This is a genomic window from Halomonas qinghailakensis, assembly GCF_025820815.1.
GTDB lineage: Bacteria > Pseudomonadota > Gammaproteobacteria > Pseudomonadales > Halomonadaceae > Vreelandella > Vreelandella qaidamensis.
In genome coordinates this window covers 2,299,702-2,357,372 of record NZ_CP096973.1, presented here as the reverse complement: position 1 = coordinate 2,357,372, position 57,671 = coordinate 2,299,702, and the positions used below count along the sequence as shown (strand labels likewise).

The window sequence follows — 57,671 nt, the reverse complement described above, 5'->3', positions numbered from 1 at the left end:
TGCTGTATCTCAAGCGCGCAAGCTAGCAAGCGACCTTCCCGTCGAAGTAGAAGTTGAAACGTTTGAAGAACTCGATCAAGCATTGGCGGCAGGTGCAGACATTATCATGCTTGATAATTTCGCTTTGGAAGATCTATACGTTGCTGTCGAAATAAACGGCGGGCGATCAACCCTAGAAGCCTCTGGCAACGTCGATGCCACTACGTTAAAAGCGATTGCAAACACTGGCGTTAACTGCATCTCCAGCGGCGCGCTCACCAAAGATGTAGCATCGATTGATCTTTCAATGCGTATTACTAAAACTTACAACGTCTAATGGCGCTAGGTTTCGATGGCGCTGAGCTCTTTGACGAGGCGATAGCGCTTTAATCGTTCTCCACTGCGCTCTACCCACTGCTCGCCGAGGTTTTTAAAGCCTCGGCGAAGCAGGCGTTCGTAAAGCATGGTACTTGCCTCAATTTCGACACGAGAAACTCCCTCTTCCAGCAGCAGACGCTCAGCATGAATAAGCAGCGTCGTGCCAATGCCGCGACCTGCTAAAGAGGGCCATACATAAAGCGTCTCGATACGCCTAGCAGCAACATCTAGCTCTAAAAAACCGACACATCTCCCATCGCAGCTTGCAACTAGAGTCGTATAAAGCGCTTGACGAGCAGCCCAAGCACTGGCCTCTCGAGGTAGAGCATTGGCCCATGCATGTCGCTCTTCCACACCATAATGGGTAGCCGCTCCCTGCATAACGGCATGATAAAATACTTCGGCTTGGTCAGCGGCATCCCGAACAAGCCCAGCACGGTAGGTGATTCTTGGCGTACTGGGCGTAGGCGCTGCTGTGATCACGTCAGTATTAAGCATCTGTTACCTCTAAGCTGTTTATTGCTGGCCTACTTTAAGCACTGATTTACGTACATTTTCATGCACTGAACCACCACACACGTATGGCTTCTATCACTTCGCAATGTATGTCTAGATAGACTCTTTGCTTTATACTTTTATCTTAATTGGATACACAAGGTATATGATGCGCAATACACCTCTCAATGAGTCATTTGCCCTCACCCCCCTAGGCTACATCGAAAGTGACTATCCTGATAAGTTTGGCGTGCCCCGCCAGCCAGGGCTTGCGACAGCAGCAAAAGCCACGCTAGTCCTAACACCGCCGTTTAATTCACCGCTGTGTGTAAGAGGGTTGGAGGCATTTAGCCACTTATGGCTCAGTTTTATTTTTCATCGCAGCCCGCAGGAATGGTCCCCTTTAGTACGTCCGCCTCGGCTGGGTGGCAATAAGAAAACCGGGGTATTCGCTAGCCGTAGCACACACCGGCCTAATCGCTTGGGGCTGTCGCTTGTTGAGTTGGTGGATATTAATACACAGGGTGGGGTTTGCTTACTTTTAAAAGGCGCCGATCTAGTCACTGGAACTCCGGTAGTAGATATCAAACCATACTTACCATGGGCCGAAGCGCTCCCCGATGCACGTTCAGGCTTTGCGCCAGAACCGCCTTCCGTTTATCCCGTCGAGTTTTCAATAGCTGCAAACAGTACGCTCAAGCAGCACTCTGATGCTGATGGGCTTCGGCAACTGATCGTCCAAGTGGTAGGCCAAGATCCTCGACCTGCTTACCACAGCAATGGGCTGTCACGAGAGTACGGCATGCAGTTAAGAGACGTGAATATTCGTTTTCAAAGCCGGCAACTCACGGATAATACAGCCATTATGTTTATCATCGACATTCAGAATATAGACGTTTAACACCATCTCAATCGACGCAGGCAGGCAGTGTCAATGTAAAAGTACTTCCTTTTCCCAGCTCACTTTCACACTTTACTGTACCATGATGCTTCGTGACGACTGTTTTAACTAATGCCAGACCCAAACCATGCCCGCTAGCAACATTTCCTTCATCACTACGCTGATAATCATCAAAAATGCTATCAATATTCTGAGCTGAAATTCCAACGCCATTATCAGATATTATTAATACAACACTCTCACCTTCTCTGTAAAGACGTACACTAACAGAACCATAAGGATGCGTATATTTAACAGCATTCTCTATAACATTAAAGACCGCTCTTGCAAGATAGCTTTTATCTCCAATTACAGGCAAACCATCATCACCCTGCAAATCATTTAACAACTTAATTTTTTTCATTTTTGCAATAGGCTGCACTTGATCCAACACTTCGATAACGACATCTTCAAATAATAAAAACTGCTTATTCAGGTCGAATGACCTAGCTCGATTCAAACTAATAAAATCGTTAATCATATCAAGCCCTGTCGTGAGACACTGACCTAACCCTTCATAGAAATCAGCTTGTGACATTGCGGAGCTAGGGTCTTTTTGTGCATCTAAAAGCGCTAACGCTCTAGCTTGAGGTGCTTTCATATCATGCGATAAAAAGCTCAGCATACTAGAGCGCTGAGCCTCCGCATCAACCTCACTGGTCAAATCCACCATCCATATTAACCAACCGCCCGCCACACTATTCGCAGTAGTCGTTAACTCATCCATTTCCAGACGATAAGTACGGCCTTGTTGATCGGTACACAACCCGCTAACTTTAACATTAGTGAATTCATTAGTACCTTTTGGGCGGGGTGGCCAAAATGACGCAAAAGCATTTTCGTTTTCAAAGTTAAGTATTTTCGGAAGATCGCCAATGTGGCTAATAGCTCTCTGATTACTCTCCCAGCAAACTTGTTGAGCTTTTCTATTTGCTAGCAAAACTTCGCCTTGTTTATTAAGTACAAAAATGGCAAGAGGTAGAGAGTTTACCGCGTCAAGAATAAATCTACGCCCTTCAACAATACGCCCTAAAGCAAACTCTAGCGCCCTGGACTGCTGTTGCAGCTTACCACCTTCTCCAGGCGGTAAAGTAGGTTCTTGAAATGGCAAAATAGAAGGCTCTTGATAGAGCTTTTCAAGCCCCCGTTTAAACCACGCCAATAGCGCCGACTGGCTCTGCCAGACAATAAGAACGAAAGCAACGCCAAGGGTTATCAAACTAGCGGAGGGCGGCCACCACCACCTAAAACTCAGCGCTAGGATAGAGGAAAGAAGAACACATATACCCAAAGCAATAACGATGACCAATAAATAACGAAAATGAAACCACCACGCTAGTAACATGAGAAAAAGAATAGGAGCAACTGACAAAAAGGCCCCCACCCGGCTCTCAACATTTCTGATATAACTATTATCTCTCAACGCATCAAGCAGATGCGCATGTATTTCAACGCCTGGCATTAACCCCGTTGGCAATAAAGAAACACTATAGCGATCACCTAAGCCTGCAGCGGTCATACCAACTAATACGGTGCGGTCACGTAGTAGTGAAGCAGGGACATATCCCATCAGAACATCACTATAAGAAACAGTAGGATAAGTACCTTCCGGTCCCTTAAACGGTATTCTAACAGTATTATGCGGCCACCGACGGAAAGAAACGTCTTTACTATCCTGATGCGTCTTTTCAACTAATAGAGCCATTAGCTGTGGCCATGTTTCTCCCCGGCGCATTTCAACAAGATTAACCGAGCGTGCTGTACCATCATCGTCAATGCTCACATTAATATGCCCCACCCCTTTTGCTGCCGCTAATAATGGGGAGGAAGGCATTAAAATATCGCGCATCCCGTATTCGGAAATATGCTCAGACAGAAGGGCAATAGGTATATAGACATTTCCATTATGCCGCATTGCCTCAGCCAGTAACGTATCTTCTTCAGGAAAACGACTAGGCTCAATGAGGAGAACATCAAGCACAATAGTCTTAACATCAGCTTCGTCTAGCCGCTGAATGAGCTTTGCGTGTACATCTCTAGACCAAGGCCAACGCCCTAGTGCATGTAGGCTTGGCTCATCAATCGCAACAATCAAAATATCTGAAGAGGGTGGAGTGACGTGCCTCGACAGCCACGTATCATAAAAAAAATTATCGAACAGTAAAGGAGACAAACTATAAACACAAAAAGCAATGGGCAGTAATAAGCCGCCCATTGCACACCATGTCAGCATTAACCGACGGCGTAATGCTTTAGAAAGGCTGCCGCTAACTTGAGTCATTTAGCGTTCCCGTATCTATCACCTCTGAGATACCCGTCAGGTTGTCTGTACTGACCACTCGCCAGTAAATATCGTTTGCAGGTAAACGACTTACCCGTAACGGCCCATTGTGCTGTGATACATGATCTAATAGTACTCTGTTAAATTCGCTATCAGCGGCTAGTTGTAAACGATAACTTGTCTGCGCTTGATGAGACCACTCGAATAACCATTGGCTGCCCTCTTGATGCCCCTCACTACTTTCCCTAATAACGGCTACATGACGGTCATTATGATGCACAACAAAGAAAGCGCTACGGCCCTCAATACCTAATCTATCAACCGCAGATAAACGCAAATGATAAAACCCCGGCTGAAGCCCTGTGAAACGCAGCTGTCCATCCAGTGATCGCTGGTCACGAAGTATGTTTAAAAAGTGAGGATCTTTTGCTATTTGCGCTCGATAAGTGACATTTTGGCTTGGATATAAGACTTCAATCTGCACATCGTCAAGAAGCAGCGAGGTAATCCTTACCTCTTCGGGCGGTGGTAGAAGTTGAACAACCTGGACATCGCCACCGATGCCAATACGTGCGCCATCACCGTTATCTACTGCAGCTTGTTCAACACCAACTCGGCTTTGAGCGGTAACTTGACCATCGTAGACAGAGGTTAATAACGTATTATCTTCATAGCGCGCTTGAAAATGCGTACCGCGGACGCCTAAAAAACCGGTCTTTGTTTCTATGGTGTAAGCTCGGCCTGGCGAGCGCTGTGTTGGCACATAAGACTCAACCTCCCCTTCCTCTAACCGAAACGTGATACCTCGCTCACCTTCTCGTTGTAAGACAACTCGCGAGTTTGAAGGTAAAACAGCTCTGGCACCATCACGCATTTGCAAAGTGATAGATCCCGCTCCAGTTTGCACCACATCGCCGACATTAACCGTATCGCCATTTTGTAATGTAAATTGATTATCCCCTTCAATCAGCCATGCTTCACCTGCACGATAAAGCACTGTTAATGGAAAAGGATCAGAGGTTCCAAGATCAACCAGCGTATTTGGCAGTAGCTGTGTGGGCTGTGCGATAGCATTTAGCTGCTGTAAGTGAGGCCACTTATCCGGCGTGCCATAGTAACGTTCAGAAATATCCCACAACGTGTCACCAGGAACTACACGGTAATAATCGTTAGATACCTCAGCCGCATTGGCGGCTGTTCCCACAAGCACTGCAATACTTGCCAGCACCACATAATGTGTCAAAGAAACTTCGACCCGCTTGAAGCAATGTACCAATATGCTAATTAGTTGCCCATGCAGACTGTAGTTGCTCTTCATAACCCCACCATCCCTTTTTTACATCGGCATACCCACTTCGTATAGTTATTCTTTAACAGAAGTTCTATTGCCGAACGCCCATCGTTACTCAATGAGCGTATTAGATACCCAGCCTAATGTAGGTAAGCCATTATCCTGAAAATAAACTTGGCTCCACCCATCCATACTCCCCAGCACATAGACGGATGTACCTCTTGTCAACGATGCAATACGATCAAAGTTAGTGCTTGCTCCGCTACGAATATTGACGCTAGACCCCACTATTTTTTTCTCTTCTAAGTTAGGCAAGCTAGCTTCGATGTTCTCTCTCGCGACATCATTTCCACCTTGAGCTGCCATAACGAACCAGAAAACTGCCCAGGCATGATTTCGCTCTACCCCTTGCCCTCTGGCATGCATCGCACCGAGATTATTTTGTGCAAAAGGGTCGTTCTGTTTGGCAGCCTGCTCATACCACTCGAAGGCACGGGTGAAGCTTTGTTCTACGCCACGTCCTGTTTCATAAAGGCTACCAATATTATTTTGTGCTGCCACATGCCCCTGTTCAGCGGCTAGTTCAAACCAGCGCGCGGCAATACTAGAGTCAGCGTCAACGCCTTCACCTTCTAAGTACAATAGGCCTAGCTGAAACTGTGCTGCTGCACTTCCTGATGTCGCTGCTCTTTCAAACCATTGAGCGGCTGAGCTAGGCTCACCTTCAAGACGTCCAAGCAAGTAAAGTTCGGCCAGCCTGACCTGTGCATCTGCTAGGCCATTATCCGCCGCAAGCCGATACCATTTATAAGCTTCATCTATACTAGCGCCTACTCCCTGGCCGCGCTCAAACATCATACCTAATGCAAACTGGGAGTCTGCGTTACCTCGCTCTGCCGCCGTCCGCCACTCGTGGATAGCCGAGGCATAATGGCCACGCTGGTACTCTTGCAGTCCCGCCTCATAATTGGCACTGGCCAGCGCGCTCGCCCCTAAGAAAACAAAACCAACCAAGGGTAACCATTTCATATTAGGCTCTTCCTTCACAAAAGCCCGGTAGGCTTTCGCCTACCGGGCATTCAACGGTGCAGTGTATTACGCCAGCGAAATAAGTTATTTCACTGGTGTCACCGTTTTGGTTACTTCTGCCAGTATGCGAGCATAAGTATTACGTGCTGTTTGGGTGATCGCTAGTTGATCTTGTAAACGCTGTAGTTCTTGATCAGTAACGCGCAGATTTTGTAACTGCTCGCGTCCCTGCTGCCCCAGACTTTCAAGGGTATATACTTGGCCATCAATAGTGATCGTTGGCGCTGATACTTGATCACCGACGGCAACAGCCGACTCACTTTCTGAATGACTCATTTCTTGTTCAGTAGCGTTTACTGCTTTTTCGATAGCATCTGCTGCTTTTTCAGTAGTGCTTGCTTTACTAGCGCTTCTGCTTTTTGCTGAAACGGTGGGACGCTGTTTGCTCATTAAAGTTTACCTCTATAGCTAAGGAGTTTCTCAAAACAACGTTAATAATTATTAATCGCTGCGTTACACGTTTTATTCAGCTGACTCTGTAGCCTCGTCACTGTCGAGTTCGACAGAGCCACTTGCTTCAATAGAGTCATCAACTTCGATAGTGTCACCGTTTTCAGGAGGTGTACCAATACGCTCGTGGGTCAATACACACAGCACACCTGTGAGAGTATGCTGAATATCAAAATTCGTATCACAGTAGAGTGCCATCGTGTTAAGTAGGCGGCTTTCAAGTATTAATGGGTTTTGCAGGTCAGTTTCATTAATTGCTAGCCTTGCCATAAATAAACTTCCAGCAGGACACTCTAACGCTTGCTCGTCACTGGCGGCCACACACACTGAGCTTTGGTCCACGGTGGGGAGAGAAGGTACCTCTTGAGGCTCGGCCATCACGCTCATACTAAACACAGCAAGGCTTACGGCCGTCACAACTGAGGCGGCGAAAGTAGCAATGTAACCAACATACTTCATTATCAAGTGTCCTATTTTTAAGTTTCTTAAGGGGGGCATTAATCCCCCCTGTTTTCACATGCATGTTTTACTTAGCAGTAAAACCATTTAGCCACACAACTATTGAGCAGTTTCTGTCACCGTAATTTCTACACGCCTATTCGGCCTTAAACACTCAGTAACACTTGGTATTGCAGTTCTACCGGGGCACTCTACAACAGGGTCTGCCATACCACGTCCTGCTGTCATAACACTTGAGCGACTGATCCCTTGGTTAACCATACGCTCCCCGACTGTCTCAGCACGAGAATTAGATAGTGCTAAGTTATAAGCCTCACTACCAAAGCGGTCGGTATAACCGATAATCAGTATATTAGGGCTTACAAAATCCTCATTAATCGTTTGGGTGACCATATCTACAACACGACGGCCTTCTAAGGTTAATTTATCACTATCAAAATCAAATAATACATCACCCGATAGTGTTAACTTTTCTTGTCGTGGCTCGGTGGCAACTTCTTCTACTTCAATCGGCACTAACAGAGCGGGACACTGAGCATCTCGCCAACGCGTGCTTTCTAACGCCATATCGTCGTCATAATGCACTTGGTATTGGCATGTAATGTAATCCTGACCATTACCCGTATAGAGGTTAAAGACGTAGTTCCATTCGCGAACCCCAAAGAACCCTTCTGCATAATGGGGGTTACCGATTAACTGGCGCACCTGATCCTTTGTTTGACTTTCCCTGATACGTAGGATGCTTTCAGGGTCAACGAACTTACCCCCGTCATACCAGTTACCTGCCAGTGCAGGAAAGCCATCGCCTGCCTCGCGTAGCTCAGTACGGTCGTTGTTGGGTGGACTGGCACAGCCCGCCAACATGAGAACGCCGGCCATACTGGCGGCCCCAAGGGCCGCCTTTTTCATCATCTTATTACGAAGATTTCTCACGTCGTTCTCCTTTACCAATGCCAGCCAGCGCCAATGCCTGCGCCGAAGTTGCTTTGCGAGTCGCCGGTGATCTTACCTTGGATAATCCAACGGCCATTATCAGAGAGGCGCGACACACCTACCGAGATAGCAGACTCACCGCCATAGGTACCTGCACCAACCCCTATCATGCTCTTACCAGGCATCCAGGCTTGCGGCACAGTTGACGCCGCGATCGCGCTGGCAGAGCCGGCATTAGCATTACGTTCAACGCTATCAATACGGCCATGCACGTTGTTGATCTCGTTAGTGAAGCGACGACCAAGCTCATTCATCTGGCCTACATTCACCGCGTCTGTTTCATTAATACCAGGGGCTACGTTGGTAATAGTGGTACCTTCTTCTCCTCTCAGTGTGATGGTGTTGTAATTCACATTGCCATCTTCTTCACGGTCGTAGTTCACCGCGCCACGCTGTACCGCTTCTAGCTGACGAACGTTAACTGCATCGGTAGCCTGGGTACCGCCCGCCACATTGGTAATCTGGCGCTCGTTACCGGCACTACCTACAGAAACAGCCCCTTGGGTAGACGCCACCGCTTCATTAGAGAAGCGCTCGCGCTCACCATTCATACCTTCACGGTCTGCAACAGATCCTGCACCTAGTGCAACGCTACCTTCCGTATTGGCCTGGGCGCCGGCACCAGAGGCAACGCTACGGTCACCCGCAGCAACACTGCTTGGCCCCATCGCAATGCTGTCAGCGCCTTGCGGGTTGGCAGCAGGTCCTTCACTGTTAGCGCGGAAGTACTTAGAGCCACCCTGCTCAATGTTGGTGATTTGATTACTCACCTCCCACAGCTGGCTACCATTCACCGCATCCATGCTGTCTTTGGTGACATCACCCGGTGCTACATTAGTAATGGTGGTGCCGTTGTCGCCCGCTAGGGTAATGGTGCTGTAATCAACGCTGTTATCGTCGTTGCGGTCATATTTCACCGCTCGGTCATCCAGATCCGCCAAGTCGTTGGTGATATTACTGATATCGCCTTCAACGTTGGTAACGCGGCTGTCTAACGCGCCGACCGCTTGATTAGTGGCATAAAGCTGGCTGCCATTAATTGCATCGGTACTTTCGGCAGAAATCCGACCTGCCGCCACGTTAGTCACAGTGCGCTCGTTACCCTCACTTCCCACACTGACCGTTGACACCACACCTTCACCAGCACCGGCAAACTGATACGTTGTGCCTGCAATAACTACCGAGGTCGTGCGTACAGTGTCGGCAGTCACAGACCCTTCACCTAACGCCACGCTACCTTGATGCGATGCCACTGCCTGATAACCCAGAGCCAGCGCACGGTCGGCGGCAGCGCGTGCTTCGTAACCGACTGCCGTTGAGCCTTGCCCTTGAGCAAAAGCATCACTGACACTCAACCCACGATCATTGGTGCGCACATAACGAATACCCAGGCCATTGTCAGTAACGTATTCATTACTAATATCGCCAGTCACGTTCGTCACGATGCTTTCCAACTGATACAGCTGAGAGCCGTTGATCGCATCTTTACTATCAGCCGATACGTCACCATCAGCCATATTGGTGATTTTGTTATCACCCATGCTGATGCCATCAGCACTGATCACCGGGCCACTATCACCGACGCTAATGCTGTTACCGATCTCCAGGTCATCATTCAGCGCTAGTGCTAATGTTTGTTTATCAGTCAGTTTGGTAACGATATTGCGGTTACCCTTTTCATCTGCTTCACCCACGATATCTAGACGCTCACCGAGGCGGCGCTGGGTATCTTCACCTTCGTCAGCACCGAAGGTCAGCGGATTAGTAGCTATTAACTGATCACCCGCGTTGTCAACGTAGTCTTTGTTAACAACTTGGTTACCTTCGGTGATGTCCTCTGGCGCGATGTTGTAGGTGACTTGATCACCGTTCACTACGAAACGATCGCCCAGTTTGGTCTCACCCGTGACAGTGAGGTTATTGCTGGTGATGTTTTCTAGCCCCGTCAGGTTCTTGGCCAGCTGTACCTTCAGGCCGCCTTCACCATTTTGAGTAATGCCGATGTTGTTTTCGCTCAACTCACCCGTTGCACCACCCGTTAGGCTCAGCGTTTCGTTGAGGTTACGAAGAACCGATACTTCATCATCGCCCTCAAAGATCAGACCATCACTCAGCGTCGCAATCGTTTCTTCAATCGGGTTGCCATCCGCATCATCTCTGATGTAGGCAATACGAGAGAGGCCATCTTCACCATCAATACCCCGCGAGCCCGTTGCTCCATCAATACCGTAGAACGACAGGCCGTTGTTACCATCATTGAGAACAACCGTGTCAAACGTTGGGTCCTTATCTATCATCACCATGAGGTTGCCCTCGGCATTCACAATGGTTTTGATGTTGTCAGCTGAGTAGGAGGCATCTGCTTTATCACCGTTGCCCAAAATACTAACCGTTTCACCCAGGCGTTTTTGGATGCTGTTAGTGTTACCTGCAAAGGTCAGCGGAGCATTGGCTTGATCACTCACCGCCTGCAGTTGACTTCCGTTGATCGCATCCGTGCTCGTCGCACTCACCTCGCCTGGCGCCACGTTGGTAATGGTTTGATTACCCGCGTCAATGCCTCCGATAGTGATGCTCGGTGTATTGGCCACCTGACTACCAGTTCCATCAATGAACTGAGCACCAATGTCATTGATGGTGAAGAACGTATCACCAGTAATGTCACCGAAGGTGGCGCTATTTAGGCCAGTAAGATCTCTGGCCAGGGCAACGGTGATGTTGTTACCGTCGACCTGCGTCATGATGTTCTGGCCTTCATCGAACGCTGACCAATCGGTATTGCCTGCAGCACCAGTGATATCGACCTGGGTATTCAGCTTGGCATTGTGGACATCGCCGTCATTCGCGCCGAATTTCAGGCCGTCGTTCAGCGTGGCGACTTCCTGGTCGTCATAAACGATGCGGGTAATGCTTTCACCGTCGACACCATCGCTGCCATTCGTACCGTCAATACCAATCGTGGTGCTGCCAGCCGGACCAGTCAGGCCGATTGTGCCGTCTTTGCCGTTAAGCACAACGCTGGAGCCGTCTTTGCCGTTAACACCGATAGTGCCGTCGACGCCATCTTGGCCTGCTTGACCAACGCTTAGGTTATTGCCCAGCGCGAAGTCGATTGCGTTATCGCTCACCGTGGTGATGATGCTGCCATCTTCACTGGTGTAGGCAACGGTCTCGCCCAGCTGGACGTTGTCGTCGGCACCGTTATCCGCGGCAATGTTGAAGCCTTGGTTGGCAATCGCTTCGACGTCATTCAGCTGATCGACATTCACTGCATCCGTGCCGTCTGTGCCCGGGGCGAGGTTGGTGATCTTCGTATCACCCATGTCGATGCCGCCGTTGTTGATCGTCGGGCCATCGGTAATCGCTACTTCGGTCAGGCCGCTTAGGTTCTGAGCCAGCTGAACCCTTAGGCTGCCATCGCTATCTTTGGTGATGCCGATATTGCCGTCCGTCAGGGCGTTCACATCAGCGCCGCCAGTCAAGCCAAGCGTTTCATTCAGCTTGCGCGTTACCACTTCGCCGTCGTCGCCCTGGAACTTCAGGCCGTCGTTCAGCGTGGCAACTTCTTGATCATTGCCTTCCGGGTCGGTGTAGACGATGCGTGTCACGCCGTCTACGCCATCAACACCCGGTGCACCGTCCTGGATCGAGATGGTGGTTAGGCCATCCGTGCCGTTGGGGCCCGCCGGACCGGCTAGGCCGATCGTGCCGTTCTCGCCATCGATAGCAACGCCGTCTTTACCATCCTTGCCGTTGACGACAATGCTGCCTGGGGTGGTGTCATCTCCCACGATCAGATCACTGCCCAGGGCGAAGTCGATTGCGTTATCGCTCACCGTGGTGATGATGCTGCCATCTTCACTGGTGTAGGCAACGGTCTCGCCCAGCTGGACGTTGTCGTCGGCACCGTTATCCGCGGCAATGTTGAAGCCTTGGTTGGCAATCGCTTCGACGTCATTCAGCTGATCGACATTCACTGCATCCGTGCCGTCTGTGCCCGGGGCGAGGTTGGTGATCTTCGTATCACCCATGTCGATGCCGCCGTTGTTGATCGTCGGGCCATCGGTAATCGCTACTTCGGTCAGGCCGCTTAGGTTCTGAGCCAGCTGAACCCTTAGGCTGCCATCGCTATCTTTGGTGATGCCGATATTACCGTCCGTTAGGGCGTTTACATCAGCGCCGCCGGTCAAGCCGAGCGTTTCATTCAGCTTGCGCGTTACCACTTCGCCGTCGTCGCCCTGGAACTTCAGGCCGTCGTTCAGCGTGGCAACTTCTTGATCATTGCCTTCCGGGTCGGTGTAAACGATGCGTGTCACGCCGTCTACGCCATCAACGCCCGGTGCACCGTCCTGGATCGAGATGGTGGTTAGGCCATCCGTGCCGTTGGGGCCCGCCGGACCGGCTAGGCCGATCGTGCCGTTCTCGCCATCGATAGCAACGCCGTCTTTACCATCCTTGCCGTTGACGACAATGCTGCCTGGGGTGGTGTCATCTCCCACGATCAGATCACTGCCCAGGGCGAAGTCGATTGCGTTATCGCTCACCGTGGTGATGATGCTGCCATCTTCACTGGTGTAGGCAACGGTCTCGCCCAGCTGGACGTTGTCGTCGGCACCGTTATCCGCGGCAATGTTGAAGCCTTGGTTGGCAATCGCTTCGACGTCATTCAGCTGATCGACATTCACTGCATCCGTGCCGTCTGTGCCCGGGGCGAGGTTGGTGATCTTCGTATCACCCATGTCGATGCCGCCGTTGTTGATCGTCGGGCCATCGGTAATCGCTACTTCGGTCAGGCCGCTTAGGTTCTGAGCCAGCTGAACCCTTAGGCTGCCATCGCTATCTTTGGTGATGCCGATATTGCCGTCCGTTAGGGCGTTTACATCAGCGCCGCCGGTCAAGCCGAGCGTTTCATTCAGCTTGCGCGTTACCACTTCGCCGTCGTCGCCCTGGAACTTCAGGCCGTCGTTCAGCGTGGCAACTTCTTGATCATTGCCTTCCGGGTCGGTGTAAACGATGCGTGTCACGCCGTCTACGCCATCAACGCCCGGTGCACCGTCCTGGATCGAGATGGTGGTTAGGCCATCCGTGCCGTTGGGGCCCGCCGGACCGGCTAGGCCGATCGTGCCGTTCTCGCCATCGATAGCAACGCCGTCTTTACCATCCTTGCCGTTGACGACAATGCTGCCTGGGGTGGTGTCATCTCCCACGATCAGATCACTGCCCAGGGCGAAGTCGATTGCGTTATCGCTCACCGTGGTGATGATGATGCACCGTGGTGATGATGCTGCCATCTTCACTGGTGTAGGCAACGGTCTCGCCCAGCTGGACGTTGTCGTCGGCACCGTTATCCGCGGCAATGTTGAAGCCTTGGTTGGCAATCGCTTCGACGTCATTCAGCTGATCGACATTCACTGCATCCGTGCCGTCTGTGCCCGGGGCGAGGTTGGTGATCTTCGTATCACCCATGTCGATGCCGCCGTTGTTGATCGTCGGGCCATCGGTAATCGCTACTTCGGTCAGGCCGCTTAGGTTCTGAGCCAGCTGAACCCTTAGGCTGCCATCGCTATCTTTGGTGATGCCGATATTGCCGTCCGTTAGGGCGTTTACATCAGCGCCGCCAGTCAAGCCAAGCGTTTCATTCAGCTTGCGCGTTACCACTTCGCCGTCGTCGCCCTGGAACTTCAGGCCGTCGTTCAGCGTGGCAACTTCTTGATCATTGCCTTCCGGGTCGGTGTAAACGATGCGTGTCACGCCGTCTACGCCATCAACGCCCGGTGCACCGTCCTGCGAGATGGTGGTTAGGCCATCCGTGCCGTTGGGGCCCGCCGGACCGGCTAGGCCGATCGTGCCGTTCTCGCCATCGATAGCAACGCCGTCTTTACCATCCTTGCCGTTGACGACAATGCTGCCTGGGGTGGTGTCATCTCCCACGATCAGATCACTGCCCAGGGCGAAGTCGATTGCGTTATCGCTCACCGTGGTGACGATGCTGCCGTCGCCACTGGTGTAGGTAACGGTCTCGCCCAGCTGGACGTTGTCGTCGGCACCGTTATCCGCAGCGATATTGAAGCCTTGGTTGGCAATCGCTTCGACGTCATTCAGCTGATCGACATTCACTGCATCCGTGCCGTCTGTGCCCGGGGCGAGGTTGGTGATCTTCGTATCACCCATGTCGATGCCGCCGTTGTTGATCGTCGGGCCATCGGTAATCGCTACTTCGGTCAGGCCGCTTAGGTTCTGAGCCAGCTGAACCCTTAGGCTGCCATCGCTATCTTTGGTGATGCCGATATTGCCGTCCGTTAGGGCGTTTACATCAGCGCCGCCAGTCAAGCCAAGCGTTTCATTCAGCTTGCGCGTTACCACTTCGCCGTCGTCGCCCTGGAACTTCAGGCCGTCGTTCAGCGTGGCAACTTCTTGATCATTGCCTTCCGGGTCGGTGTAAACGATGCGTGTCACGCCGTCTACGCCATCAACGCCCGGTGCACCGTCCTGGATCGAGATGGTGGTTAGGCCATCCGTGCCGTTGGGGCCCGCCGGACCGGCTAGGCCGATCGTGCCGTTCTCGCCATCGATAGCAACGCCGTCTTTACCATCCTTGCCGTTGACGACAATGCTGCCTGGGGTGGTGTCATCTCCCACGATCAGATCACTGCCCAGGGCGAAGTCGATTGCGTTATCGCTCACCGTGGTGACGATGCTGCCGTCGCCACTGGTGTAGGTAACGGTCTCGCCCAGCTGGACGTTGTCGTCGGCACCGTTATCCGCGGCGATATTGAAGCCTTGGTTGGCAATCGCTTCGACGTCATTCAGCTGATCGACATTCACTGCATCCGTGCCGTCTGTGCCCGGGGCGAGGTTGGTGATCTTCGTATCACCCATGTCGATGCCGCCGTTGTTGATCGTCGGGCCATCGGTAATCGCTACTTCGGTCAGGCCGCTTAGGTTCTGAGCCAGCTGAACCCTTAGGCTGCCATCGCTATCTTTGGTGATGCCGATATTGCCGTCCGTCAGGGCGTTCACATCAGCGCCGCCAGTCAAGCCAAGCGTTTCATTCAGCTTGCGCGTTACCACTTCGCCGTCGTCGCCCTGGAACTTCAGGCCGTCGTTCAGCGTGGCAACTTCTTGATCATTGCCTTCCGGGTCGGTGTAAACGATGCGTGTCACGCCGTCCACGCCATCAACGCCCGGTGCACCCTCCTGGATCGAGATGGTAGTCAGGCCATCCGTGCCGTTGGGACCCGCCGGACCGGCTAGGCCGATCGTGCCGTTCTCGCCATCGATAGCAACGCCGTCTTTACCGTCCTTGCCGTTGACAACAAGGCTGCCTGGGGTGGTGTCATCTCCCACGATCAGATCACTGCCCAGGGCGAAGTCGATTGCGTTATCGCTCACCGTGGTGATGATGTTCCCATCGTCACTGGTGTAGGCAACGGTCTCGCCCAGGGCAACGGTGTCTTCCGTTGCCGCCGGATCTGCCAGATCGGCATTGTCTGCGGTGATGTTGAAGCCTGTAGTGACCAGGGCATTATTGGCGTTCTGAAGATCGCCCACGTTCACCGCATTGGTGAGGTCATCACCGGTGGCGGTCTCTAGGGTGGTGCCGGTCAGGCCGCTTTCCACGCTGGTGATTTGCTTGTCACCCATGTCGGCACCCTGGAAGTTCGGGGTGTCGGCGAACTGGATTTCAATACCACCGGCTTGGGTTGCGACGGTCTTGACGTTGCTTGAGGAGTAGGCAATCGGGTCGCCCGCTGCATCGGTGTCGGCACCGGTGCCCACAATCTGCAGTTCGTCGTTCAGATTACGGGTGACGTAACCATCCGCGGTACCGGTGTTGTCGTTTACCCGAGAAGCGCAGGCCGTCATTCCAGCGTGGCCACGGTCTTGTTGTTGCCATCGCCGTCTTCGAAGGTCAGACGTGTCACGTCAGTGGCGTCGGCCATGACGTCGCCCGGTAGGATCTGCGGACGCAGGATGGTTTGTGGGCTGATGCCATTCTGACCCGCCGGACCTGTCAGGCCGATGGAGCCGTCTGCGCCGTTGATCGCGACGCCACTCACGCCGTCGGCACCGTCAACCCCTAACGTGCCGTCCACCCCTGGCTCGCCAGGCGCGCCCGGGCCACCAATGGTGAGGTCGGTGTTCAACGCGAAGTCGATTTCGTTGTCACGCACCGTGGTGATGATGTTCCCATCGTCACTGGTGTAGGCAACGGTCTCGCCCAGGGCAACGGTGTCTTCCGTCGCCGCCGGATCTGCCAGATCGGCATTGTCTGCGGTGATGTTGAAGCCTGTAGTGACCAGGGCATTATTGGCGTTCTGAAGATCGCCCACGTTCACCGCATTGGTGAGGTCATCACCGGTGGCGGTCTCTAGGGTGGTGCCGGTCAGGCCGCTTTCCACGCTGGTGATTTGCTTGTCACCCATGTCGGCACCCTGGAAGTTCGGGGTGTCGGCGAACTGGATTTCAATACCACCGGCTTGGGTTGCGACGGTCTTGACGTTGCTTGAGGAGTAGGCAATCGGGGCGCCCGCTGCATCGGTGTCGGCACCGGTGCCCACAATCTGCAGTTCGTCGTTCAGATTACGGGTGACGTAACCATCCGCGGTACCGGTGTTGTCGTTACCCGAGAAGCGCAGGCCGTCATCTTCCAGCGTGGCCACGGTCTTGTTGTTGCCATCGCCGTCTTCGAAGGTCAGACGTGTCACGTCAGTGGCGTCGGCCATGACGTCGCCCGGTAGGATCTGCGGACGCAGGATGGTTTGTGGGCTGATGCCTTCTGACCCGCCGGACCTGTCAGGCCGATGGAGCCGTCTGCGCCGTTGATCGCGACGCCACTCACGCCGTCGGCACCGTCAACCCCTAACGTGCCGTCCACCCCTGGCTCGCCAGGCGCGCCCGGGCCACCAATGGTGAGGTCGGTGTTCAACGCGAAGTCGATTTCGTTGTCACGCACCGTGGTGATGATGTTGCCATCGTCACTGTTGTAGGCAACGGTCTCGCCCAGGGCAACGGTGTCTTCCGTCGCCGCTGGATCGGCTAGATCGGCATTGTCTGCGGTGATGTTGAAGCCTGTATTGACCAGGGCATTATTGGCGTTCTGAAGATCGCCCACGTTCACCGCATTGGTGAGGTCATCACCGGTGGCGGTCTCTAGGGTGGTGCCGGTCAGGCCGCTTTCCACGCTGGTGATTTGCTTGTCACCCATGTCGGCACCCTGGAAGTTCGGGGTGTCGGCGAACTGGATTTCAATACCACCGGCTTGGGTTGCGACGGTCTTGACGTTGCCTGAGGAGTAGGCAATCGGGTCGCCCGCTGCATCGGTGTCGGCGCCGGTGCCCACAATCTGCAGTTCGTCGTTCAGATTACGGGTGACGTAACCCGCCGTCGTGCCGGTGTTGTCGTTGCCTGAGAAGCGTAGGCCGTCATCTTCTAGCGTGGCCACGGTCTTGTTGTTGCCATCGCCGTCTTCGAAGGTCAGACGTGTCACGTCAGTGGCGTCGGCCACGACGTCGCCTGGTAGGATCTGCGGACGCAGGATGGTTTGTGGGCTGATGCCATTCTGACCCGCCGGACCCGTCAGGCCGATGGAGCCGTCTGCGCCGTTGATCGCAACGCCACTCACGCCGTCGGCACCGTCAACTCCTAACGTGCCGTCCACCCCTGGTTCGCCAGGCGCGCCCGGGCCACCAATGGTGAGGTCGGTGTTCAACGCGAAGTCGATTTCGTTGTCACGCACCGTGGTGATGATGTTGCCATCGTCACTGGTGTAGGCCACGGTCTCGCCCAGGGCAACGGTGTCTTCCGTCGCCGCCGGATCGGCTAGATCGGTATTGTCTGCGGTGATGTTGAAGCCTGTATTGACCAGGGTGTTATTGGCGTTCTGAAGATCGCCCACGTTCACCGCATTGGTGAGGTCATCACCGGTGGCGGTCTCTAGGGTGGTGCCGGTCAGGCCGCTTTCCACGCTGGTGATTTGCTTGTCACCCATGTCGGCACCCTGGAAGTTCGGGGTGTCGGCGAACTGGATTTCAATACCACCGGCTTGGGTTGCGACGGTCTTGACGTTGCCTGAGGAGTAGGCAATCGGGGCGCCCGCTGCATCGGTGTCGGCACCGGTGCCCACAATCTGCAGTTCGTCGTTCAGATTACGGGTGACGTAACCATCCGCGGTACCGGTGTTGTCGTTACCCGAGAAGCGCAGGCCGTCATCTTCCAGCGTGGCCACGGTCTTGTTGTTGCCATCGCCGTCTTCGAAGGTCAGACGTGTCACGTCAGTGGCGTCGGCCATGACGTCGCCCGGTAGGATCTGCGGACGCAGGATGGTTTGTGGGCTGATGCCATTCTGACCCGCCGGACCTGTCAGGCCGATGGAGCCGTCTGCGCCGTTGATCGCGACGCCACTCACGCCGTCGGCACCGTCAACCCCTAACGTGCCGTCCACCCCTGGCTCGCCAGGCGCGCCCGGGCCACCAATGGTGAGGTCGGTGTTCAACGCGAAGTCGATTTCGTTGTCACGCACCGTGGTGATGATGTTGCCATCGTCACTGGTGTAGGCCACGGTCTCGCCCAGGGCAACGGTGTCTTCCGTCGCCGCCGGATCGGCCAGATCGGCATTGTCTGCGGTGATGTTGAAGCCTGTAGTGACCAGGGTGTTATTGGCGTTCTGAAGATCGCCCACGTTCACCGCATTGGTGAGGTCATCACCGGTGGCGGTCTCTAGGGTGGTGCCGGTCAGGCCGCTTTCCACGCTGGTGATTTGCTTGTCACCCATGTCGGCACCCTGGAAGTTCGGGGTGTCGGCGAACTGGATTTCAATACCACCGGCTTGGGTTGCGACGGTCTTGACGTTGCTTGAGGAGTAGGCAATCGGGTCGCCCGCTGCATCGGTGTCGGCACCGGTGCCCACAATCTGCAGTTCGTCGTTCAGATTACGGGTGACGTAACCATCCGCGGTACCGGTGTTGTCGTTACCCGAGAAGCGCAGGCCGTCATCTTCCAGCGTGGCCACGGTCTTGTTGTTGCCATCGCCGTCTTCGAAGGTCAGACGTGTCACGTCAGTGGCGTCGGCCATGACGTCGCCCGGTAGGATCTGCGGACGCAGGATGGTTTGTGGGCTGATGCCATTCTGACCCGCCGGACCTGTCAGGCCGATGGAGCCGTCTGCGCCGTTGATCGCGACGCCACTCACGCCGTCGGCACCGTCAACCCCTAACGTGCCGTCCACCCCTGGCTCGCCAGGCGCGCCCGGGCCACCAATGGTGAGGTCGGTGTTCAACGCGAAGTCGATTTCGTTGTCACGCACCGTGGTGATGATGTTGCCATCGTCACTGGTGTAGGCAACGGTCTCGCCCAGGGCAACGGTGTCTTCCGTCGCCGCTGGATCGGCTAGATCGGCATTGTCTGCGGTGATGTTGAAGCCTGTATTGACCAGGGCATTATTGGCGTTCTGAAGATCGCCCACGTTCACCGCATTGGTGAGGTCATCACCGGTGGCGGTCTCTAGGGTGGTGCCGGTCAGGCCGCTTTCCACGCTGGTGATTTGCTTGTCACCCATGTCGGCACCCTGGAAGTTCGGGGTGTCGGCGAACTGGATTTCAATACCACCGGCTTGGGTTGCGACGGTCTTGACGTTGCCTGAGGAGTAGGCAATCGGGTCGCCCGCTGCATCGGTGTCGGCGCCGGTGCCCACAATCTGCAGTTCGTCGTTCAGATTACGGGTGACGTAACCCGCCGTCGTGCCGGTGTTGTCGTTGCCTGAGAAGCGTAGGCCGTCATCTTCTAGCGTGGCCACGGTCTTGTTGTTGCCATCGCCGTCTTCGAAGGTCAGACGTGTCACGTCAGTGGCGTCGGCCATGACGTCGCCCGGTAGGATCTGCGGACGCAGGATGGTTTGTGGGCTGATGCCATTCTGACCCGCCGGACCCGTCAGGCCGATGGAGCCGTCTGCGCCGTTGATCGCAACGCCACTCACGCCGTCGGCACCGTCAACTCCTAACGTGCCGTCCACCCCTGGTTCGCCAGGCGCGCCCGGGCCACCAATGGTGAGGTCGGTGTTCAACGCGAAGTCGATTTCGTTGTCACGCACCGTGGTGATGATGTTGCCATCGTCACTGGTGTAGGCCACGGTCTCGCCCAGCTTGACGGTGTCTTCGGTCGCCGCTGGATCTGCCAGATCGGCATTGTCTGCGGTGATGTTGAAGCCTTGGTCAACGACGTTGTTCAAGGCCTTCAGCTGCGCGACGTTAACGGCGTCGCTATCAGCGGTACCTGCAGCAACGCCGGTGACTTGACGATATAAGCCAATGCCTTCATCACCAACCGCCACGGCACCATAGGTTGATTTGGTGGCCGTAATCGCTGGATCATTATCATCCGCGATACCCGTCAACGGGTTATAACCGGAAATACCCGCTCCAGTATTGGCGTTGGAAGCGGTACCAATGGCAACGCCGCCTTCTACGCTAACATCAGCAAAGTTACCAAGCACAAAGGCGTTATCTTGATCAATATTGTTAACCGCACCGATCACTGAGGAGAGATTACCGCTAACGGTATTTTGACCACCTAACGCTGTTGAGAGCTTGCCAGAAACTTCATTTTGGTAGCCGATCGCCCGCGAGAAACCACCGCCGGTTACCTTGTTCTCGAAGCCCATCGCAACAGACGTTCGTCCTTCCACTTGGTTACGAATACCAAATGCGGTGGAGTTTTCACCGGAAATGTTGTTCGTGAAACCGAAGGCTGAAGAAAAACGGCCGGAAACTTCGTTCAGCTGCCCAATTACCGTCGTATTTTGTGCCTGCAACTTGTTTTCGCGGCCAATGGCAATAGCGGTAAATGAGTCCCCTGGTGTGCCTGCACCCAGTACGTTATTTGCACCTATAGCAATCTGACTTTGACTGTTTGTATTGTTATTGAAACCTAAGGCTACTGAACGTTCTCCCTCCGCCGTGTTTCCAGTACCCACTGCCGTCGCATTATTGGCAGATGCAGAGTTGTTATTCCCTACGGCGGTAGCAGAATTGCCAGCCGCTAACGCGTTGGTACCGGCTGCAAGAGCATTGACACCTGTTGCACCGTCGTTGTTGAAGTTGCCTTGTTGGGTGCCATTATCATTGACGCTGTAGTAGCGAATTCTCTGTGCTGCTAATTGATTAACGTTGACAGCATCGGTGCCAGCGACACCAGGTGCCAGGTTGGTGATGGTGTTCCCCCCCATGTTGATGCCGGTGTTATTAATCACCGGACCACCGTTAATGGTGAGGCTGTCAGCCGTCAGATCTGGCGACGTGGCAACCGTAATATCGGTGCCCGTACGCGTAATATCGATGTTTTGACCATCTATGAATTGGACGGTGGCATTGGGTGCAACGTTTGTCGCTGTATCGCCGTTGGTCTGCACGTTCCAACCAGCATTGGCAACATTGCTAACGCTTGTCAGCTGCTCCTGTGTCGCTGCTTGGCCACCAGTGTAAGTGGCGTTCGGGTCGAAGGTGGTGTTGGTCAGACCACTGATCGTGCCGGTATCACCGTTGATCGTGACAGGATTGGTAGACCCCACACTGAGCACGTTCGCTAGACCAAGCTGTACACCGTCTGCCGTGGTGGTAGAGGTAACGTTGGCATCACCGTTAACATTAATGGTGTCGCCTAACGCGTAGTTATTTGACGTCGCACCGTCACCAAAGTTGAGACCTTTATTGATCTCGGTGGTGTTGTTCGTCACGTTGGTATTCGTCGCGAACAGCTGGCTGCCGTTGACGGCGTCCGTCGAGGTCGCGCTGAGATCACCTGCCTGCACATTGGTGATCTTGTCGCCACCTACGTCCAAGCCATCCACCGTACTGGTGATAATGGTGTTATTGGTAGCATCACCAATTGTTACCTGAGTGAACTCAACTTCGTCCTCGGTGGCAACGGTGATCTTGTTTGCGTCACGGCTGACATTAATGTTCTTGCCTTCAGCAAAAATCGCCGATTCACCCGGGCCGATGTTTTCGGACGTAAGTTCAGTGTTGGCTTGGAGGCTCCAACCGCTGTTAGCCAACTCATTCACTGCTTTTAACTGGCTGACGTTGACCGCGTCTGTATCCGTTGCACCAGCAGCCACGTTGGTAATACGACGTTCATTACCGGCAGAGCCAATAGAGACTTCACTTGTTGCAGTAGGGGCCGCCACTGTGGTGGTCCCTGTGGGCACATAGGCAGCCGTTGCCAGCGTACTGCCGTCAGCAATAGAGCCTTGACCCAGCGCCACGCTGCTTTCATTAGTTACTGTAGTATTCGTACCTAACGCGGTAGCACCTGACACATCAGCACTCGCGTTTTCCCCTAACGCAGCGCCTGCAACAATCGCAGGATCATTAACACCACCGTTATACGTAGCAACAGCACCATCACCGAAAGCTGCACCGCCATTACCAGCACGCGCAGACGCGCCCATAGCAACAGACCCCGTCGCAATCGCATCATAACCAATGGCGATGGATTGTAGTCCAGCCGACTGTGCAGAACGACCCATTGCGATGCTGTCAGCAGCACTAGAAGTGGCATCACCAATGGCAATGCTGTCCACTCCTGAGGCGAGGCTGCCGTAACCTATCGCCGTGGCTCGGACACTAGTGGCATTTGCAGCATCGGCGACGGCACCTCCACCACCAACGGCTGTGGCATTGTCTGCCATTGCACGTGAGTTGCGGCCCAGCGACGTTGCCGCCACACCACTAGCACGACCCCCCATTGCAACAGCATTGACATTCGTGGCCTGTCCGGCAACCGAGATCGTGTTCTGTGCCGTCGCCTGGCCACCCAAAGCGACCGAGAAGTCCCCGGTTGCCATTGCACTATCGCCGATGGCCGTGGTTCCAGTGCCGTTAGCCGACGCAGACAGCCCCATCGCCATTGAACGGTTTCCTTGAGAGCTAGCATCCACGCCAATGGCAAGCCCACGGTTACCATTGGTAACCCGCGCGTTATGACCAATGGCGATACCACCATTGCTACTAACATACGCCAGGTTGCCCACTGCTACTGCTCCCAGGTTCAATGCACCACCGCCAGCGGCATAGGCTGCATTGCCGATGGCCACGTCTGTAATGAAGATAGCTTGGGTGTCAGTACCCACGGCGACCGAATTGAAGCCGCTGGCGTGCGCATTATGGCCGACAGCCATTGCACCGGCCAGAGAGGCCTTTGCATCAACGCCAGCTGCCAAGGCGTTGAGACCCGTGGCACCGTCGTTATTGTAGTTACCCTGAACAACACCGTTGTCGTTGACACTGTAGTAGCGGATTTTCTGTGCTTCTAATTGATTAACATTGACCGCATCGGTGCCAGCGACTCCGGGGCCAACATTGGTGATGGTGTTTCCTCCCATGTTGATGCCCGTACTATTAATCACCGGACCACCGTTGATGGTGAGGCTGTCAGCCGTCAGATCTGGCGACGTGGCAACCGTAATATCGGTGCCCGTACGCGTAATATCGATGTTTTGACCATCTATGAATTGGACGGTGGCATTGGGTGCAACGTTTGTCGCTGTATCGCCGTTGGCCTGCACGTTCCAACCAGCATTGGCAACATTGCTAACGCTTGTCAGCTGCTCCTGTGTCGCTGCTTGGCCACCGGTGTAAGTGGCGTTCGGGTCGAAGGTGGTGTTGGTCAGGCCACTAATCGTGCCGGCATCGCCATCAATCGAGACAGGGTTGGTAGACCCCACACTGAGCACGTCCGCTAGGCCAAGCTGTACACCGTCTGCCGTGGTGGTAGAGGTAACGTTGGCATCACCGTTAACATTAATGGTGTCGCCTAACGCGTACTTGTTCGACGTAGCACCGTCGCCAAAGTTAATGCCTTTGTCGATCTCGGCAGCATTGTTGGTGATGTTGGTCGTGTTGGTCGTGACATTTTCATTCGTCGCGAACAGCTGGCTGCCGTTAACGGCGTCCGTCGAGGTCGCGCTGAGATCACCCGCTTGCACGTTGGTGATCTTGTCACCCCCTACGTCCAGGCCATCCACCGTACTGGTGATCACGGTGTTATTGGTAACATCACCAATTGTTACCTGAGTGAACTCAACTTCGTCAGCAGTCGCAACTTCAATCACCTGATCGGCATTGCGGCTTATCTCGATATTCTTGCCATCGATAAACTGAACCGTTTCACCCGGTGCGACGTTATCCGCGGTTTCAGCATTAACCTGAACATCCCAACCAGCATTGGCAACATTGCTAACGCTTGTCAGCTGCTCCTGTGTCGCTGCTTGGCCACCAGTGTAAGTGGCGTTCGGGTCAAAGGTGGTGTTGGTCAGGCCACTGATCGTGCCGGCATCACCGTCAATCGAGACAGGGTTGGTAGACCCCACACTGAGCACGTCCGCTAGGCCAAGCTGTACACCGTCTGCCGTGGTGATAGAGGTAACGTTGCTATCACCGTTAACATTAATGGTGTCGCCTAACGCGTACTTGTTCGACGTAGCACCGTCGCCAAAGTTAATGCCTTTGTCGATCTCGGCAGCATTGTTGGTGATGTTGGTCGTGTTGGTCGTGACATTTTCATTCGTCGCGAACAGCTGGCTGCCGTTGACAGCGTCCGTCGATGTCGCGCTGAGATCACCCGCTTGCACGTTGGTGATCTTGTCACCCCCCACGTCCAAGCCATCCACCGTACTAGTGATAACGGTGTTATTGGTAGCGTCACCAATTGTTACCTGAGTGAACTCAACTTCGTCAGCAGTCGCAACTTCAATCACCTGATCGGCATTGCGGCTTATCTCGATATTCTTGCCATCGATAAACTGAACCGTTTCACCCGGTGCGACGTTATCCGCGGTTTCAGCATTAACCTGAACATCCCAGCCAGCATTGGCAACATTGCTAACGCTTGTCAGCTGCTCCTGTGTCGCTGCTTGGCCACCGGTGTAAGTGGCGTTCGGGTCGAAGGTGGTGTTGGTCAGGCCACTAATCGTGCCGGCATCGCCATCAATCGAGACAGGGTTGGTAGACCCCACACTGAGCACGTCCGCTAGGCCAAGCTGTACACCGTCTGCCGTGGTGATAGAGGTAACGTTGCTATCACCGTTAACATTAATGGTGTCGCCTAACGCGTACTTGTTCGACGTAGCACCGTCGCCAAAGTTAATGCCTTTGTCGATCTCGGCAGCATTGTTGGTGATGTTGGTCGTGTTGGTCGTGACATTTTCATTCGTCGCGAACAGCTGGCTGCCGTTAACGGCGTCCGTCGAGGTCGCGCTGAGATCACCCGCTTGCACGTTGGTGATCTTGTCACCCCCTACGTCCAGGCCATCCACCGTACTGGTGATCACGGTGTTATTGGTAACATCACCAATTGTTACCTGAGTGAACTCAACTTCGTCAGCAGTCGCAACTTCAATCACCTGATCGGCATTGCGGCTTATCTCGATATTCTTGCCATCGATAAACTGAACCGTTTCACCCGGTGCGACGTTATCCGCGGTTTCAGCATTAACCTGAACATCCCAGCCAGCATTGGCAACATTGCTAACGCTTGTCAGCTGCTCCTGTGTCGCTGCTTGGCCACCGGTGTAAGTGGCGTTCGGGTCGAAGGTGGTGTTGGTCAGGCCACTAATCGTGCCGGCATCGCCATCAATCGAGACAGGGTTGGTAGACCCCACACTGAGCACGTCCGCTAGGCCAAGCTGTACACCGTCTGCCGTGGTGGTAGAGGTAACGTTGGCATCACCGTTAACATTAATGGTGTCGCCTAACGCGTACTTGTTCGATGTAGCACCGTCGCCAAAGTTAATGCCTTTGTCGATCTCGGCAGCATTGTTGGTGATGTTGGTCGTGTTGGTCGTGACATTTTCATTCGTCGCGAACAGCTGGCTGCCGTTGACGGCGTCCGTCGAGGTCGCGCTGAGATCACCCGCTTGCACGTTGGTGATCTTGTCACCCCCCACGTCCAAGCCATCCACCGTACTAGTGATAACGGTGTTATTGGTAGCGTCACCAATTGTTACCTGAGTGAACTCAACTTCGTCAGCAGTCGCAACTTCAATCACCTGATCGGCATTGCGGCTTATCTCGATATTCTTGCCATCGATAAACTGAACCGTTTCACCCGGTGCGACGTTATCCGCGGTTTCAGCATTAACCTGAACATCCCAGCCGGTATTCGCTATATTTTCAACAGCGACCAACTGAGCGACGTTAACGGCATCATCTAATTGGGTACCAGCGGCAACGCTAGTGATTTGACGACTACCAATGTCAACCGCACCAAGAGCGGCAACGGTGCCCGCAATATTAGTCGAATCAGCAACGGTAGCACCGGTGGGAACGTAGCCAGCTACACCTGATTCAACAGTGGCAGCTGAACCAGCACCCAAGGCTACGCCGTTAACTGCTGTCACGTTCGAACTAAGACCAAGCGCAATGCCATTAGTTGCTGTTGAATCAACCGTCGCTGAAGTACCAAGAGCAATACCGGCATCAGCATTAGCTTTTGAGCTAGCGCCCAATGCCATGCCGTTTGTTGCTGTTACGTTCGCACTATTACCAAGCGCAATGCCACTATTTGCTGCCGCATCAACCGCCGCTGAAGCACCAAGAGCAATACCGCCATCAGCAGCAGCACTAGTAAGCGCACCAATTGCTACTGAACCACTTCCTGGGGAACGCGCATCAAGACCTTGAGCAATGGAGGTATCGCCTTCAGCGATGGCAGGCGCGTAAGCAGCAGGCGAGATGGCAATAGAAGCATTTCCTGTCGCCTGCGCACCGCCACCAATGGCTGTACCAGTATTGACAGTAGCTCCGCCGACATCTTTTCCGGCTACCGCGTCAAAACCAATGGCTGTTCCAGAGACTACCTTTGCGCCTGCACCAACAGCAGTTGAAGCTAAATTATCACCGACTGCATAACCATTGGGGTTAGTAACACCAGTTAGCGCACCAGCAGAAATGGTTGAAGAACCAGCGTCTGCCCCATCACCGACGGCAACTGCACTCTCCCCTGAAGCGCTTGCATTGGTGCCCGCCGCCAGGGCGTTAACCCCAGAAGCACCGTCATTGTTGAAGTTAGCTTGCTGCGTACCGTCATCGTTGACGCTGTAGTAGTGGGTTTCGCTGGCCTTTAGCTGAGCAACGTTCACCGCATCGCTGTCTTCAGAACCAGCAGCAACACCCGTAATCTGGCGGAATACACCGCCTGTAGCATCGCCTACCGCAACCGCACCCGTTGTACTTTGGGTTGCGGCGATGCCTGCATCCAAGCCGTCAGCAGCGGCAGTGAGTGGGTTGTAGCCTGGGATGCCTGCGCCCGTATCTGCGATAGCGCCATTGCCCAGCGCCACCCCACCGGCAACGGTGACATCCGCGCCATTACCCATTACAAAGGCATCAGCGACATCAAGGTTATTGTCATTACCGATGATACGGCTACCGGCTGCAGTGGCCGTAAGGGTATTGTTGTTACCAAAAGCACCGGCATTGTCGGCCTCAATGGTATTGTCGTTACCCAGTGCGTATGAGCCTGTACCACTTATAATATTCGGGTCACCAACGGCCCCCGAATGATCGCCCGAAACTTCGTTTCCATAGCCAATACTGATACTTTGCTCACCAGAGGCTTTGGCACCGGTACCCATGGCAATGGCGTCGAGACCAGAGGCTTGCGCGCCAGCACCCATAGCGATGGTGTTTTCAACCGAGGCAAGGCTTTCCTTACCAATAGCAATACCATTATTGCCCTGTACATTGGCAAAATCGCCTAACGCAATGGCGCTATTGGCAGAGCCGGTTGCATCGCCATTGGTATCATAGGTGCCCACCTTGGCATCCTGACCCAGGGCCATGCTTCTTTCGCCTGACACTTCAGACTGACGCCCCATGGCAATGGAGTGTTTACCGTCCACTGCAGTGGTAGAGCCGAGTGCAATCGCGCTGGTAGAAACAGCTGTTGTTTGCGCATTACTACCAGCAGCAATAGAAGATAGCCCTAGTGCACTTGCAGGTCTGAACTCAGCGCCCGATAGGGCGATAGAGCCATTGCCCGCTGTTGCACCGCCACCAATAGCGGTGCCTGTAGCATCAGTACCCACTATGCCCGCATTTGCACCGACTGCCGTACCTGATAAGGCTTTAGCGCCATCACCCAAGGCTACAGAACCCATTAAAAACTCAGCAGGAAGTCCGGTACCCGTTGGGCTAAAACGCGACTCAGCTTGTGCGTTACGGCCTATGGCAATGGCATTTGCATTAATGGCTGCAGCTCTCGACCCTACGGCAATAGCATCATCACTATTCGCTTGTGAAGAGAAACCCAGCGAGATGGAGCGGTTACCGTTAGCACTATGGCGTGTCGTTTCTAACCATGTACCATCTGCTTGCGGTGCGGCACTGTTACCAATTGCAATAGCGTTAACGCCTTCTGCCTCTAGCGCATTACCCATTGCAATTGCTTGAGTGCCAGTTGCTGTTGTCACCCGATTACGGGCAGTACCAATAGCAATGGAACGATGCCCCTCAGCGCGTGTACCAGCACCCACTGCGGTACCCACACGACCAGCGTTACCCGTACCTGCCGCTAAACCAGCATACGCATCGTGCCCAATGGCAACAGAACCAACACCATCGGCATTCATACCTATCGCAATACCGCGCTGCAGAACATCAGCTGGGAGTGGCACAGCAATAAGCTCAATTGCAGTACTGCCTGAGTTGCTGTTTAAACCCACCGAAACAGAACCACCACCACTGGATACACTATCTGCCCCTATCGCTACGGACCCATCGCTAGCACCACCGGCGCTGGCTTTATGCCCCAACGCGACTGCTCGACCAGAATTCGCCTCACTTTGCCGACCTATAGCAACCGCATTAAGTGCGGTCGATTTAGCCCATGACCCTAGAGCAATGGCTCCATCGGCAGTAGCGGTAGTACGTTGATGGTCGTGGGTACCAATCGCAATCGAGAAATTTCCCGTTGCCTGGCTTCCAGCACCAATGGCTGTTGCTATTCCATTCGGGACCACCGAGTTCGCGCGAAAGCCTATCGCCACACCGCCGGATGATGTTGCCGTCTGGCCCAACGATGTACCCTGTTGGGTAGTACCACCACCATTAATGCGCCCTACCGCGGACGAATTCCAGCCAATCGAAACCGCACCGTCCTCACATGCTTCAGCATTTGTGCCAATGCCAATACGGGTATTGTTAAACCCGTTATTAGCACATGTATTGGCATTCATTAGTGCATCAGCCCTTGCCTCCGGCGCTACCAGCATCAACGAGCCGGCGGCAAGCGCCACGGCGACCACGGCTGGGCGCAACAAGGCAGAAATACTGGAGGAGGTTTGCGGCGCTGGTAGTTGGCCAACGAGCCCTTGCCGGGTGGCGGATTTATCACGGCTGCGGGCCGCTTCAGAAGTTACCACTAACCGGCCAAGCGTACGGTTCCAGATTAAGCGAAATACGTTATTCATTGCTTAGAACTCCACTAACTGTTCAGTGAGGAGGCGCGTTTACCTCGCACAACTATCTTTCCCTTGGCCATTTCGGTGTGGTGCTGAAGCGTTGAGGCGTAACACCTCACCTGGCAACCTCCATCCGACCGGGCAACCACTGACTACCAACGCGCAGAGCCACCTGAGATAAGCAACACTGCACTGCGTGATATGCGGTTTCCAAAGCACTAACACCCCTGTGTTAAAACACAGAAGTTAGTTAATACCGTTCAAGGCGTTTATTTAGTGGGTTCATTCTCGTACTTAGATTAGTGCTAACTCAATACAGTGAAATTATTGTTCATATTTACTCAAGATACGCACAATTATTAACAAACATCTGAAAACATTATTTAACCTTTATTAGAACAATAAAAATAAAAACACTTATAGATATTTAAAAAATAGTTATAAAAAACTTCATTTTGATAAAAAATAGTGGAAAAATGCCAGTAAAATATTACAAAAAGTTAAATAATCGCCTCAAATTTCTCAAACACAACACTGCCTTTGGCAGTGCCTCTTTAATTTAGAAACACTGTTTTAATATTTAATGATTATTTATAATTTTATTTTCTCCCCTACCATACTCTCAGATTAACCATTGTTCACAAACAGGTTCTGTGCTGAAACAGTAAAACGGCTTTCACTACTGCTATCACAGCGTGGTGGATTTCTTAACTCTAATTGTGCGGATAAAATCAAGCAGTCACAGACCATAGACAATCACTGATGTCACCTCCATTAACGCACTCAATGAATGGTGCTATCATGCCATAATCAGCTGCTGGGTAACCTTTAGTGTCTATCGTTTGGATTAATTAAGGTGTTATATTTCTAATTTAGATAGCTTGCTTAGCGCTAGTTCTATTTCCGTCACGTTCCTCTTACACCAATAGAGCGAATGTTAAGCAACGCAATTTTTTGACAGTACTTAACATTTGAAAGCATAAAGGTTAGCTTACTCACCGTTTGATATTTACATGATCTTAATTTGAAAAATTGTTGCTCGATTTTTTAGGAGAAATCTGCGACAACTATAGTACTAGCATTTTACTACTAGGCGGGCTTAATTTTTCGATAGCTTATCCTTAAGGTAACGCACGGAAACCGTCTATCTTATGGTCGGCTTTTCTACAAGCACGCTAACAAAATTGCAGTTGAACTGATGTTTAATCACTAAAATAAACCATTTTTTAACGATAAATGAACAGATTAGTAATTTTATCTTATTGTTACATTAAGACGATCAACCCTATGATTCAGATAACACAAACGACTAATTAACAGTACTATCTGCGCTTGTATTGCTGATATCGAGGAAAACATATCGGACGACCGCACTTTTGTTCTCGTTGAACTCTATGGATAGACCTACACAGCATGCTGCTTACTTTCACTGACAAGACACGACTTGGATATGGCCTATGCGTATTGCAATAGTAGAAGATGAGAAGGTGGGTTCAGAGCGCATTGAAAAGGCGCTTTTGGATGGGTTTGCCGAACGAGGCATAGAAGCTAATATCTTCTCCTTTGAAACCAGTAAAGCCTTCATACATACCGCCAGTCGTAACACGTTCGACTTGGTGGTGCTTGATTGGCACTTGCCTGATGGAACAGGCATCGCTCTGCTCAACTGGATGAAAACGTATCTGCAGATCCTTCCTGCCGTCATTATGGTTACCCTGAGGCAGGAGGAAGTAGATGTCATTCAGGCGTTGAATGCAGGTGCTGATGACTTTATTAGCAAGCCTTTCAGACCCCGTGAGCTTGCTGCAAGAGCCTATGCTTCCACACGCCGCCACTCATTACGCACACCTAGCGTGGCGCAACAGCAAGCACTTGAATTTGGCCGTATTAAGCTGAATGCCAACCGTGAAACGGCGTATGTAGACGGTGAAGAAGTGACATTGACTCGGCAGGAATTTCGCTTAGCGTTCCTTCTACTCAACCAGCTTGGCAGTCCGCTTTCACGCTCTTACTTATATGAATATGTTTGGGGGAAAAGTGACCCGCCGGGCACACGCACGCTAGATGTCTACATACACCGGGTACGCAAAAAACTGAATCTAACTTCAGAGTTTGGCTGGAATCTTGTTTCGGTTTATGGATATGGCTACCGACTACAGGCGCTTGACGAAATGACTGAGGCAACCGTAAGCAAATAGAGGGGCTATTGAGCTATTGAATTCAGGGCGAAAGCCATTACACAATAGCAAAAAACCCGCTTTGGAAATTGATTTCCTAAGCGGGTTTTGCTGTTAAAGCCACTCAAGCGTGGGGTGCTATGCTATTCAGTCAATATGAATACCAATGCGCCGAGCGACTTCCTCATAAGCCTCAATGACGCCTCCCAACCCTTGGCGGAAACGGTCTTTATCAAGTTTCTCACGGGTGTTGGCATCCCATAGACGGCAACCATCCGGAGAAAATTCATCGCCGAGTACAACCTCGCCTTTAAAGATGCCAAACTCTAGCTTGTAATCGACAAGCAAAATATCACCTTCGGCAAATAGCTGCTTGAGGACATGGTTCACTTTAAAAGTGAGTGTCTTCATTTTTGCCAGTTGCTCTGGGGTTGCCCAACCAAAGGTTTCTGCTAGCGACTCATTAATCATTGGGTCGCCCTTTTCATCATTCTTTAAGAACAGCTCAAAGGTCGGAGGAGACAGTGCCATCCCCTCTTCAACGCCCAACCGTTTAACCAAACCGCCAGCTGCAATGTTGCGTACTACACATTCAACAGGAATCATCTGCATATTTTTTACTAAGCTTTCGTTATCCGAAAGCTGTTTTTCAAAATGCGTAGGGATTCCCGCTTCTTGTAGACGTTGCATAATGTATGCGTTAAAGATGTTGTTCACCTTGCCTTTACGGGCCAGTGACTCTTTCTTTTTGCCATCAAACGCGCTGGTATCATCACGAAAATGCAGTACCAACAAATCTGGATCGTCGGTGGTATAAACAGATTTTGCTTTACCAGCATAGAGCTCTTGGCGCTTTTCCATGGGGACTCCGAAAAGGTTACAAAATTAGACGTTAACGTAGATAGCCGGAGACACGCTCAAGCAGCTCGCGCTGATCATCAGCACTAAAGCTACGTTCACTGGCATTAATGGCGCGCAGAATCGTCTTATCACCGTTAGGCTGAAGGGCAAGACGAATTTGCTGTGACATACGGCGTACATCGGGGCTAAAGACGATCTGCAGTGGATTACGTCCCCGCTCTGTCTCCGTCATATACTCAACCAAAAACTCATAATTATCAGCGGAAGTTGCTAATAAGTCACGCTCGCCCTCTACACTAAAATCAAGTTCCAGATAATGATCAAGTTCCGCCCAAACACGATCTATCGGTTGAGGAATTACCACTTCCCACTCGTCACCTTGCTGTTGCAACTGAGGCGTTTGCTGTTCTGCAAGTCGTTGAGCTGTCCAAGAAGAAGCGCTAGCGGTGGCACTACGTGCACCTAGGTACTGTTCTAACGCGTCAAGACATGCTGCTACGCTTTGCCCTGATTGTTCGCAGCGTACCTCACTACTGCCCGACCTCAACGCACTCTGCAGCGTCAATGTGGCTTGCGAGGTCACTATAACGCCTTGGCTTGCATTACTTTGCTGTACACCTAGCTGGCGACTACGCGCAAACGCTTCTAACTGTGGCCAAACGGCTCCCGTGTCTGCCGCGACTACTAGCCATGTCTGGTTACCTACCTGACGACGCTCTACGAACTCTGGTTCTAAGCCACTGCCAATCGCTAATGACGGAGGCGCAGAAATCTCAGCGGCCTGTTGAGGACGCGTATCTTGTGCAGTAACTTGCGGCACAGGCATAGCATCGCGGTAACGCTGGGTATTGCGCGTGTCAGGAAGTACTAGGGGGGGCGCTGGGGCGGCTTCAGTGTAGTCTAAATTGCGGTCATGGTAGTAACCATCGCGCGAGCATCCGGCAAGTACAACAGCTGTTGCGAGTGCCAGCGGTATCCATTTAAGCGCACGTTTTTCAAGCAAGCGTTTTTCAAGAACAGGGCGCATCGAGCCACCTTAACAGTCAACAGATCGAGTACCCGGCGAGTCAACAACGACCACCGGGTAACAGAGGGGTTGCGTCGAATTACTCCTCTACGACGCCCGCCAACTGCAGCGCTTCACTCACAGTGGCGTGGTACTTTTCAGACAACCAAGTTAACGGCAGACGAATCCCTGCGTCCATATACCCCATGCGATGCAGTGCCCACTTAACTGGGATTGGGTTCGCTTCGATGCCTAAATTAGTATGTAACGGCATCAAACGCGTATTAATTTGGTGCGCTTTGTCTGCATCACCGGCCACTGCTGCAGCACATAAATCATGCATTGCTTTAGGCGCTACGTTCGCAGTAACGGAAATATCACCGTGGCCACCCATCAACATAAAATCACAGGCAGTGGCATCGTCTCCGGAGTAGAGCATAAAATCGCTGCCCTTCAAGCGAGTAATTAGATCCTCGGCACGCTCAAGGTTCCCCGTCGCATCTTTCAAACCAATGATATTTTTCACTTCTGCCAAGCGCACTACCGTTTCATTGTAGAGATCAGAGCAGGTACGACCAGGAACGTTGTACAGAATTACTGGAAGATTACTGCCTTCAGCAACGGCTTTAAAGTGTTGGTATAGCCCTTCTTGGGTCGGCTTGTTGTAGTAAGGGCACACCGATAGGCAGTAGTCTGCGCCCACTTCACTGGCATAGCGTGCCAGCTCAACCGCCTCTGATGTGGCGTTAGCCCCGGTGCCGGCAATCACTGGAATTCGGCCATTCACCTCTTCTACCACGCTGCGAATCACATCGAAGTGCTCGGCAAATGACATGGTAGTAGGCTCGCCGGTGGTACCCGCTGCAACGATGGCATCAGTGCCATTATCGAGGTGGAAGTTCACCAGACGACGAAGCGCCTCCCAGTCGATGTCGCCATTGATCTTCATCGGCGTCGCCAGGGCGACAATGCTGCCTGTGATCATCCGCTTGTTCCTCACCTACAAAATTATAAAATTACGCGGCAAACGATATTCGTTCAAAGAAATCGAGTAGCCACGACCATTAGCCTGGGTATCGCATGGGCATACATTGAGCATACATAGTGGGGCAATTCGACTAGCTGCCATTTTATGCCTTTCGCCTTCTGCTGTGCTCCAAGGGGTTCTACAAAAAACAAATGGTACTCAGGCGACTCGAACCTGTACAGCGCAAAGCACTGAGAGTTTTTATAGCCCTTCGCTATTAGGCGCTTATTCGCTTTGACATAAGCGCGTTACTTGCGTGTAATCAACTCACTATATTATCCCATTAAAGGAGCTTTACATGTCAGTGCGCCTTAACCAATTGGTACCTGACTTTTCCGCCCCAGCCACCGGTGATACAACGGTGACGCTGTCTGAACTGCGCGGTAAACAGGTAGTTATCTATTTTTACCCAAAAGCCAGTACACCCGGTTGTACTACCGAAGGTGGCGATTTCAGAGACCGCAAACCGCGTTTCGATGCTGCCAACACAGTCATTATCGGCGTTTCTAGAGACGGTATCCGTGCTCAGGAGAACTTCAAGGCGAAGCAAGAGTTCAATTTCGAGCTTATCTCCGATAAGGATGAAACTGTGTGCCAGCTTTTTGACGTTATCAAGCTCAAAAAAATGTACGGTAAAGAGCACCTTGGCATTGAGCGTAGCACCTTCCTGATTGACAGTGAGGGTAAGCTTGCTCAAGAGTGGCGTGGCGTTAAAGTTCCAGGGCACGTTGATGACGTATTGGCAGCCGCAGAAGCATTAAATGCCAGCTAACAAGACCAAGACTGCCGTATCCCTTGTGGATGCCATCTCCGCTCGTTTCTCTTATTCGTTCACATGCATTACGAGTAGATAGCGCCTATTAATGTTCAACCACTGGTAGCTGCTTTTTTCCTTCTCGTTCTTCAATCCCTCTTGGCCAGGCGTAAACCAATGCTTTTAGCAATGTAGCCAGGGGGATTGCAAAGAAAACGCCCCAAAACCCCCAAATACCGCCAAAAAACAGCACCGCGACAATAATTGAAACGGGATGGATATTATTCGTTTCTGAAAACAACACTGGTGCAAGCACATTCCCGTCAAGTGCTTGAATCACACCATAGGCAATCAGCACATAAGCAAATTGCTCACTGATTCCAAAATGAAACCCTGCGACCGCCGCCACAGGAATAGTGACAACTGCCGCTCCAATGTAAGGCACCAGCACGGAGAAACCCACAAGCACTGCTAATAACGCGGTATAAGGCAAGCCAAAGAAAGCGAAGGTAAAGAAAGAAACCGTACCAACAATAATAATTTCAATCGATTTGCCGCGTATGTAATTCGCAATTTGACGATCCATTTCATGCCAGATACGGGTCAACAGCGTGCGCTTTTGTGGTAGCAGCGACAGCGTAAAACCTACCAATGACTGGCGATCCTTGAGCATAAAGAATACCAGTATCGGCACTAACACGAGATAAATAATCAGCGACATAATGTTGCCAAGCGACGCCAGTGAAAGTGTTAATGCACGCTGCCCTAGCTGGCTGATTTCTCGGCTGGCAACGCCTATCCAGCTTTGCATTTGATCGGGGGTTATTAAATTTGGATAGCGCCCCTGTAGGTCGTCTAACCACCCCTGGCCACTAGCAAACATCCGGGGAGTTTCCTGAACAAGGCCAACAAGCTGATTCCAGATCAGTGGCATTAAGATGAAAGCAAGCGTCAATAACACGCTAACAAATGCTACAAACACAACAATAACCGCTAGCAAATGAGGCACCCCGCGCCGGGTCAGCGCACTCACTACCCCCTGCAGCAAAAACGCTAGCACAAGCGCAGTGAAAAACGGCGCTAGCATTCTGCCAAACCAAATAATGGCTGCAAATCCAGCTACTAACACAAGCAAAAGGATTAACGCCTCTTCGTCTGAAAAGTAGCGTTCTACCCAACTTTTCAGAATGGTACGCACGGTCATGAGCGAGATATCCCTGCTTTGCGTATCCAGAAGTAGTAAATATCGCCGCGTTGTTCGCGCCCTTCAAGCGTATGGTCGCTTAGCTCAGTAAATGATGTCATATCGCGCCATGAGCCAGCATCGGTTGACCTCACCTCTAGTCGTTGACCTGGGGCCATCCCAGCCAGTACCTGCTTGGCTTTTAATAGCGGTAGCGGGCAATGTAATCCGGTGGCATCTAACACGGTGTCTGGCTGAAGGCTATTAACTGGCCTAGAATCTGTTTGCTCGGACATACCCTCTCCTGAAAAATATTTGCTCGAATACGGTATTGTTACAACCACTATTTCTTTCAAATGCTCATTGAGAATTTGATTTAACGGCACTTCCCTGCCTGAATCAATGTCACACCGCTGTTTGCTGCGTATATTACTTGAACTCAGGAACACCAATGAGGATGCCATGCCGCACCTTCGACTCGTACCTTTTCGCCGAACCTATGCACTGGCACTTATGCTGAGCATCGCCAGCGTTAGCTCGCCCAGCCTTGGCTTCGACGATTATCAGCTCCCTAGCTATCAGCTCCCTAGCCTAGGCGGCGCTTCAACTTCTGTTAGCAACGAGGAGTATCGCCTAGGTCGCGCTTGGCTTCGTCAATTTCGTGCTCAGGCACCACAATGGCAAGACCCTATCGTAAATGCCTACCTAAATAGCCTAGTTGCACGCCTTGCTCCTCATAGTCAGCTTGGCAGCCTTCGCACAACGACCGTGATGGTTGATAACGGTTCTCTCAATGCTTTCGCAGTTCCTGGCGGGGTCATAGGCATCAATTCTGGATTATTCGCCTTTGCTGAAGATGAGGGAGCCTTTGTGTCGGTTATCGCCCATGAGCTAGGCCATCTGTCTCAGCGACACTACGCCAGGGGCAGTGCACGAGCAGAGCAAACGCAGCTACCCGCGATGGCCGCTATGCTTGCAGGCATGCTCATTGCCGCTAGCGGTGGCGGTGATGCAGGCATGGCCGCTGCCATGGGTTCTCAAGCGGCGCTAATTCAAGATCAATTGTCTTATTCACGACGTTTTGAACAAGAAGCTGACCGTATTGGTCTGCAGGCAATGGCAAGTGCCGGTTACAACCCAGATGCGATGGTACGAATGTTTGGTGCTATGCAGCGAATGGCACGGCTCCAGGGCGGCACCCCACCAGAATTCTTACTTACCCACCCAGTGAGCGATAGCCGGCTAAGCGATGCTCAGGCACGCGCATCACAGCTAACAATTGCCGACACTTATACTAGCGACACGTTATACGACATGATGCGCGCTCGCGCACTTTTGAGCATTTACCACAACACACCGCAACAAGCTGCATCACGCCTTGCCCAAGAAAACGGTGAAGAGCAAGCGCAGCGCTATTTATCGGCGCTAATCGCAGCTCGAAACGGCCAAACTGACAACGCGCTGCAAACTATCGATCAACTGGCCCGTGAATTACCCGACTACGGTATGCTACCTGCCTCTGCCGCTACAGTTGCGTTAGAAGCCCAACGCTATGAGGAAGCTATTACGCGTAGCCAGCGTCTACTGCGAATCATGCCCAATTACTTACCGGCGCAATTGGTGTTAGCCGAAGCTCAGCTGCAGCGCGACCCACAGGCTGCTTATGAATTGCTACGTGATATTACTACGCAGCACCCTGAAAGCCCCCAGGGATTCAACCTACTTGCCGAAGCAGCGGGACGAAGTGGTTATAACGGTTGGGGTCACTTAGCACGAGCAGAGCACTTACAGCTAACCGGTAGAGTTGACCGCGGTATTCGCCAGTTAAATATCGCTAAAGATGCCGCACAGCAAGAGAACGATCAGCAGGTATTAGCGCGTATTGAACAACGCAGGGAAGCGTTCATTGACTATCGCGAGGCATTAGACAAGTTTTGACATTTCTAAAAAAGCCCGAATGCCTATCGCATTCGGGCTGTACCCTTCGAGCTATCATAGTGAGTTTATACGTTAGGCATTGAAACTCAGCATTCGCTCTAGTGGTTTTAACGCCTGCAGCCGCAGCGTGTCATCAACAAAAATTTCGCCACTACCGTCGCGCAGCGCTCCCGCGAGGTTATCCAGAGCATTCATCGCCATCCATGGGCAGTGGGCACAGCTACGGCAGGTTGCACCGTTGCCCGCTGTGGGCGCCTCAAACAGGGTTTTATCGGGCACGGCCTGCTGCATTTTAAAGAAAATGCCGCGGTCAGTGGCAACAATTAATTTGTCATTAGGTAGCGTTTGCGCAGCCTTAATCAGTTGCGAAGTAGAGCCTGCCACGTCAGCCAAAGCAACGACTGCATCCGGTGACTCAGGGTGCACCAGCACCGCAGCTTCCGGATAAAGGCGCTTGAGATCTTCAATACCTTTCGCTTTGAACTCTTCGTGAACGATACAAGCACCATCCCACATCAGCATATCTGCGCCGGTTTTTTTCTGAATATAACCGCCTAAATGCTTATCCGGTGCCCACAGTATTTTTTCCCCTTTCGCTTGAAGGTGCTCAATAACTTCAACCGCAATTGAGGAGGTAACAACCCAATCAGCACGGGCTTTCACGGCGGCAGAGGTATTAGCGTATACCACCACGGTACGGTCAGGATGCGCATCACAAAAAGCACTGAATTCATCGGCAGGACAGCCAATATCCAGCGAACAGGTCGCTTCCAGAGTAGGCATTAAAACGCGTTTTTCTGGCGATAGAATTTTCGCCGTTTCTCCCATGAAGCGCACACCTGCAACGACCAGCGTTGTCGCATCATGTCGTGCACCAAAGCGTGCCATTTCAAGAGAGTCTGCAACACAGCCACCCGTCTCTTCAGCCAACTGTTGAATGGCATCATCGGTGTAGTAATGAGCGACAAGCACTGCATTATTTGCGTTGAGTAGTTGCTTGATTTCAGCCACCCGTGCCTCATCTTCCGCAGGAATACGGGTGGGGCAATATGGGCTGGGGAGCGGAGCGCTAAGCTCAGCTTGAGTAGTCATAATAGTCATCGTGTCTACCACTGTGACGAACAGGGAATCCCCCTGTTAAACACCGGTCACGGCGTGTGCACTTTGCAAACGCCGCACTCGATGCGATAAGCCGCTGCGTCTTTCGCGGGGACTCATCGCTCTGTCCACCATAAGTGGACAGCGCTACCATGACATCATTGGTAGCTATAACTAGGACTATTGTGGTGTTAAATCGTTGCCCGCTGCAAGCATAAAGTGTGCGTTAGTTGGCTTCATCACCAAATAGCAAAACGCCCCTGGCAGCAAGCTACCAAGGGCGTTAAATTTGGTGGGTCGTGTAGGATTCGAACCTACGACCAATTGATTAAAAGTCAACTGCTCTACCAACTGAGCTAACGACCCAAATATTGCTATGCACCTAGTTAACAACTTATTACGAGTAACTTGGCGCTAAGTTTCCGCTTAAGCAGTAATTCTGTTCAAGTGGTGGGTCGTGTAGGATTCGAACCTACGACCAATTGATTAAAAGTCAACTGCTCTACCAACTGAGCTAACGACCCCCTCGAACGGATGCATATAGTACGGATAGAGCTTGCTAATAGCAAGCCTTTTTTACCTTTTACCAATACACATCCGTCAAAAACACTTCTTCGAACTACTACCAACCATACTTAATTATTAACCACGCTTAGGCTTTGGCTTGCGCATAGCTTGAACCGGGCGGCGCTTGTGCTTATCGCGGCTCCAACGGTTCTTCTCATCTGGCGTTAATGCGGGCACTTTGCGGGTTTCTAGATTTGCCAACGTGGCCAAGTCATCGACCTCGTCCTGGGAAAGCTCTACCCACTCGCCTGCTTTGGCGCGCTTATCAAGGAAGATATTGCCATAGCGCACCCGCTTTAAGCGGCTAACCGTGAGCCCTTGGGATTCCCACAGGCGACGCACTTCGCGGTTACGACCTTCTAAAATCACCACGTGGAACCAGGTGTTAATGCCTTCACCACCGAACTCTTGTACATCGGTAAAACGCGCCGGGCCATCCTCTAGCATCACGCCGTCGACCATCGCAACAATGTGTTCGCGCTTGACCTCACCCATCACCCGCACCGCGTATTCACGCTCTACCTGGGTTGATGGGTGCATTAAGCGGTTAGCAAGCTCGCCGTCTGTGGTGAAGAGCAACAAGCCACTGGTGTTAATATCCAGGCGGCCAATGGCAATCCAGCGCTCGCCTTTCAGGCGCGGTAGGCGTTCGAACACCGTGCGACGCCCTTCTGGATCTTTACGGGTGCACAGTTCGCCTTCTGGCTTGTTGTACATAATCACCCGGCGCGGCACTTCCTCTTCGGGCCGCAGCGACACGGGGCGATCATCAAAACTTACCTTGTCGCGGGCTTCTACCCGGTCACCTAGCTTGGCGACTTGGCTATTCACCTTTACTCGGCCGTCGGAAATGGCAGTTTCCATCTCTCGGCGAGAACCCAGCCCTGCCCGAGCCAATACTTTTTGCAGCTTTTCGCTGGTCGGGGGCGTGGTGTTATTACTCTGACTCATGGTCGTCTGACCTCACATCGTTAGTCTGCGTGCGCGCATCATCGTCGTTACGCTGCGCACGTGCCGCTAGGCGCGCCTCTAAATCGGCGAAACTCAGCGGCTGGGTTAACGCCGTCTCGGCGTGTTTATCAGCTATCTCTGTTGTAACAATCTCTGCTGCAACACTCTCAGCAGCAACACTCTCAGCTGAGGTTATCTCTTCACTCTGGGGTGGCGCATCCTGCACGGTTTCAGGCGTTTCGTCCAGTGCTGGTTGCGCTTCATCTTGCCCAATATCCGTATCGCTATCATCAGCATTGACCAGTTCATGGATGGGCGGCAATGCATCCAAGGTTTTCAGGCCAAAATCATCTAAAAAGCTGCGAGTAGTGGCGTAAACAGCGGGGCGTCCGGGCACATCTCGATGGCCTACTACGCGAACCCACCCTCGCTCCATCAACGTACGCATAATCGAACTACTAACACTGACGCCGCGCACGTCTTCAATATCGCCTCGCGTTACTGGCTGGCGATAGGCAATCAGCGCCAGCGTTTCTAGCAGCGCCCGTGAGTAACGCTGCGGCCGCTCATCCCATAGCCGCGACACCCAGTGCGAAAGCCGTGGCCGAATACGTAGCTGAAAGCCGGATGCCGTTTCCACCAGCTCCAGCGCCCCGTTTTCATGGCGCAGTTCAAGACGAGCCAATGCATCCCGCAGCGCTTTTCTGGGCGGGCATTCGTCTTCTAAAAACAGCGTTTCAAGCCGATCTAAGGAAAGCGGTTCGCCAGCGGCAAGCAGCGCTGCTTCAATAATATCGTCTAACGTGGTGTCTCTCACGGCGACTCCTCGTCAGGTTCAAACGCTGGCTCTTTAAACCCTGGCTCTTCAAACACCACTTCGTCAAACGCAGACTCAGAGGCATCGTCTTCGCTGTCTACGTCTTCAAACGCGCTCTCTTCGCTATCTGCCAAGGCCGCTTGACGCGCACGCACATGAATGGGCGACAGCGGCGCATTCTGGACAATTTCAATCATGGCTTCTTTGGCTAATTCTAAAATGGCCATAAACGTCACTACGACGCCAGCGCGCCCCTCTTCCAGGGTAAACAGCGCTTCAAAGGGGGTGTAGCGCTGGTGCTCAGCGTCGTGACTTAGCTGCTCCATAATTTTCAGCATGCGCTCTCGGGTAGACAGCACCTCGCGGCTGATCTGGTGGGATTGTGTCAGCTCAGCGCGCTTCAGAATGTCCGACAGCGCCCCTAACAGTTCGTCTAACCCCACGTCAGGGTGAATCACTCGCGCTTCCAGCGGTGGCAACCCTGCCTGAACGCTGAACCAGTCACGCCCAACCCGAGGCAGCGTGTCTAACGTTTCGGCTGCTTCTTTTAAACGCTCGTACTCTTGCAGGCGGCGAATCAGCTCAGCCCTGGGATCTTCTTCCTCTTCGCCTTCCGCCTTCGGCGGGCGCGGCAGCAGTGAGCGCGACTTAATTTCCGCCAGCGTCGCTGCCATTAACAGGTACTCACCGGCCAGTTCAATCTTCATGGCTTTCATCAGCTCGACGTACTCAATGTACTGGTGCGTAATGGTTGCCACGTTAATCGTGAGAATATCCAGGTTTTGGCGCCGAATCAGATAGAGCAACAGATCAAGCGGCCCCTCGAAGGCTTCCAAAAACACGCGCAGCGCTTCCGGTGGAATATACAGATCCTCCGGAAGCTGCATGATGGGCTCATCAAACAGACGCCCTAGCACTTCCGCCATGGGTGCTGTGGCGAGGGCGTCGAGAGAGTCATGGTCAACGGTAGCGCTTGGCGTCTCGCTCACGCAGGGCGTATTCCTTTATCAGTTAAACATCCATGATGGCCAGTGTAACAGCGTGCAAGCCGTGGCGGCATCTAGCCTGCCTCGGCGGCTTTACGGTAGCGCCCTTGGTAGTCAAACAGCTTATCGCGAAGCTGCCAGTGCCGCCCAACTTTACGGCCCACCACAAAGTCTGGGTGGCGTAGGCGGCGCTGCTCTTCGACCACCTCAGCTGGAGAAGCAGGCTGCCACTTAGTCCCTGGCGCACGTAAATGGTGACGTAAGAAAACCGCATAAAATGCCCGCCGCTGAGCCGGCGTTTCCAGCGCAAACCACTCGGCCAAGCTGGCGCCATCTTCATCGTAATAGGTCACTTTTAATCGCGGCAGCCCTCGCCCATTCGTGGTGGCCTCTAACTTCATACCGCTGACTCGCAGCACGTTGGCATCTTTTAATTTAAGCGCATCTTTAAGCTTATCGTCAGCATCTACCAACAATTGCTCGCAACCGTGGCAGCGGCGGGCGGCAATATCATTTTCAGCGCCACATTGCTCACAGACTTTAAAGCGAAAACGAAAGTCACACTGCTTTTGATTGGTGCCCCGCCTGCCCTTGCCTGGCTTAGCAGGTGGATTGGGATTATCTACCAGCCCTTGGCATCGACGGCCAAAATGCTCAATTACCAGCTCACCATCACGTTTACCCCAGAATAGATTGGCATGACCACAGGCCGGGCACTCAACCTGTACTGGCTCGCTGTCACTGTCCGGCTTTGGCTCGCCGACCTCTGGCGCATAGAGGTCCCAGGGGTTTCCGGCGTAATCCAACACTAGACAGTCGGCTTTATCCGGCGAAAGACGCAGCCCTCGGCCAACAATTTGCTGATAAAGGCTTACCGATTCTGTGGGCCGCAGAATGGCGATTAAATCCACATGGGGCGCATCAAACCCAGTCGTCAGCACGGCGACGTTAACAAGAAATTTAAGTTCACGCGCCTTGAACGCCTCAATCAGCGCTGTACGTTCGTGAGAGGCCGTCGCACCGGTAATCAGCGCTGACTGGTTGATGGGTAAATAGCTGATAATTTCTTCGGCATGGGCGACCGTGGCGGCAAAAATCATCACCCCTTGACGCGCGGCGGCATACTCAACCACCTGGGCAATAATCCCTGGCGTAACGCGGCTACCGGCAACAACACGGTTGAGCTCTTCCTCACGAAACAGCCCACTGGAGGCAGGAGCCAAGGCGGAAAAGTCGTAGCCTTCAATGGCCATATCCAGCCGTTTAGGCTCCGCCAAAAAGCCTTGTTTCACCATTAGCCGTAGCGGCTGTTCAAAGACGCAGTCGGCAAAGAAGCACGCGTCATCACCGCGCACCATGCCATGGTGGTGACGGTGGTAGATAAACCCCTGCCCCAACCGAAACGGCGTGGCAGTTAAACCGAGAATTTTTAGCTGCGGGTTGTGATGCTGAAGATGTTCAATCACCTGGCGATAGCTGGCGTCTTTTTCCAGCGAGACCCGGTGGCACTCGTCTATCACTAGCAGCGTAAAACTTGCATCGCTGAAACGCTCTAGGTTGCGCACCACCGACTGCACCGAGCCAAACACCACCTGTCGGCTGGCTTCTTTACGCTTGAGACCCGCGCTAAAAATATCTGCCTCAAGCCCATAGGCTTGATATTTAGCATGGTTTTGCTCGACCAGCTCACGTACGTGGGCCAGCACCAGAACGCGGCCACGGGCAAGCCTGGCAAGCTCAGCAATGACCAGCGACTTGCCACTACCGGTAGGCAATACCACCACCGCGGGCGCACTGGTCGCGCGGAAGTGCTCCACCACCCGCTTGACTGCCTCTGTTTGGTAAGGGCGCAAGCTGGGCGGCGAAGCGGAACTAGCGCTGCTGGACGAGCTGAATGAAGACATATTAGTCGAAGCGCGGGGCGCGACGCTCCATCCGTGCGCTTACCGCCTCGCGATGCTCGGCACCCGCCAACAGCTGCTGCTGCAAATGCGCTTCAAGGGCCAGCCGCTCGCCATGGGCTAGATCCGGCGCGCGAGCGAACAGCTCACGAGCAGCCGCCACCGCCCGAGGTGAGCGCGAGGCGATAAGCGCTGCGGTTTCACGAGCTGCTTCCTGGGGCACATCACTTAGGCGGCTGCCTAACCCCAGCTGGTACGCCTCTTCCCCTGATACCTTGCGCCCGCTTATCGCCAGTTCTTGAAGCACATCCTGACGCAGTCCCATACCTGTCACGCTAATCGCCATATCGGGGATAATGCCCCAGTCGATCTCCAGCAGCCCCAGGCGCGCGTGAGGGTGAAGAATGCGTATATCGGCACCCAGTGCTATCTGCAGGCCACCACCGTAAACATGCCCATGCAGAGCAGCCACCACGGGCACGCCCGCCTCGCGCCAGCCTAGCGCCAAGCGCTGAACTGGGTTGATACCCGCGTTGTCAGGCGCCAGCAGGGTGGGCAGCCGCTCCGCCTCGCTCATGATCGACGCCATATCTAGCCCTGCGCAAAAGCTATCACCATCACCGCTTAAAACCACCGCCCGCAGCCCAGCAAGCTGGGGCAGGTGCTGCTGGGCTGCCAGCAGGCCATCGATCATGGCCCAATCCAAACCATTATGATGGTCGGGGCGCGACAACATAACGTCGGCCACATGGTCGGCAAAGGTCAGCGTTACACGCTCATTGAAGATATGATGCATTCGGGCTCCCTGAAACTTTCTTTGGCTCGCCACCGATGGGCGATCGCTGCGTGTGTGGGCTAATCCGCTGATAAACTGATCACCGCGTCTATGAAGTGAGTGTGGCGCGAAGATGAAGCATTTTCAAACACACGTTTCATTCTATCGTAACCACCACCAAGATCACTTCTCCACCACAGGAAAAAAACGGCCCGCAGGCTAATTCCAGCCAGTTAAGGCTGACTAGAATTTACCCCCTAGCCCAATACAGCAAAGCGGCCACCTCCCAAAGCGTGCATCGTACGCCATTCCCGAGTCACCGCACCGTCATTCCCGAGTGGGGTTATCGGGAATCCACCTTGACCTTGGCCTGCAGCTGCCCGAAATTCCAGGTCAACATGGATTCCCGCTAAGGGCATGCGGGAATGACGGGAGCAAGGGCATGTGGGAATGACGAGGGCGGCTCGAAGGGCTAGGGTGGAGCCATCGTCAGGCACTTATTAAACAAAGCCAATCGGCGGTTTTTTTTGCGTTCAGAAAGAAAAAAGCCAGTCAGCCTTAACTGACTGGCATTAGGCCCGCAGGCCGCTTTTCTTTAGCATGGCAGGGCGTATCAGCCCAGCCATACGCGGGCATTACGGAACAAGCGTAGCCAAGCGCCGTCCTCCGTCCATTCAGCCGGACGCCAGGAGTTAGTGACCGCACGGGTCACCCGCTCTGGGTGAGGCATCATAATGGTGACGCGGCCATCCGGCGTTGTGAGGCCGGTGATCCCTGACGGCGAGCCGTTGGGGTTAGCCGGGTAGCGGGTCGTTACCTGGCCGTAGTTATCGATATAACGCAGCGCTATCTGACTACTGGACTGCATACTGCGCAAGTGTGCAGTATCGCGGAACTCGGCACGCCCTTCGCCGTGAGCCACCGCAATCGGCAGCTTAGAGCCTTCCATACCGGCCAGCAGAATCGATGGGCTTTTCTCTACCCGCACCATCGCCACGCGAGCTTCAAACTGCTCGGACTCGTTACGCTCAAACGCAGGCCAACTTTCAGCGCCCGGAATCAGTGATTTCAGCTGCGAGAGCATCTGACAACCGTTGCACACGCCCAGCGAGAAGCTGTCATCACGGGTGAAGAAGTTGGCAAATTGCTCACGGGCACGCTCATTGAACAGCACCGATTTCGCCCAACCGCCGCCTGCACCTAGTACATCGCCATAAGAGAAACCACCGCAGGCGACAAGCCCTTTGAACTCATCAAGGGAAACACGCCCTTCAAGGATGTCGCTCATGTGTACATCCACTGCGTCAAAGCCTGCTTTGTGGAACGCCCAAGCCATCTCGACTTGGCCATTCACGCCCTGTTCACGCAGCACGGCAACAGCGGGTTTGGCAGTGTTAATAAACGGCGCACTGATATCATCATTAATATCAAAGCTAGGCGCAGCGCTTAGGCCAGGGTCACGGACGTCCAGCAGATTATCAAATTCGTTCTTGGCACATTCGGGGTTATCACGCAGCGCCTGCATGCGGTAGCTGGTTTCCGCCCAGGTGCGCTGGGTCAGTTGGCGGGTGGTTTCCAACAGTGGCTCTTCAAACAGCGTTACCCGCACCTGGTCGTCATAACGAGGGCGCGCAATAACACCGCATGTTTCGATACCTGCAACAGCAAACTGAGTGAGCACTTCTTCAGTGTGCTCACGGCTCACCTGGATGACCGCGCCTAACTCTTCGGAGAACAGTGCGTTGAAAGCTTCCACCGGCTCGTCAATCAGCCAATCCAGTTTAATCTCAAGGCCCGCGTGGGCCGCAAAGGCCATTTCCAGCAGCGTCACTAGCAGGCCACCATCGCTACGGTCATGGTAGGCCAACAGTTTACCGTCGCGGTTGAGCCCCTGAATGACTTCAAAAAACGCTTTCAGGTCTTCTGGGTCATCAACATCAGGACACTCGTTACCGACTTGACCATAGACTTGCGCCAACGCAGAGCCGCCTAAGCGGTTTTGGCCATTCCCCAGGTCAATTAGAATCAGGTCGGATTCGTCTTGGTCTAGGTTGATTTGCGGCGTTAACGTCGCCATTGCATCGGTGACCGGCGCGAACCCAGTTACCACCAGCGAAAGCGGCGATGTAATGCTCTTTTCGTCAGCACTGTTTTCGTCAGCCTCATCACTTTCCTGCCAAGCGGTGCGCATGGACATGGAGTCCTTACCCACCGGAATGGCAATGCCTAGCGCCGGACACAGCTCCATACCAACAGCATGCACAGCGTCATAAAGCGCTTGGTTTTCACCAGGATGGTCAGCGGCGCTCATCCAGTTCGCTGAGAGCTTAATATCCGACAGCTTGGCAATGGGCGCAGCGGCTAGGTTAGTAATCGCTTCGGCAACGGCTAGACGGGCGCTGGCAGCAGGGTTAATTAATGCTACCGGCGGACGTTCGCCCATTGCCATGGCTTCACCAGCGTGGGTGTCGAAGCTTGCGGTGGTAACGGCAACGTCGGCCACCGGCACTTGCCAAGGGCCAACCATCTGGTCACGGGCGACTTGACCGGTAATTGAGCGGTCGCCAATGGTAATCAAGAAGCTTTTCGATGCCACCGTAGGTAGACGCAACACCCGATCCATCGCTTCGCGTAGATCTAGGTTATCGAGCATAACGCCAGACAGCTCAGGCGTTTGACGTTCAAACGAGCGCGTCATTTTCGGCGGTTTGCCAAACAGCACGCTCATCGGCAGATCGACCGGTTTGGTATCAAAATGGCCGTCGCGCACTTCCAGGTGATGATGCTCCAGGGCCTCACCAACCACCGCATAGGGGCAGCGTTCGCGCTTGCATAGGGCATCAAAAGTATCCAGGTCTTCAGGGGCAACGGCCAGCACATAGCGCTCTTGGGCTTCGTTGCACCAAATTTCCAGCGGGCTCATGCTCGGCTCGGCGTTAGGCACTGCACGCAGATCGAACACACCACCGCGATTGCCGTCTTTGACCAGCTCCGGCAGGGCATTGGAAAGACCGCCGGCGCCTACATCGTGAATAAAACGAATCGGGTTTTGATCGCCCAGCGCCCAGCAGCGGTCGATGACTTCTTGGGCGCGACGCTCAATTTCTGGGTTTTCTCGCTGCACCGAGGCAAAGTCCAAGTCCGCGCTAGACTCGCCAGAGGCCATGCTAGACGCGGCGCCACCGCCCAAACCGATCAGCATGGCCGGACCACCCATCACGATGAGCTTGCCACCAACGGGAATTTCACCTTTTTGCACATGGTGAGCACGAATATTGCCATAACCACCGGCCAGCATAATCGGCTTGTGGAAGCCACGACGTTCTATGCCATCGTCGCTCAGCGTATCCTGCTCATAGGTGCGGAAGTAGCCCGTCAGGTTAGGACGGCCAAACTCGTTATTAAATGCGGCACCGCCGATAGGGCCATCCAACATAATTTGCAGCGCTGACTGCATACGCTCAGGCTTGCCGTAGTCAAAGGCTTCCCAGGGCTGCACAAACTCCGGGATACGCAGGTTAGAGACGGTAAAGCCTGACAGACCCGCCTTCGGCTTACCGCCGATACCGGTCGCCCCTTCATCACGTATTTCACCGCCAGAACCGGTCGCTGCGCCTGGGAATGGCGCAATCGCTGTGGGGTGGTTGTGGGTCTCCACCTTCATCAAAATGTGGATCGGCTCTTGATGGGCATCATAGCTTGCCCGCTCGCCCTCAGCGCCGACCAGAGGCGTGGGGAAAAAGCGCCCACCATGACTTCCTTTGATCACCGCCGCGTTGTCGCTATAGGCCGAGAGCACATTATCTGGCGACGTCGCAAAAGTGTTTTTAATCATCTTAAACAGCGAATGACTCTGGGCTTCACCGTCGATAACCCAGTCTGCGTTAAAGATTTTATGGCGGCAGTGCTCAGAGTTGGCCTGAGCGAACATCATTAGCTCGACATCACTAGGGTTGCGGCCAAGCTCAACAAACGCAGCCACCAGATAGTCGATTTCATCGTCGGCAAGCGCCAGCCCTAATTCGCGGTTGGCGGTTGCCAACGCTTCGCGGCCGCCTTCCAAAATATCAACACTGCCCAGCGGGGCAGGTGCGTGATGGGCAAACAGTTTGACCGCATCAGCGACGTCAGCCAGCACGTTCTCTGTCATACGGTCATGCAGCAGCGCACTGACCGCTTCCAGGTCGTCGCTAGTTGGTTCGCCGCTCAGCGCCACCCGGTAATCGACCCCACGTTCGATGCGGCTGATTTGATGCAACCCGCAGTTATGGGCAATATCGGTTGCTTTAGAGGACCAGGGAGACTGGGTACCCAAGCGAGGCACTACCAAAAAGCGCAGGGCGTTTTCCGGTACGTCTTGGCTAGCGTGGCTTCCATAGTCAAGCAGCTGGGCCAAACGCTCTTGGGCGGCGTCATCCAGCGTGTCTTGGTGATCAATGAAGTGGACGTAATGGGCGGACAGCGCCTCCACCTCGGGAACACGTTCACGCAACACCGTTAGCAGCCGTTCATGGCGGAAGGCAGAAAGGGCAGGTGCGCCTCGCAGTTCGAGCATATCTGGGAGCCTCTAAAGCAGGAAGAGTTCGTGCAGGAAATCAACAGGCCGCAGCGCGGCCCTCTTTAATGACACTAATAGGGGCTATGATACTGGAAAGCGGCGGCCACACGAAATCAACAAGGTGACAGCGTCACTCAGGCTGGGTATCGTGGCAGCCTGTTTCATGCCGACAAGACGCCATGCTGACGTTGATTTGCCGACATTTTATGAAGCGTTTACACGCTTATTTCGCAGTGACTGCCACGCTTTTCCTAGTGTTAGTTCCGCGCGTCTCTTCGCAGCTGCCCGGTGAACATTTAGCTCAGATCACTGCAAAAGATTTTATTACTATTCATACCCGTAATACGCCCACCACCTATTACGAAGGCCGCCAAGGCCCCACAGGCTTTGAATATGAATTAATGCATCGGTTTGCTGACTACCTAGGCGTTAGCCTAAACCTTAATGCCAGCCATCACCCTGAAAGCGTGCTTCCTGCGGTGCGAAAACAAGGTGACCTGGGCGCTGCAGCATTGCCACTGCTACCCGACTCGCCTGGTATTCATTACACTCGTTCGATTATTCAAATGCAGCCGCTGGTGGTCTATCGTCGCGGCTTGAACGGTATCAACGAACCGGAAAATCTAGTTGGCTTGGAACTGGGCACGCTGAGTGAAGCAGGCACTAGCCAAGCGCTTCTTGCTTTGCAACGCGATTACCCAAGCTTAAGCTGGAAAGAGTCCCATGAACTTGAAGTGGCAGAGCTGCTGGCGCGGGTGGAAAACGGCACGCTGGATGCGGCCGTTATTTTTGATCACCAGTTTCGTCTCAACCGGCTTTTTTTTCCTAACGTCGAACGCGGCTTCTTCTTAGGTGAGCCACTGTCATTAACCTGGGCGGTTCCCAGTGGGCGCGGGCTGGGGTTATTGGACGCAGCCAACCAGTTTCTTCAAGAACTGCAAGAAAATGGCACGTTGGAACAGTTAGTCAGCCGTTATTTTGGCCATGATGACTATCTAGAGTACGTCGGAACACGCACGTTTTTAGCCCATCTTGATGAACGACTGCCCACCTATACCGAGCTCTTCAAAGAAGCTGCTCGAAGCACTGGCTTTGACTGGAAGCTGTTGGCGGCCGTAGGCTATCAAGAGTCTCACTGGGACCCCGACGCCGTCTCTCCTACCGGCGTACGCGGCCTGATGATGTTGACTAACCCAACCGCCAAAGAGATGGGCATTGCCGATCGTACAGATGCGGCTCAAAGCATCGACGGTGGCGCACGCTATTTACGCAGTATTAAAGATCGCCTACCAGAAAGCATTGTCGGCAATGATCGGCTCTACATGGCGATGGCAGCCTACAACGTGGGACTTGGGCACTTATACGATGCCCGTAAGATAGCTGAAATGCGCGGCGGTGACCCAAATAGCTGGCAGGATGTACGCGCAGCGCTACCCTTACTTCAGCAACGGGAGTGGCACAGCCAAACTCGCTATGGCTATGCGCGCGGCGGCGAGCCTGTCATCTATGTGCGCAATATTCGTCGTTACTACGAGATGATTGAGTACGTTGAGCGCAGTCGTCAGCAATTTTTCCAGTTGGAACAGACATTAGTTAGCGACGAGCCGCTGTTACTCTTTGATATTATTCCGCCAGTGGAATAGGTCACGATGACGAATCCTAGCGCTTTTATTCACAGAGGATAGCGGCACCTTAACGCTGCGTAATGGATTCACGTTTTGTAGCAAAAAATTGCTTTAGCAGCTTTTTAGCTGGCGCTGCCAGCACGCCTCTGGTCACTGCCACTTGGTGATTGAACCACGGCTGAGCAAGCAGATTGGCTTTTGATTCAACCATCCCTGTGCGCGGCTCTGCTGCACCATAGACCAAGCGCGCTAACCGAGCATGAACCATGGCCCCTGCACACATCATGCAGGGCTCAAGCGTCACAAACAGCGTACAGCCTTCTAAGCGATAGTTACCTAGCTGCTGCCCGGCCTCTCGCAACGCGCGAATTTCTGCATGACCACTGGGGTCGCAGCTCGCTACCGGTGAGTTTCGCCCTGCGCCTATAATGGTTCCCTGGGCATCAACGACGACAGCACCCACCGGCACTTCTCCTTCGACAAAAGCAAGATGTGCCTGATCGAGCGCACGGTGCATATAAAATTCATCGCTGCGTATCAAAGCAAACTCCGCTAAGGTAGAAAAAACGATCGTTTTAATTGTGTGATAGCCGCATAAATATCTTCGCCATCATCAGCGGCAAAACAGACAGCACCAAGGATACCGAGAATGAACGATGCGCTGAAGTCACTGGTAAGTTTACTAGAACTAGAAATGCTTGAAGAGACACTATTTCGCGGCCAAAGCCAGGACTTAGGCTTTCCTCAGCTATACGGCGGACAGGTATTGGGCCAAGCACTGGCAGCCGCCGCCCGCACAGTGCCCGATGAACGCCGACCACACTCCCAGCATGGCTATTTTCTGCGTCCCGGCGACCCTCATCGCCCGGTAGTCTACCAAGTAGATACCATTCGCGACGGCGGCAGTTTTACGACTCGCCGCGTCACCGCCATTCAAAAAGGACGACCAATCTTTTTCTGTAGCGCCTCATTTCAAAGCGATGAAACGGGCATGAGCCACCAGCGCGCAATGCCCACCGTGCCTACGCCGGAAGCATTAATTGAAAGTGGCGACGTTAAACACGCGCGCTTTCCAGGACACCCTATCGAATTTCTGCACTTGAAGGGCAATCCAGATAATGCGTCACCTGCAGGCCAGTGCCTATGGTTTCGCTTAGCAGGCGGCACGCTGCCTGATGATCCAGCACTGCATCGCCACTTGCTCTCCTATGCTTCAGACTTCAACCTGCTAACCACTGGGTTGATTCCCCACGGGGTCAAATACACCGACCCTAAACTGCGCATTGCCAGCTTAGACCATTCTCTTTGGCTACACGAAGATACCCGTTTGGATGACTGGTTACTGTATGTGATTGACTCTCCCTGGGCAGGCAGCGCCCGCGGGTTAGCCCGTGGCCATATTTACCGCCGTGATGGGCGTTTAGTGGCCTCTAGCGCTCAAGAGGGATTGGTGCGCTACCCTTCTCATTAATTACACACACCAATTACATACACGCTAAAAACACCAACGCCCGCAATTAGCGGGCGCGGGTGACACATCAGCAGATAATTAACCTACTGATTTACCGTAAACGTCATTGATGGTTTTCAGCGGATAGTGGGCAGGATAAGGCTTACGTGCCACGCCAGAATCTACCGCTGCTTGAGCCACTGCAGAGGAAACTCGGTCTAGCAAGCGAATATCGACGGGCGTCGGGATAATATACTCACGCCCAAAGCTCATTTCAGTGCGCTCGTAGGCGTCTAACACTTCCTGAGGAACAGGTTCACGGGCCAGATCCTTCAGGGCGTGGACCGCTGCCAACTTCATGGCTTCATTAATACGTGTTGCCCGAACATCCAAGGCTCCCCGGAAAATAAACGGGAAACCCAACACGTTGTTTACCTGGTTCGGATAATCCGAACGGCCTGTCGCCATAATCACATCAGGACGTGCTTCACGAGCCACAGCGGGATGAATCTCCGGGTCGGGGTTTGTACAGGCGAAAATAACCGGATCTGCGGCCATTTTTTTCACTTGTTCGGCAGAAAGAAGCCCAGGGCCGGAAAGGCCAATAAATACATCAGCGCCATCGATGGCATCGTCTAGCGTGCGCATATCGGTGGCACGGGCGAACTCCGCCTTGTACTCATTAATACCATCGCGATCAGTGTGGATAACCCCACGACGATCCAGCATCACCAAGTTTTCTTTGTTAGCGCCACAAGAGACTAACAAACGCATACAGGCAATTGCCGCAGCGCCCGCACCCATACAGACAATTTTTACATCTTCAATACGTTTACCCGCGATATCCAGCGCATTCAGCATGCCGGCTGCGGTTACAATGGCGGTGCCGTGCTGATCATCGTGGAATACCGGAATACTGCAGCGATCAATCAAGGCTTTCTCAATTTCAAAACACTCAGGCGCTTTGATATCTTCCAGGTTAATACCACCCCAAGTGTCCGCAATACGCGCAACTGTATCGATAAACGCCTGCGGACTTTCAGCATCCACTTCGATATCAACAGAGTTAATGCCTGCAAAGCACTTGAACAGTACGCCCTTACCTTCCATTACCGGCTTACTGGCCAGCGGGCCAAGGTTGCCCAGGCCCAAAATGGCGGTCCCGTCGGAAATAACAGCAACCAGATTGCCTTTACCAGTGTAGCGATAGGCATTTTCCGCTTCACGAGCGATTTCGCGAACCGGCTCAGCAACGCCAGGGCTATACGCCAGCGCCAGATCACGCGCGGTAGCCGTGGGTTTGGTTAACTCCACAGATAGCTTACCGGGAATCGGTTTAGCGTGATAATCCAAAGCCGCTTGCTTATTTGCATCTATCATGGTCAAGGTCCAATCAGCCTAAAGTAGAAAAGTCACTCCAGAATATAGAAAAAACCTATGCGTCTCAAGCACGTAGTAAACTTTGCAGAAAAACAGTCGTTTTAACTCTGTTTCCTTCATGTTCGTAACTTTTCAGCGTTATTTGCTGCAACTTATGCATAAACACACCAGCCATAAAGGTTTGCTTATTGATGCAATGCATTATTTTATGGAAATAAATTCCACTAAAATCTGCAAAAAAAACTAACTTTTCAACAGGGTAGGTTGTGCAGAAACGCTTGTGGAAAAATAGGTGTTAAAGCACCTAGTAAAATTTGCTGCCAATAAACCGCACAATACGCATTGAATGTATATGTGAACCGAATGCTTATGGAGACCAGACCGGTATCCGACACGGCCCCCTTCTAAACCCACTTATGGCAAGCTTAACTGACAAGCATTACACCTCAAGGTGCCATTTTTCGTATAGCCCACGTCTATACAGCTAAACAAAAGCGTTACCATTATTTAGCGCTGTGAATTTTCGTGCATTAAACGCCTCTGCGCTCTTCTGCCGCGTCTTAATCACTTTTTCTTGATAACCGTGTAAGGTTGGTACAAGAACAGCCACTCACTGGCATTGCTAAACATATATCGACGCGGATGAGGCTATGCCGACACCAACTGAGGCACGTTTACAAGCACTGAAAAACGCCCTGCAACAGGCGGGTATTACCTACCAAACACTCTCGCTGATGGCGGACACCGGCCTGGCCCACGACCATATCTGGATTCACCGCGCAGGTGATGACTGGGTTGCTCGGCTTCCCAAACAGAGCCAGATGGATCTAGGCCCCGCCGATAACCTGGCTTATGAAGCCGCCTGCTATGAGCGCGCCAGCGCCGGTGGCCACGTACCTCACCTGCACGGCATTCTGCCGGTTAGCGAGACGCTGCCCCGTGGCGGCTTAGTGGTCGACGCCATCGAAGGCCGGTTGGCACAACTGCCGGAAGATCTCCCTCGAATCGCGGAAGCGCTGGCCAGTCTTCACAAACTGCCTTTACCGAAACACACAACACCGCTGCTGGCACCCAACGACCCTTGGCAAGCGATGCGCGAAGAGGTCAGCCGCCAGGCCGAATGGCTGAACAAGGCCGACCTGAACCCGGACACCATTGCCCGGGTACGTGACGAACTCGACGCCCTGCCGGTTACTCTGCCGGATTCAAAGCGCTGCCTGATCAGTTTTGATACCCACCCCGGCAACTTCCTGATCACTCAGGATGGCCGGGCCGTGCTGGTTGATCTGGAAAAGGGCCGTTATGGCCTGCCGGGGATTGATCTAGCTCACACCTCGCTTTACACCTCAACCACCTGGGATGTGAACAGCCAGGCTGTGCTCACCCATGATCAGGTGATTGAGTTTTATCGCCGCTGGCAGGCGCACATGGGCCAATCGCCCAGCGCACAAACCCTGATCGCCTGCCGCCGGGCCACCTGGTTATGGTCGCTGACCTGGTGTGCCAAGTGGCGCGCCCAGCATTTACACAGCAAAGATGCTGAGCACCGCGGCCAGGACTGGTCGGCAGAGCTGACCGATGCCAGCGTGATTGCCCATGTGCGCGACCGGGTCGAACACTATCTATCGCCAGCGGCCATCGAACACGTTCACAACGAACTGCTGCACCTGCAAACGACGCTCTAGCACCTGATTTTTACGAGGCTCATGATGAAATCAAGACCCCTACTCTCGGCGGTTATCGCCACGGCCATGCTGGCTCTTTCACTGCCCGGCGCACTCCCTGCTGTGGCCGCACCTGCCCCGGATAACTGGCAGAAGGTGCTGGAAGAGGCCAATGGCCAGACCGTCTACTGGAACGCCTGGGGCGGCGATGCGCGCACCAACCGCTATATTGCCTGGGTCGCCGAACAGATGCAGGCAGACTTCGGGGTCGAGGTGGAGCACGTCAAACTGGACGACACCAGCAGTGCGGTGGCACGGGTGCTGGGGGAAAAACAGGCTGGCAATGACGACGAGGGCAGTATCGACCTGATCTGGATCAACGGCGAAAACTTCGCCGCCATGCGCGAACAGGATCTGCTGTTCGGGCCCTTCGCCGATGCGCTGCCTCACTTTGCCCTGACCGACCCGGACAACAACCCGGAAGTAGTTACCGACTTCACCTTGCCCACTGACGGCTACGAATCCCCCTGGGGCAAGGCGCAGATCACCTTCTATTATGACAGCGCCCAGGTGGACGCACCGCCCCAGAGCATTGACGCCCTGCTGGAATGGGCTAAGCAAAACCCCGGCCAATTCAGCTACCCGCGGATTCCCGACTTTACCGGCAGCACCTTCCTGAAACAGGCGCTGATCGAACTCAGCGACCAGGACGATGCGCTTTACCAGCCGGTGGAAGATAGCGACTTTGCAGAAATCACCGCGCCGCTATGGGCCTATCTGGATGAGCTTCATCCCCACCTGTGGCGCAGCGGTCGCAGCTTTCCCGATTCCGGCCCCAACTTGCGCACCCTGATGAGTGATGGCGAACTCAGCCTGGCGTTTTCCTTCTACCCCACCGATGCGGCTGTGGCCGTCATGGAGTATGAACTGCCTGAAAGCGTGCGCAGCTATGTGCTGGAAGATGGCACCCTGGGCAACGTTCACTTTGTAGCCATTCCCTACAATTCACCCCACAAGGCAGGCGCCATGGCGCTGGCCAACTTCCTGCTGTCGCCAGAGGCCCAGGCAAGAAAGCAGTCGCTGGACATGTGGGGCGACCGCAGCGTGCTGGCCATCAGCCAGCTGGACGACAGCGACCAGG

The 57,671-nt window shown here is 53.3% G+C and carries 34 protein-coding genes and 2 tRNA genes (2 of these 36 only partly in view); 9 read left to right on the top strand and 27 right to left on the bottom strand.

Annotation, left to right across the window (positions count from 1 at the left end):
• A protein-coding gene (gene nadC, locus M0220_RS10975; protein WP_030074060.1) for a carboxylating nicotinate-nucleotide diphosphorylase crosses the window boundary here: on the top strand, positions 1 to 316 show its 3' portion. Its footprint begins 539 nt before the window's first position; 316 of the gene's 855 nt are visible here — the last part of the coding sequence; its start codon lies beyond the left edge, outside the window; the stop codon is at positions 314 to 316.
• Positions 317 to 321: 5 nt separating this feature from the next.
• Here nadC and M0220_RS10970 read toward each other — a convergent pair whose 3' ends face one another.
• Positions 322 to 855 (bottom strand): GNAT family N-acetyltransferase, encoded by a 534-nt coding sequence (locus tag M0220_RS10970; protein ID WP_030074062.1) that lies wholly within the window; start codon positions 853 to 855, stop codon positions 322 to 324.
• A 166-nt stretch (positions 856 to 1,021) separates the two neighbouring features.
• Here M0220_RS10970 and tsaA point away from each other — a divergent pair, with 166 nt between their 5' ends.
• On the top strand, positions 1,022 to 1,753 hold the full coding sequence (gene tsaA / locus M0220_RS10965; protein ID WP_030074064.1) for a tRNA (N6-threonylcarbamoyladenosine(37)-N6)-methyltransferase TrmO: 732 nt from the start codon (positions 1,022 to 1,024) through the stop codon (positions 1,751 to 1,753).
• A 7-nt stretch (positions 1,754 to 1,760) separates the two neighbouring features.
• Here the strand turns inward: tsaA and M0220_RS10960 are convergent, their stop codons facing one another.
• From M0220_RS10960 to M0220_RS10915, 10 genes are all read right to left on the bottom strand, one after another.
• A complete protein-coding gene (locus M0220_RS10960) occupies positions 1,761 to 4,073 on the bottom strand; it encodes a CHASE2 and HATPase_c domain-containing protein (protein ID WP_264017645.1) in 2,313 nt (770 codons plus the stop codon).
• The gene (locus M0220_RS10955; protein WP_264017644.1) at positions 4,060 to 5,391 is read right to left on the bottom strand and encodes a FecR family protein; all 1,332 of its coding nucleotides are present in this window, start codon (positions 5,389 to 5,391) and stop codon (positions 4,060 to 4,062) included. The genes M0220_RS10960 and M0220_RS10955 overlap by 14 nt, the downstream gene beginning before the upstream one ends.
• Positions 5,392 to 5,475: 84 nt before the next feature.
• Complete coding sequence (locus tag M0220_RS10950) at positions 5,476 to 6,393, bottom strand: SH3 domain-containing protein (RefSeq protein WP_030074069.1); 918 nt, start codon at positions 6,391 to 6,393, stop codon at positions 5,476 to 5,478.
• Between the two features lie 84 nt (positions 6,394 to 6,477).
• Positions 6,478 to 6,843, bottom strand: a complete 366-nt coding sequence (locus tag M0220_RS10945) for a DUF6447 family protein (RefSeq protein WP_264017643.1) — start codon at positions 6,841 to 6,843, stop codon at positions 6,478 to 6,480.
• A 72-nt stretch (positions 6,844 to 6,915) separates the two neighbouring features.
• On the bottom strand, positions 6,916 to 7,362 hold the full coding sequence (locus tag M0220_RS10940) for a hypothetical protein (RefSeq protein WP_030074072.1): 447 nt from the start codon (positions 7,360 to 7,362) through the stop codon (positions 6,916 to 6,918).
• Between the two features lie 99 nt (positions 7,363 to 7,461).
• Positions 7,462 to 8,295, bottom strand: coding sequence for an OmpA family protein (locus M0220_RS10935; protein WP_156963074.1), 834 nt, complete (start codon positions 8,293 to 8,295; stop codon positions 7,462 to 7,464).
• Positions 8,296 to 8,306: 11 nt separating this feature from the next.
• On the bottom strand, positions 8,307 to 13,646 hold the full coding sequence (locus tag M0220_RS10930) for a YadA-like family protein (protein WP_264017641.1): 5,340 nt from the start codon (positions 13,644 to 13,646) through the stop codon (positions 8,307 to 8,309).
• Positions 13,597 to 16,221, bottom strand: coding sequence for a beta strand repeat-containing protein (locus M0220_RS10925; protein WP_264017640.1), 2,625 nt, complete (start codon positions 16,219 to 16,221; stop codon positions 13,597 to 13,599). The genes M0220_RS10930 and M0220_RS10925 overlap by 50 nt, the downstream gene beginning before the upstream one ends.
• Entirely contained in the window at positions 16,218 to 17,081 is an 864-nt protein-coding gene (locus M0220_RS10920; RefSeq protein ID WP_264017639.1) for a hypothetical protein, read from the bottom strand. The genes M0220_RS10925 and M0220_RS10920 overlap by 4 nt, the downstream gene beginning before the upstream one ends.
• The gene (locus M0220_RS10915; RefSeq protein ID WP_264017638.1) at positions 17,060 to 29,821 is read right to left on the bottom strand and encodes an ESPR-type extended signal peptide-containing protein; all 12,762 of its coding nucleotides are present in this window, start codon (positions 29,819 to 29,821) and stop codon (positions 17,060 to 17,062) included. The genes M0220_RS10920 and M0220_RS10915 overlap by 22 nt, the downstream gene beginning before the upstream one ends.
• A 1,448-nt stretch (positions 29,822 to 31,269) precedes the next feature.
• Here M0220_RS10915 and M0220_RS10910 point away from each other — a divergent pair.
• Entirely contained in the window at positions 31,270 to 32,010 is a 741-nt protein-coding gene (locus M0220_RS10910; protein WP_264017637.1) for a response regulator transcription factor, read from the top strand.
• Between the two features lie 126 nt (positions 32,011 to 32,136).
• Here the strand turns inward: M0220_RS10910 and purC are convergent, their stop codons facing one another.
• The 3 genes from purC to dapA all read right to left on the bottom strand — a co-directional run bounded on the left by purC (position 32,137) and on the right by dapA (position 34,841).
• Positions 32,137 to 32,850 (bottom strand): phosphoribosylaminoimidazolesuccinocarboxamide synthase, encoded by a 714-nt coding sequence (gene purC, locus M0220_RS10905; RefSeq protein WP_030070347.1) that lies wholly within the window; start codon positions 32,848 to 32,850, stop codon positions 32,137 to 32,139.
• Positions 32,851 to 32,881: 31 nt separating this feature from the next.
• Positions 32,882 to 33,877 (bottom strand): outer membrane protein assembly factor BamC, encoded by a 996-nt coding sequence (locus tag M0220_RS10900; RefSeq protein ID WP_030070348.1) that lies wholly within the window; start codon positions 33,875 to 33,877, stop codon positions 32,882 to 32,884.
• A 79-nt stretch (positions 33,878 to 33,956) separates the two neighbouring features.
• On the bottom strand, positions 33,957 to 34,841 hold the full coding sequence (dapA, locus tag M0220_RS10895) for a 4-hydroxy-tetrahydrodipicolinate synthase (RefSeq protein ID WP_030070349.1): 885 nt from the start codon (positions 34,839 to 34,841) through the stop codon (positions 33,957 to 33,959).
• A gap of 340 nt (positions 34,842 to 35,181) precedes the next feature.
• Here dapA and M0220_RS10890 point away from each other — a divergent pair, with 340 nt between their 5' ends.
• The gene (locus tag M0220_RS10890; protein ID WP_030070350.1) at positions 35,182 to 35,655 is read left to right on the top strand and encodes a peroxiredoxin; all 474 of its coding nucleotides are present in this window, start codon (positions 35,182 to 35,184) and stop codon (positions 35,653 to 35,655) included.
• Between the two features lie 88 nt (positions 35,656 to 35,743).
• Here M0220_RS10890 and M0220_RS10885 read toward each other — a convergent pair whose 3' ends face one another.
• Both M0220_RS10885 and M0220_RS10880 read right to left on the bottom strand, forming a co-directional pair.
• Entirely contained in the window at positions 35,744 to 36,841 is a 1,098-nt protein-coding gene (locus M0220_RS10885; protein ID WP_030070351.1) for an AI-2E family transporter, read from the bottom strand.
• Positions 36,838 to 37,116 (bottom strand): sulfurtransferase TusA family protein, encoded by a 279-nt coding sequence (locus tag M0220_RS10880; protein ID WP_264017636.1) that lies wholly within the window; start codon positions 37,114 to 37,116, stop codon positions 36,838 to 36,840. Before M0220_RS10880 ends, M0220_RS10885 begins: the two co-directional genes overlap by 4 nt.
• 166 nt (positions 37,117 to 37,282) lie before the next feature.
• Between M0220_RS10880 and M0220_RS10875 the strand changes: the two genes are divergently transcribed.
• Positions 37,283 to 38,758, top strand: a complete 1,476-nt coding sequence (locus tag M0220_RS10875) for a M48 family metalloprotease (RefSeq protein ID WP_264017635.1) — start codon at positions 37,283 to 37,285, stop codon at positions 38,756 to 38,758.
• Between the two features lie 72 nt (positions 38,759 to 38,830).
• On the opposite strand, the gene nadA is transcribed toward M0220_RS10875, so the two are convergent.
• The 9 genes from nadA to purL form a co-directional block, all read right to left on the bottom strand.
• The gene (nadA, locus tag M0220_RS10870; protein ID WP_030070354.1) at positions 38,831 to 39,859 is read right to left on the bottom strand and encodes a quinolinate synthase NadA; all 1,029 of its coding nucleotides are present in this window, start codon (positions 39,857 to 39,859) and stop codon (positions 38,831 to 38,833) included.
• 287 nt (positions 39,860 to 40,146) lie between these two features.
• Positions 40,147 to 40,222 (bottom strand) — tRNA-Lys (locus M0220_RS10865).
• A gap of 82 nt (positions 40,223 to 40,304) precedes the next feature.
• Positions 40,305 to 40,380: transfer RNA gene (locus M0220_RS10860), tRNA-Lys, on the bottom strand.
• A 118-nt stretch (positions 40,381 to 40,498) separates the two neighbouring features.
• Positions 40,499 to 41,374 carry a 23S rRNA pseudouridine(2605) synthase RluB gene (gene rluB, locus M0220_RS10855; protein WP_030070355.1) on the bottom strand — a complete coding sequence of 292 codons (876 nt, stop codon included), beginning with the start codon at positions 41,372 to 41,374 and terminating at the stop codon, positions 40,499 to 40,501.
• Positions 41,361 to 42,191, bottom strand: a complete 831-nt coding sequence (gene scpB / locus M0220_RS10850) for an SMC-Scp complex subunit ScpB (protein ID WP_264017634.1) — start codon at positions 42,189 to 42,191, stop codon at positions 41,361 to 41,363. Before scpB ends, rluB begins: the two co-directional genes overlap by 14 nt.
• Entirely contained in the window at positions 42,188 to 43,180 is a 993-nt protein-coding gene (locus tag M0220_RS10845) for a segregation and condensation protein A (RefSeq protein ID WP_264017633.1), read from the bottom strand. Before M0220_RS10845 ends, scpB begins: the two co-directional genes overlap by 4 nt.
• Before the next feature lie 71 nt (positions 43,181 to 43,251).
• Positions 43,252 to 45,081, bottom strand: coding sequence for a DEAD/DEAH box helicase (locus tag M0220_RS10840; protein ID WP_264017632.1), 1,830 nt, complete (start codon positions 45,079 to 45,081; stop codon positions 43,252 to 43,254).
• 1 nt (position 45,082) lies between these two features.
• Positions 45,083 to 45,874 carry a crotonase/enoyl-CoA hydratase family protein gene (locus tag M0220_RS10835; protein WP_264017631.1) on the bottom strand — a complete coding sequence of 264 codons (792 nt, stop codon included), beginning with the start codon at positions 45,872 to 45,874 and terminating at the stop codon, positions 45,083 to 45,085.
• A 592-nt stretch (positions 45,875 to 46,466) separates the two neighbouring features.
• Complete coding sequence (gene purL / locus M0220_RS10830) at positions 46,467 to 50,408, bottom strand: phosphoribosylformylglycinamidine synthase (protein ID WP_264017630.1); 3,942 nt, start codon at positions 50,406 to 50,408, stop codon at positions 46,467 to 46,469.
• A 182-nt stretch (positions 50,409 to 50,590) separates the two neighbouring features.
• Here purL and mltF point away from each other — a divergent pair, with 182 nt between their 5' ends.
• Complete coding sequence (gene mltF / locus M0220_RS10825; RefSeq protein WP_264017629.1) at positions 50,591 to 52,054, top strand: membrane-bound lytic murein transglycosylase MltF; 1,464 nt, start codon at positions 50,591 to 50,593, stop codon at positions 52,052 to 52,054.
• 49 nt (positions 52,055 to 52,103) lie between these two features.
• Here mltF and tadA read toward each other — a convergent pair whose 3' ends face one another.
• Positions 52,104 to 52,574 (bottom strand): tRNA adenosine(34) deaminase TadA, encoded by a 471-nt coding sequence (tadA, locus tag M0220_RS10820; RefSeq protein WP_264019223.1) that lies wholly within the window; start codon positions 52,572 to 52,574, stop codon positions 52,104 to 52,106.
• A 111-nt stretch (positions 52,575 to 52,685) separates the two neighbouring features.
• Here tadA and M0220_RS10815 point away from each other — a divergent pair, with 111 nt between their 5' ends.
• Entirely contained in the window at positions 52,686 to 53,507 is an 822-nt protein-coding gene (locus M0220_RS10815) for an acyl-CoA thioesterase (protein WP_030070363.1), read from the top strand.
• Between the two features lie 78 nt (positions 53,508 to 53,585).
• Here the strand turns inward: M0220_RS10815 and M0220_RS10810 are convergent, their stop codons facing one another.
• Positions 53,586 to 54,866 carry a malic enzyme-like NAD(P)-binding protein gene (locus M0220_RS10810; RefSeq protein ID WP_030070364.1) on the bottom strand — a complete coding sequence of 427 codons (1,281 nt, stop codon included), beginning with the start codon at positions 54,864 to 54,866 and terminating at the stop codon, positions 53,586 to 53,588.
• Between the two features lie 650 nt (positions 54,867 to 55,516).
• Between M0220_RS10810 and M0220_RS10805 the strand changes: the two genes are divergently transcribed.
• Both M0220_RS10805 and M0220_RS10800 read left to right on the top strand, forming a co-directional pair.
• Positions 55,517 to 56,551 carry a phosphotransferase family protein gene (locus M0220_RS10805; RefSeq protein ID WP_264017628.1) on the top strand — a complete coding sequence of 345 codons (1,035 nt, stop codon included), beginning with the start codon at positions 55,517 to 55,519 and terminating at the stop codon, positions 56,549 to 56,551.
• Positions 56,552 to 56,575: 24 nt separating this feature from the next.
• Positions 56,576 to 57,671: the 5' portion of an ABC transporter substrate-binding protein gene (locus M0220_RS10800; RefSeq protein WP_264019222.1), read on the top strand. Its footprint extends 134 nt past the window's final position; the window shows 1,096 of its 1,230 coding nt (coding positions 1–1,096); it begins with the start codon at positions 56,576 to 56,578; the stop codon falls past the right edge of the window.

Bases quoted from the DNA above. Each gene is read 5' to 3' on its own strand.
- M0220_RS10815 (WP_030070363.1), top strand. From the start codon at position 52,686: ATGAACGATGCGCTGAAGTCACTGGTAAGTTTACTAGAACTAGAAATG.
- M0220_RS10950 (WP_030074069.1), bottom strand. From the start codon at position 6,393: ATGAAATGGTTACCCTTGGTTGGTTTTGTTTTCTTAGGGGCGAGCGCG.
- M0220_RS10940 (WP_030074072.1), bottom strand. From the start codon at position 7,362: ATGAAGTATGTTGGTTACATTGCTACTTTCGCCGCCTCAGTTGTGACG.
- nadA (WP_030070354.1), bottom strand. From the start codon at position 39,859: ATGACTATTATGACTACTCAAGCTGAGCTTAGCGCTCCGCTCCCCAGC.
- tsaA (WP_030074064.1), top strand. From the start codon at position 1,022: ATGCGCAATACACCTCTCAATGAGTCATTTGCCCTCACCCCCCTAGGC.
- M0220_RS10915 (WP_264017638.1), bottom strand. From the start codon at position 29,821: ATGAATAACGTATTTCGCTTAATCTGGAACCGTACGCTTGGCCGGTTA.
- mltF (WP_264017629.1), top strand. From the start codon at position 50,591: ATGCTGACGTTGATTTGCCGACATTTTATGAAGCGTTTACACGCTTAT.
- M0220_RS10930 (WP_264017641.1), bottom strand. From the start codon at position 13,646: ATGGCAGCATCATCACCACGGTGCATCATCATCACCACGGTGAGCGAT.
- M0220_RS10835 (WP_264017631.1), bottom strand. From the start codon at position 45,874: ATGCATCATATCTTCAATGAGCGTGTAACGCTGACCTTTGCCGACCAT.
- M0220_RS10840 (WP_264017632.1), bottom strand. From the start codon at position 45,081: ATGTCTTCATTCAGCTCGTCCAGCAGCGCTAGTTCCGCTTCGCCGCCC.
- purC (WP_030070347.1), bottom strand. From the start codon at position 32,850: ATGGAAAAGCGCCAAGAGCTCTATGCTGGTAAAGCAAAATCTGTTTAT.
- M0220_RS10910 (WP_264017637.1), top strand. From the start codon at position 31,270: ATGCGTATTGCAATAGTAGAAGATGAGAAGGTGGGTTCAGAGCGCATT.
- M0220_RS10805 (WP_264017628.1), top strand. From the start codon at position 55,517: ATGCCGACACCAACTGAGGCACGTTTACAAGCACTGAAAAACGCCCTG.
- M0220_RS10810 (WP_030070364.1), bottom strand. From the start codon at position 54,866: ATGATAGATGCAAATAAGCAAGCGGCTTTGGATTATCACGCTAAACCG.
- M0220_RS10900 (WP_030070348.1), bottom strand. From the start codon at position 33,877: ATGCGCCCTGTTCTTGAAAAACGCTTGCTTGAAAAACGTGCGCTTAAA.
- M0220_RS10920 (WP_264017639.1), bottom strand. From the start codon at position 17,081: ATGGCCGACGCCACTGACGTGACACGTCTGACCTTCGAAGACGGCGAT.
- M0220_RS10945 (WP_264017643.1), bottom strand. From the start codon at position 6,843: ATGAGCAAACAGCGTCCCACCGTTTCAGCAAAAAGCAGAAGCGCTAGT.
- M0220_RS10875 (WP_264017635.1), top strand. From the start codon at position 37,283: ATGCCGCACCTTCGACTCGTACCTTTTCGCCGAACCTATGCACTGGCA.
- M0220_RS10970 (WP_030074062.1), bottom strand. From the start codon at position 855: ATGCTTAATACTGACGTGATCACAGCAGCGCCTACGCCCAGTACGCCA.
- rluB (WP_030070355.1), bottom strand. From the start codon at position 41,374: ATGAGTCAGAGTAATAACACCACGCCCCCGACCAGCGAAAAGCTGCAA.
- purL (WP_264017630.1), bottom strand. From the start codon at position 50,408: ATGCTCGAACTGCGAGGCGCACCTGCCCTTTCTGCCTTCCGCCATGAA.
- M0220_RS10885 (WP_030070351.1), bottom strand. From the start codon at position 36,841: ATGACCGTGCGTACCATTCTGAAAAGTTGGGTAGAACGCTACTTTTCA.
- M0220_RS10955 (WP_264017644.1), bottom strand. From the start codon at position 5,391: ATGAAGAGCAACTACAGTCTGCATGGGCAACTAATTAGCATATTGGTA.
- M0220_RS10960 (WP_264017645.1), bottom strand. From the start codon at position 4,073: ATGACTCAAGTTAGCGGCAGCCTTTCTAAAGCATTACGCCGTCGGTTA.
- dapA (WP_030070349.1), bottom strand. From the start codon at position 34,841: ATGATCACAGGCAGCATTGTCGCCCTGGCGACGCCGATGAAGATCAAT.
- M0220_RS10890 (WP_030070350.1), top strand. From the start codon at position 35,182: ATGTCAGTGCGCCTTAACCAATTGGTACCTGACTTTTCCGCCCCAGCC.
- M0220_RS10925 (WP_264017640.1), bottom strand. From the start codon at position 16,221: ATGACGGCCTGCGCTTCTCGGGTAAACGACAACACCGGTACCGCGGAT.
- M0220_RS10880 (WP_264017636.1), bottom strand. From the start codon at position 37,116: ATGTCCGAGCAAACAGATTCTAGGCCAGTTAATAGCCTTCAGCCAGAC.